We start from the raw sequence: 56552 nt of genomic DNA, 5'->3' as shown, positions 1-56552 counted from the left end.
CAGGCCAAAGCCAACGGCGCCACGCGCTTCTGCATGGGCGCCGCCTGGCGCAGCCCGAAAGAGCGCGACATGGAAAAAGTCGAAGAGATGGTCACCAAGGTCAAGGCACTGGGCCTGGAAACCTGCGCTACTTTGGGCATGCTGGAAGAGGGACAGGCGGACCGCCTGAAAAACGCCGGCCTCGACTTCTACAACCATAACCTCGATACGGCGCCCGAGTTTTACGACAACGTCATCTCCACGCGCGAATACCAAGACCGCCTGGACACCCTGGGCCGCGTGCGCGAAGCCGGCTTGAAAGTATGCTGCGGCGGCATCGTCGGCATGGGCGAGACGCGCTTGCAGCGCGCGGGCCTGATCGCCCAGCTGGCCAATTTGAATCCCTACCCGGAATCGGTGCCCGTCAACCACCTGGTGCAGGTGGAAGGCACGCCTTTGTATGGCCTGGAAGCGCTGGACCCGTTCGAGTTCGTGCGCACGATCGCTGTCGCCCGCATCACCATGCCGAAGGCGCGCGTGCGTTTGTCGGCGGGCCGGCGCCAGATGGGCGAAGCCGTGCAAGCCATGTGCTTCCTGGCTGGCGCCAATTCCATCTTCTACGGCGACAAGCTGCTCACCACCGACAACCCGGAAGCGGAAGACGACCGCACCCTGTTGAACAAACTGGGCCTGCAAACGCGCGGCGCCATGCTGGACTCGGTACAGAAAGAGAAGTGCGGCTGCTGATGAAAGCCTTGTCGGGTTACGCCGTGCCGGCTAACCCGACCTACGAATGCCGCCTCACCAATGCGTAGGTCGGCTTAGCGCAAAGCGCGTAAGCCGACACGCCAGCACACAACGTCCATGACAAGAGACAGCTGCCCCTTTTTGAGAGAATAGAGAGAGACCATGTTCACTAAAATCCTGATCGCCAACCGCGGCGAAATCGCTTGCCGAGTCGCCGCTACCGCACGCCGCATGGGCATCCAGACTGTCGCCGTGTATTCCGAGGCGGACGCCAACGCCAAGCACGTCGCCGTGTGCGACGAAGCCGTCTTGATCGGCCCCGCGCCGGCCAAGGAAAGCTATCTGTGCGGCGACAAGATCATCGCTGTAGCGCTGGCGACAGGTGCGCAGGCGATCCACCCCGGCTACGGCTTTTTGTCCGAAAACGCGGATTTCGCCGACGCCTGCCATGCAGCGGGCCTGGTCTTCATCGGCCCGCCGGCGTCCGCCATGCGCGCCATGGGCTCCAAGTCGGCCGCCAAGTCGCTGATGGAAAAAGCCAACGTGCCGCTGGTGCCCGGCTACCACGGCGACGAACAGGATGCGGACTTCCTGCACGGGCAGGCCGACAAGATCGGCTATCCCGTGCTGCTGAAGGCGTCTGCTGGCGGCGGCGGCAAGGGCATGCGCGTCATCGAACACTCCGCCGACTTCAAGGCGGCGCTGGCCTCGTGCAAGCGCGAAGCGATCAGCTCTTTCGGCGACGACAAGGTGCTGGCAGAGAAATACCTGTCGCGCCCGCGGCATATCGAAATCCAGGTGTTCGCCGATACCCTGGGCAACTGCATCTACCTGTTCGAGCGCGATTGCTCGGTACAGCGCCGTCATCAAAAGGTGCTGGAAGAAGCGCCTGCGCCCGGCATGCCGGTTGAACGTCGCGCCGCCATGGGCGAGGCGGCCGTCGCCGCCGCCAAGGCCGTCGGTTACGTCGGCGCGGGCACGGTGGAATTCATCGCCAACCAGGATGGTTCGTTTTACTTCATGGAGATGAACACGCGCTTGCAAGTGGAGCACCCGGTGACGGAAATGATCACCGGCACGGATCTGGTGGAATGGCAGTTGCGCGTCGCCTTTGGCGAGCCGCTGCCGAAAAAACAAAGCGAATTGACGATCCACGGCCACGCCATCGAGGCGCGCATCTATGCGGAAAATCCCGAAAAGGGCTTCCTGCCATCGATCGGCACGCTGCGCCACATGCAGTCGCCGCAAGCCGTGACGTTCGAGCTGGGTGGAACGCTGGTTCCGGCCGCCGTGCGCATCGATTCGGGCGTGCGCGAGGGAGATGCAATTTCGCCGTTCTACGACCCGATGATCGCCAAGCTGATCGTCTGGGGCGCGGACCGCCGCGAGGCGCTGGCGCGCATGGCGCAAGCGCTGGCCGAATACCAGATCGTGGGCCTGGCCAGCAATATCGCCTTTTTGAAGCGCCTGGTCGAAGGCCAGGCATTTGCCAGCGCCGACCTCGATACGGGTTTGATCGAGCGCAATCAAGACGCCCTGTTCCCCGCCCTGCAGCCGGCGCCCGACACGGCCCTGGCACTGGCGTCCGTCGCCCTGCTGCTGGAAGAGAAGGCGGCTGCCGAAACGCAATCGGCCAATCGCGCCGACCCGTGGGGCAATGCCCTGGGCTGGCGTTTGAACAGCACCCTCGGACGCAGCCTGGCGTTCGCCGATGAATTCGCGCTGGCTGGCGACAGCAAGGCCTATGCCACGCGCATCGCCTACAAGACGGATGGCTGGCTGTTCAACGGCCAGCCCCTCACCCTGACGGCGCACAAAGGCAACGAGCTGCACATCAAGCTGGGCGAGCGTGCCGTGCACGGTACCGTGCTGCGCGACGGGGAGCAGTTCCACGTGTTCAGCAGCGGCTTGCACACCACACTGCACTACAGCGACCCGATGGCGCATGCGGGCGAAGTGGAAGCGGAAGGCGGACGCCTGACGGCGCCGATGCCGGGCAAAGTTGTCGCCGTGCTGGTGAACAAAGGGCAGGACGTCAAGAAAGGCGAGCCTTTGGTCATCATGGAAGCGATGAAGATGGAGCACACGATCGCTGCGCCGCACGACGGCCTGGTGGAAGACGTGCTGTACGCGGTCGGCGACCAGGTAGCCGATGGCGCGCCGCTGCTGGCTTTCAAGGCCGCCGCATAGAGGCGGCCACGATGCGCATCCTTTTACAGCGCGCGGACGGCAAGGAAGCGGCGTGGGTCGCCGATTTCAAGGACTTGCTGCCCGAGGCCGAAATCCATTTCTGGCGCGAAGGCGACACGTTCGCGCCATGCGACTACGCCGTGGTGTGGCAGCCGCCAGCGGCCATGCTGCCGGCCTTGCGCGAAGTCAAAGCCATCTTCAACACGGGCGCGGGCGTCGACGCGCTCCTGAAATTTGGCGAGGCGCTGCCCGCCCACGTGCCGCTGGTGCGCCTGGACGACGCGGGCATGGGCGTGCAAATGGCCGAATATGTGAGCCACGCCGTGCTGCGCCACTTCCGCCGCTTCGACGATTACGAAGCCCAGGGCCGCGCGGGCATCTGGCAGCCGCTGCCCCCGTTTGACAAGGCGGATTTCCCGGTCGGCATACTGGGCATGGGCGTGCTGGGCACCCGCGTGCTGCAAGCGCTGGCGCAGTTCGAATTCCCGCTGCGGGGATGGAGCCGTAACCGCAAGCACATCGATGGCGTGCAGTGCTTTGCGGGCGAGGAAGGCCTTGATGCATTTTTGCGCGGCACGCGCGTGCTGGTGTGCATGCTGCCACTCACGCCGGAGACGCACAACCTGCTCGACCGTGCGCACCTGTCGATGCTGCTGCCTGGCGCCTACGTCATCAACGTGGCGCGCGGCGCGCATCTCGCCGAACCGGACTTATTGACCCTGATCCGCTCCGGGCATATCGCCGGGGCGACCCTGGACGTGTTCCGCAACGAGCCGCTGCCGCAGCAGCACCCGTTCTGGCTGGAACCGCGCATCACCATCACGCCGCATATTTCGGCCGCCACCCTGCGCCGCGAAAGTGTGGCGCAAATCGCCGCCAAGATGCGCCGCCTGCACGCCGGAGACTCTGTCGCCGGCATCGTCAACCGTTTGCAAGGATATTGAGATGAGCAATCAACCGAATTTGCCGAAACAGGTCAAGATCGTCGAAGTGGGCCCGCGCGACGGCCTGCAAAACGAAAAGGAAACCATCAGTGCCGCCGTCAAGATCGAGCTGGTCGACCGCCTGACCCTGGCGGGCTTCGCCAATATCGAGGCGGCGTCGTTCGTCTCGCCGAAATGGGTGCCGCAGATGGCCACCAGCGCCGAAGTGATGGAAAAAATCGCGCGCCGCCCAAGCACGATTTATTCGGCGCTGACGCCGAACATGCAGGGTTTCGATGCAGCGCTGGCGGCAAAGGCCGATGAAGTGGTGATCTTCGGCTCGGCCTCCGAGGCGTTCTCGCAAAAGAACATCAACTGCTCGATCGCCGAATCGATCGCCCGCTTCGAAGGCGTGGCGAAGGCGGCCAAGGAACACGGCTTGCGCCTGCGCGGCAGCATCAGCTGCGCCTTCGGCTGCCCCTACCAGGGCGACGTGCCGCTCGACGCCGTGGCCGACGTGGTGGGACGCATGCGCGACCTCGGCTGCGACGAGATCGATATCGCCGACACCATCGGCGTGGCCACGCCGCGCAAAACGCAGGCGGTGATGGAACGCGCCATTGCGGCTTTCCACGTGGGCGGCCTGTCCGGCCACTTCCACGACACCTATGGCCAGGCGCTGGCGAATATTTACGCCAGCCTGGAAACGGGCATTGCGATTTATCATTCGTCCGTCTCCGGCCTGGGCGGCTGCCCCTACGCCAAGGGCGCCACCGGCAACGTGGCGACCGAAGACGTGCTGTACATGATGCAGGGACTGGGTATCGCCACCGGCATCGACCTGGACCTGGTGGTGGACGCGGGGCAGTTCATCTCGCAGCAGCTGGGGCGCAAGGGTTCCAGCCGCGCGGGCAACGCCATTGCGGCGAAACGGGCAGGCTGAGGCGTAGGTCGGATTAGCGTGGCGACGCCAAGCGTAATCCGACAACAGTGTTTGCCATGACCCTGGTGGTGTCGGATTACGCGCTTGCGCGCTAATCCGACCTACCCGACCGGCGTGAACCGTACAGACGAAAAAAAACCCAAGAGCCTAAACTCTTGGGTTTTTTTCTACAAATTTGGTCGGAGTACAAGGATTCGAACCTTGGACCCCCTGGTCCCAAACCAGGTGCGCTACCGGGCTGCGCCACACTCCGAAGACCAAGATAATACAGGCCGTATCGACTTCGGTCAAGGGTCAGGTGAAACTCTGTGTAAATTATTTACGCGCAACACAGGAAGCCCTGTATTTTTCAAAACGATTGAAGTATGCGACACTAAGTTTGCAAGTTTTCCCGATCAGACATGAAGGCGACGACGGCAATGGAGTTCAGAATAGAAAGCAGCGACGGCGGCCGGACCATGCCTAAGGGCCGCGGCATCGTGCTGGGCATAGCCGTGTCCTTGCTGCTGCATGGCGCCTTGATCTATCTGTGGCGCCATGTGCAGCCACCCATCCGGCCGGACACGGCCCCGCGCGTGGAATCGATTGCCGTCTGGATACGCCCGCTTGCCGCCAGGCCTCCACCGCCCGTCGAAGTCGTCAAGCCGAAGCGGGAAGCAAAACCCATCAGCAAGCCGAAACTTGCCACGACCCGGGAAACGCCAGCGGCGGCCACGGCGCCGGCGGCCAGCCCGCAAGCCATCATGGTCGTCCCGGCATCACCGGCCACGCCGGCAGCCAGTGCCGATACCTTAACGCAAGAAACACCGAAATTCGACATGGACGCGGCTAAACGCACGGCGCGCAAGATGGCCGGCGAGCGCGATCCCTCCAAGGTGGGCACGGCCGTGGGGCAAATCCCCGACAAGCCGCTGCAAACGGAAACCCAGCTGGCGCGCGACATCGCACAAGGCAAGCGCGGCGATTGCCGCACCGCCTATTCAGGTGCTGGCTTGCTGGCGCCCGTGCTGATGTTGCTCGACAAGAAGGATAGCGGCTGCAAGTGGTAGTTACTTAACAATCATCACCGGGCATGCAGAGAGCAGCCTATTCCTGCCCCTTCAACTGCAGCGCCCGCTCATACAGGGCGTTTTTCTTGCGCCCCGTGATCTGCGCCGTCAAATTCGCCGCCTGCTTGACGCTGCATTCGGCCAGAAGAATGTTCAGGATGCGCTCCGCTTCCACGTCTTCCGCGTCCTGCGCTTCCGTGGCGCCTTCCAGCAGGACGACAAATTCTCCCTTTTCGCGGTGGGCGTCGGCGCGGATCCAGCTTTCCGCCTCGGACAGGGGACAGCGGTGGATTTCCTCGAACATTTTCGTCAGCTCGCGCGCAAACACCACCTGGCGCGTGGGCTCGAACGCTTCCACCAGGGCCGTGGCGCAATCGAGGATGCGGTGCGGCGCTTCATAGAAGACCATCGTCGCCGTCACGCCGCGCAGGCTGTGCAGCATGTTCTCGCGCTGCTTGGCCTTGGCTGGCAGGAAGCCGACGAAGTAAAACTGGTCATTCAACAGACCGCTGGCGGAAATGGCGGTGATCGCCGCCGACGGGCCGGGCAGGGGCAGCACGCGCAAGCCGGCCGCGCGCACGGCGTCGACAATGCGCGCGCCGGGGTCGGAAACGGCGGGTGTACCCGCGTCGGAAACGAGGGCGATGCGCTCGCCGGCCTGCAGGCGTGCAATCAGGGTTTGCGCCACTTCGCGCTCATTATGTTGATGCGCAGCAATTAATGGCTTGTTCAGGCCAAAGCGCGTCAGCAGGTGCGCCGTGTTGCGCGTATCTTCACAGGCGACGGCGTCTGCAAGGCTCAGCAAGTGCAGCGCGCGCAGGCTGATATCGGTCACATTGCCGATCGGCGTGGCCACTATATACAATGTTGCGATAGGATAGACCTGGTGCGCCGCCTCTGTCATGATGGGCAGGCTGGCGATGGAACTGATTTCTTGTACGGTCATTTTGGAGGTTAAATGCTTGCTAATAGTGTGAAGTTACTGCTTGTTTGTGCCGCGACCGGCATGCTGAGCGCTTGCAGCACGCCTTGCGACGCGCCCGGGCAATTGTGCGCGCCTATTGAATCTAACACAAGGGCGCTGCCGCCACCGAAGCCGCTGCCACCACCCGTGCCACCCAAGCCGCCCGCGCCCGAACCGGTGACGTTTGCCGTGGCCGTGCCCGATATTACCGCGTACGACGGCAATGGCGCGCCGCTGGCGCCCATTACCACCAAGCCGGCGACCGGCACGCCGCAGGACATGCCGGCCGCCACGGCGCCGGCGCCCGCCGACGGCCAGGTCCACCACATCGGCCTGCTGCTGCCGCTGCGCTCGGCTTCCCTGGGCCCAGCTGCCGAATTGCTGCGCGCCGGCTTCATGGCCGCGTATGAACGCGACCGCAGCGGCTTTGAAGTGACGGTGATCGACACGGGCGATGGCAGCAGCGACGTCCTGAACAAGTTTGCGCAAGCACAAGAGGAACAGGACATCGTCGTGGGCCCCCTGTCGCGCTCGGCCGTCACGGCCGTGGCGAATAGCGACCTGGTGCGCAAGCCGACGATCGCCCTGAACCACCCCGACAACCGCGGCGAGGCGCGCCTGCCTGCCAAGCTGCTGGTGATGGGCCTGTCGATCGAAGCGGAAGCGCGCCAGGTCGCCGCCTGGGCCGCCAGCGAACAGCCGGGCGCCAGCGCGCTGATCCTGTCCGCCGGTTCGCCCTCGCAGCGCCGCATCAGCGCCGCCTTCAAGCAGGAATGGCTGCGCCAGGGCGGCAAGATCGAGGCGATGGACTTGACGGCCACGAATGGCTACCTGAGCGATGCGGAACTGGTGCAGCTGCGCGCGCGCCTGGCAGCGACGCCCCCAGGCCTGCTGTTTGCCGCACTCGACGCCGACCAGGCACGCCAGCTGCGCGTGGCCATCGGCAGCGATCTACCCCTGTATGGCACCTCGTCCTTGAATCCCGGCGTCGGACGCGGCGCCAGCGGCCCTGAACTCGACGGTGCGCGCCTGCTGGACTTGCCTTGGCAAGTGCAGCGCGACCATCCCCAAGTAATGGTGTATCCACAGCCCGAGCAGCCTGCCGAACGCCGCCTGACGGCCGACATGGAACGCCTGTACGCGCTGGGCATCGATGCCTTCCGCGTGGCGCGCGAAGTGGCGCTGCGGCCGAACACGCCATTTACCCTCGATGGCGTGACGGGCCGCCTGGCCGTGCGCTTTGAGAACGATCAAAGCGTGTTCGAACGCACGGAACAGGCCGCCAGCTATCAGCAGGGCGTGCTGGGCACCTGGCCGCCGGCCGCGCCTGTCGCCGTGCCGCCAGCCCAATAAGGATGCACCATGCCACCCCTGCCGTTCCAGAACAAACAGGCACGGGGACGGCAAGGGGAAGACGATGCGCTCGCGTATCTGCTGCTGCAAGGCTTGGTGCTGCTGGAACGCAACTATCTGTGCAAGGGTGGCGAGCTGGACCTGATCATGCGCGATGGCCCATCAGTCGTCTTCGTGGAAGTGCGGCTACGCAGCAGTGCAGCCTTCGGCGGCGCCCTGGCCAGCATCACGCCAGCCAAGCAGCGGCGCATGGTGTACGCGGCACAAACCTGGCTACAAGGACAAAAGACACTGCCGCCTTGCCGCTTCGACGCGCTGGCCATCGATGGCGGGCGCATCAACTGGCTGAAAAACATCCTCGATATGTAAGCATTTTTAACAGTGCTTGTCCGCCATGCCGCGCGCCTGCACTATAATCGGCAGACTATGAATAATCAACGCATCCTCTCGCACTTCCACGAAAGTGCCGAACTCAAGATCCAGGCCGCCACCGTACTGGCGCAACCCATTGCGCAGGCGATCGACCTGATGTTTTATGCATTGTCAAACGGCAACAAAATCCTGGCCTGCGGCAACGGCGGTTCCGCCGCCGACTGCCAGCATTTCGCGGCCGAGCTGGTCGGGCGTTTCGAGCGCGAGCGCTTTCCGCTGCCCGCCCTGGCGCTGACGACGGATACGTCGATCCTGACGGCCGTGGCCAACGACTACAGCTACCGCGAGATTTTCTCGAAGCAGGTGCAGGCCTTCGGCCAGGCCGGCGACATCCTGCTGGCCATCTCCACGTCGGGCAATTCGGCCAACGTAATGGCCGCCGTGGAAGCAGCGCTCGAGCGCGAAATGCGCGTCGTGGCGCTGACGGGCAAGGACGGCGGCGCCATCGGCAAGATGCTGACGGATGCCGACGTGCATATCTGCGTACCGGCCGAGCGCACGGCGCGCATCCAGGAAGTCCATCTGACCACCATACATTGCATCTGCGACGGCATCGACGTCGCGCTATTCGGAGGAGACGTGAATGACTAAATTCGGTACTGGCCCAGGCTGGAAACGCGTACAACGCCCGCTGGCCACCGCACTCCTGTGCGGCGCCATGCTCACCTCGCTCACCGGCTGCATCGAACTGATGGTCGGCGGCGCCGTGATGGGCGGCGTTGCCGCGGCAGACCGCCGCACCCTGGGCGCCCAAACCGAAGACAAGTCGATCGCCGTCAAAGGCGAGTCGCGCATCCCTTCCATCGTCGGCGATGCCGGCCATGTGAATGTCACCAGCTTCAACCGCCGCGTCCTGCTGACGGGCGAAGTGCGCGATGACGCGATGAAAAATGCCGTCGAACGCGAAGTGCGCAATATCGAGGGCGTGGAATCGGTGGCCAATGAACTGATCATCGCCGGCCCGGCCAGCTACACCTCGCGCTCGAACGACGCGCTGATCACCACCAAGGTCAAGGCCAGCCTGGTCGACATGAAAACCATCTCGGCAGCCTCGTTCAAGGTCGTCACCGAGAACGGCACCGTCTTCCTGATGGGCCGCGTTACCCAGCGCGAAGGCACTGTCGCGGCCGACGTGGCGCGCGGCGTGGGCGGCGTGCAGAAAGTGGTCAAGCTGTTCGACTACATTTCGGAAGCGGAGCTGAAGCAATTGCAGCCGGACCCGCCACAGCAGCGCACGACGGGCAGCGTCGGCGACAGGCCCCAGCAGTAAGCCTGTACGTCGTTTGACCTACGGCTTTGATGCAGCGATACGGCTATAATTGCCGCATAGCCGCGCTTTTTCAAGTGAACTTATTTCAACTTCGCCATGTCAACTTCGCCCTCCGCCAGCAAATCCTGGATCAAGCCAGCCCTGATCGCCGTCTTCGTGGCAGGCGTGGCGACAGCCGGCTATCTGTCGCTGAATGACAAGCAGAGCGCACCGGACGTGACCTTCCACGGCATCCATGGCGAAAAGATCACCTCGGCCAGCCTGCGCGGCAAGGTGGTGATGGTCAATTTCTGGGCCACCTCGTGCACCACTTGCGTGGCGGAGATGCCGGACATGGTCGACACCTACAACAAATACAAGGGGCAAGGCCTGGAATTCGTGGCCGTGGCCATGAAGTACGATCCGGCCAACTACGTGCTGAACTTCGCCGAAACGCGCCAGCTGCCATTCAAGGTGGCGCTCGACGTGACGGGCGAGGCGGCCAAGGCCTATGGCGACGTGGCCCTCACGCCCACCACCTTCGTGCTCGACAAGCAGGGCAAGATCCTCAAGCGCTATGTGGGCAAGCCGGAATTCGCCGAACTGCACAAGCTGCTGGAAACCGCCATCGCCGGCTAAGACCGCGCACAAACACGGTATAAAACCTTGTTGCCAACTGTTATCAACCTGTTATAACCTTCTCTTGCGTGATCCCATTCACCTTGTGAAGGCCAGCCGTGTCCCTAGCCGCTCAATCGCTTGACCCGCAACAACTCAAAACCTGGCTGCTTGCCGCCGGGAACAAGGACGCCACGGCGTTCCGCCAGCTATATAACTCCACCTCATCGAAACTGTTTGGCTTCGCGCTGCGTATATTGCATAAGCAAGAGCTCGCTGAAGAAGCCTTGCAAGAGGGTTTCGTCGCCATCTGGAACAACGCGGCCGCTTACCAGAGCCATCTGGCGGCGCCGATGACCTGGATGGCCACCATCGTGCGCAACAAGGCGTTCGATGTGCTGCGGCGCAGCGACGATACCGTGGAAATCGATGCCGAACAGTTTGATAGCGAAGTCATGAATGCACTCCGAGACCCCCAGGCCACGCCCATCGAATCACTGCAACTGAGCGGTGATGCGAAGGCGCTGGCGTTTTGCATGTCGGCCCTGGAAGGGGTGCACCGGCAGGTGGTCGCCCTGGCGTTCTATCATGACCTGTCGCACAGCGAAGTGGCGCAGCAGATGTCGCTGCCAATCGGCACCGTGAAGACCTGGATACGGCGCAGCCTGGAACGGCTGCGCACGTGCCTGGCAAAACGGGAGACATCATGAATATCCGCAGCAATGACGTGCTGCGCCAGAAACTGGCGTCCGAATACGTGCTGGGCACCCTGAAAGGGGGCGCGCGGCGGCGTTTCGAAGGCTGGCTGCACAACGACGCCGATTTGCGCAATATCACGGCCGAATGGCGGCAGCGTTTGGAACCGATGGCGGAATTTGCCACGCCCGTGGCGCCGCCCAAGCGCGTGTGGCAACAGATCGAGCAGCGCTTGCACCTGGCGCCGCAGGGCGGCTGGTCCTTGTTCCGCGATTCGCTGTCGTTCTGGCGTTCGCTGGGCATGGCCTCGAGCGCCATCGCCGCACTGCTGGTCATCGTCGTGGCCACGCGCCTGCTGGACGCGCCGCAAATCAGCTATGTGGCCAGCCTGACGGACGAGAAAGCGCAAACGGCCCTGCTGCTGACAGCCGACAGCCGCCATGGCGCACTCGAGGTGCGCATGGTGGGCAACGCGCCCGTGCCTGCTGACCGCGACCTGGAACTGTGGGCCGTGCCGAAGAGCGGCAACCCCCGTTCACTGGGCTTGCTGGCCGACAAGGGCAACGTGAAACTGGCCCTGTCGCAGCGCGCCATCGGCAACGACGTGGCCTTGCTGGCCGTCACCCTGGAACCGAAAGGCGGCTCGCCAAATCCGAACGGACCGACGGGACCGGTTTTGTATAAGGGTAACTGGGTGAAAATTTAGTAACGCCTGACCAAGCCTACTGCAGTTGATTTGGCTTGCTTACCTTACTTTGGATACAGAATCATTTGCGTGCAGCGAAACAGGGCGATGGTCTTGCCCGTTTCCTTGCTTTTCACCACGGCATCCCACACTTGCGTGTTGCGGCCCTTGTGCTCGACTTTCGCCGTGCAGGTGAGCGTGCCTTCGCGGGCCGTACCCAGGTGGTTCGATTTCAACTCGATGGTGGTGAAGTTGCTGGCGCCCTCAGGTAGGTTGACGATGCAGCCGTAGCCGGACGCCGTATCGGCCAGGGTCACCACGCTGCCCGCGTGCAGATAGCCGTTCGGCGCCAGCAAATGGGGCAGCACGGGCAGTTCCGCCGTCAGTTGGCCGTCGCCCACTGCCGTGATGACGATGCCCAGGTGGCCGGGCAGGCGGCCTGTGCCGCGTTCGTTCAACATTGCTACGGTGATGTCGGGATTGCTCATGCTGGTCCTTGTGCGGGTGAATCCGGGCAGCGGATCTGCCGGAAAATACTATGATGATAGCAACTTTCCCCGTATCGGTTTGACGGCCACTTATTTCCGGCTACGCCGCCGTTTCCACCACACCAAAGTCCCCGTCAGCAGGAACAGCAAGGGCATCAGGCCGAACACCGTCATGAAACTGCGCCCGGCCACGCCAAACGCCTGGCCCGAATGCAGGGGGAATTGCCAGCCCAGGAAAACGTCTCCGGCCGGCGCCCGCAAGGGATCGCGTATGCGCAGGGGCAAGCCGCTGCGCGCATCCAGAGTCAGGCGCGTGGCACCGTCGCCGTGGGCGATTTCACCTGGCTGGCGCACGCGGATCTCGTAAGGCTGGTCCTTCTTGGCCGGCAGCACGATGCGCGACACGCGCGCCTGCGGATAGAGCAGCTGCGCGGCGGCCATGGCCTGGCCCGCATCGAGCAGGGCGCCATCCTGGGCCACATTTTTCAGTTTGGCCGTGTCCGGCACCGTCGATACCAGGCCCACCAGGGGCACGACCAGCTGCGGCAAATTGAAATAAATGCCGGAAAAGGCGATCACGGCCAGCACGGGCGCGGCAAAGAAGCCGGCCGCCTTGTGAAACGTATAGTTGAAGCGGGGCCAGGAGCCGCCATGCGACACCGTCAAGGCGCGCCGCATGGCCGTCCACTGCAATTTTGGCCACCACAGATAGATGCCGCTCAAGGCCATCAGCAGCAGGGCCACGCCGGAAATCCCCGTGACCGTCTTGCCCGCGTCGCCCGTCAGCAGATAGCGGTGTAAATGAAACATGCCCGACATCAGCAGCGGGCGCGTGAGGCCAAAGCGGCCCCAGTCGCGCTCGCCTTTGACTTGCAAGGTGTAGGGGTCGACCATCACCTGGCGCACGATGGCCTGGCTGAAGGGGGACGGCTTGCCGGCCTGGCGGTACGAGGCCACATACACGTCGCGCCCATCGGCGGGCGGATTGAGCTGGCTCGGCGTACCGTAGGCGGGGTCGGCCGCGAGTCCGTCCACCACCGCTTGCAGCGTGCGCGGCGTGACCTCGAACACCTGGCCAGGCGCGGGCGCGCTCGCCTGCAGCAAATCCGGATTCAGATACGCATCGAGCTCCGGCATCCAGGCGATGGCAGACCCCGTCAAGCCCAGCAGGACGAACAGGGCGCCGAACCACAGGCCCACATACAGGTGCAGCTTGGCTAACAACCACTTTATCGGGCGTTGCGACATGGAAACTCTGGGAAATTTTGGGCTGCGGAACGATAGCATGAAAGGCATGGAGTGAAAATCATTATCAGATGGCATTCTGTCGTGCCCACCCAGCGCAAATGACGCAACAAGCGCTGACGGGGGGCGATTTTCTTGCTACTATGCGCCCATGTCTTCCCGCCAGCCCACCCGCAAGCTTGCCCATCACGGTGCCGCCGCCCTCGCGCGCACGCCGTGGCAGCTGTGCGTGGCCCTGTTCAGTGCGCTTGCTCTCGTGTTCCTGCTGTCGACGGCCGCTTCGCACCTGCACAAGACGACTCTCGACGCGGAAGAGTGCGCGCTATGCGCCACGGTCATTGACAAGGTGGCCGATATCGCCGTGCCGCCGGCCATCGCCGAGCCGCCCGCCCAGTTACTGCCCTACCGCCTGCTGGCCATCGCGCCCGCCATCCTGGCGCCCGCCGCCGCCCTCATCCTGCCGCCCGTGCGCGGCCCGCCTGCCGCCTCACTGTAGTTCCCACGCTGTTTTTCCTTTTTCAGGCTGCCCCTTGTCGCGCTTTCATGCGCGCCGGGCCGCCTGGCGTTGACTATTTTTGAGGTTTACCATGCAACACACACCACGCCTGAGCGCGCTGTCGCTCGCCCTTGCCAGTCTGTTCAGCCTATCCGCTCATGCCGCAGATGCCGTCCCTGCCGCAGATGCCAGCCCGGTTGATGCCCCTCAGCCAGAAATGCAAAAGGTCGAAGTCACCTCCGCCCACTTGCGAAGCGCGCGCATCGAGCTGTCGCCGAAAGTCGGCACCACCATCTACAGCATCGACAGCCACATGGTCGACATGCTGGGCCAGGGCGACAATACGCCATTCAATGAAGTACTGCTGCGCCTGCCGGGCGTATCGCAGGATTCGAAGGGCTCCGGCGCCCTGCACGTACGCGACGACCATGCCAACGTGCAATACCGCATCAATGGCGTGCAATTGCCCGAAAGCATCAGCGGCTTCGGCCAGTCCATCGACACGCGTTTGATCGACAAGACGGATTTCATGACGGGCGCCTTGCCTGCCCAGTTCGGCCTGCGCACGGCGGGCATCGTCGATATTGAAACGAAGGAGGGCGGACTGACACCGGGCGGGCGCATCGGCATCATGGTCGGCAGCCACGACCATGTGGAGCCGAGTGCCGAATTTTTCGGCAGCGTGGGCAAGTTCAATTACTACCTGTCCGGCAGCTACCTGGGCAATTCCCTGGGTGTGGAAAACCCGCAAGACACGCGCAGCGCACTGCACGACAAGACGCGCCAGAACAAATCGTTTGGCAGTCTGTCGTATTTCTTCGATGACAACACCCGCCTGGGCGCCATGTTCGGCACGTACAACGGCCGCTTCCAGATTCCCAACAACCCCAACCAGGCGCCGGGCTTTTCCCTGAATGGCCACAGCGATGCGCAGGCGGGCACATCCAGTATCCCTTCATCGCAGTTGAATGAGAACCAGCGCGAAGTGAACCGCTTCCTCGTGCTGTCGCTGCAAAAGAGCCTGGGCGACGTCAATTATCAGGTGTCGGCCTTCCACCAGTATTCGGAACTGCACTTCACGCCAGATGCCATCGGCGACCTGATCTACAACGGCGTGGCCTCGGACTCGCGCCGTGCGAACAGCGCTTCCGGTGCCCAGTTCGATATCAGCTACAAATTGCACCAGGACCACACCGTGCGCGCGGGCCTGGCCTATACGCGCCAGAAGACGACGAGCGACAACACGGTGGCCGTCTTCCCCGCCATTGACGGGACGCAAACGTCCACCATGCCGATCAGCATTGCCGACAACAGCGGCAAGACGGGCACCCTGGCCAGCTTTTACCTGCAGGATGAATGGCATATCAGCAAGCCCCTGACCCTGAACTATGGCGCCCGCTACGACAAGGTTTCGGCCTACACGAGCGAGCAGCAATGGAGTCCGCGCGTCAACCTGGCCTACCAGATCGCGCCGGGCACGGCCCTGCATGCGGGCTATTCGCGCTACTTCACGCCGCCGCCGCAGGAACTGGCCGCGCAAGGCAGCATCGACCTGTATGCGAATACGACGAATGCGCCGGAGATCGGCCAGTCGGACAACGTCAAGGCCGAGCGCACGCACTACTACGACGTGGGTATCAGCCACCAGGTGAGTCCGAAACTGACCGTGACGGCCGATGTGTACTATAAAAAGATCAACAACCTGCTGGACGAAGGCCAGTTCGGCCAGGCATTGATACTGACGCCGTTCAACTATGCGGATGGCTACGCCAAGGGCCTGGAGTTATCCGCCATCTACAGCGAGAAAAACTGGGGCTTGTTCCTCAATGCCAGCACGCAAAAGGCGCAGGGACGCAACATCAATTCGGGCCAGGCCCTGTTTGGCGCCGATGAGTTGAACACCATCAGCAAGCACTATGTCTACCTCGATCATGACCAGAAATACACGCTGTCCGGTGGCGGCCATTATCACTTTGGCGATTCACAAGTGAGCGCTGACTTCCTGTATGGCAGCGGCCTGCGCATGACCCCGGAAGGCGGCACGCCGAATTCCGGCCATCTGCCCGCTTACTTTACCGTCAACACGGCGCTCACGCACACGTGGAAAAACACGCCGGTCGGCAAAGTGGAAGGGCGGCTGGCCCTGATCAACCTGTTCGATAAATCGTACCTGCTGCGCGACGGTTCCGGCGTGGGCGTGGGGGCGCCGCAGTATGGTGCCCGCCGCAGCATCTACGCCGGCCTGTCGACCAGCTTCTAAGAGTTACGCGCGAAGACAGCGGCAGGGTGCAACGCCTGCCGCTGTCGGTTGCCGTCATACACAGCTACCGTCCCAGGCGAAGGGTGGGGCGCCACCAGCACCAGGCGCTGCATGGCCACGCCTGGCGTGTGATAGGGGTCTTGCCCCAGGATGACGACTTTGACTTGCTTGAACGGCGTCAGGTCGAAAGCCCGAAAGATGGCCTAGCCCGGCGAAAAACACGGTCCCGCCACCTATTCCGCCTTGAGGAAGGCGGCCAGGCGTTCCCGGCAGGGCCGGGCGAACTCCCCCTCCAGCCGCGCCTTCCACGATGCGTCGATGCGTGTGTCCATGCGTCACCTCATGGCCAATTTATTAACCATGCTTTTTCAGCATGCCAGCACGGGACGCTCGGCAGCATGGCGTGCATACGCTGCGGGCAGGCAAAAAAAAGCCGCCAGCGTTAGCAGGCGGCCTTGATTTGGCGTAAAGGGCTTAGAAATTCAGCGCCGATTCCACGCCGGCGCTGTGCGCCTGTTCATCCGCGTGGTACGAGCTGCGCACCATGGCGCCCACGGCAGCGTGGGTGAAGCCCATTTTATAGGCTTCCTCTTCGAACATCTTGAACACGTCCGGGTGCACGTAGCGGCGCACGGGCAAGTGGCTGTTCGATGGCGCCAGGTACTGGCCGATGGTCAGCATGTCGATGTCGTGCTCGCGCATGTCGCGCATGACTTGCAGGATTTCCTCGTCCGTCTCGCCCAGGCCCACCATGATGCCGGATTTGGTTTTCACGTCCGGGTACATGGCCTTGAAATCCTTCAGCAGTTTCAAGGAATGCATGTAGTCGGAGCCGGGACGCGCTTCCTTGTACAGGCGCGGCGCCGTTTCCAGGTTGTGGTTCATCACGTCAGGCAAGCCATCCTTGAACAGGTCCAACGCTTTTTCCAGGCGGCCGCGGAAGTCGGGCACCAGCACTTCGATGCGGGTGTTCGGCGACAGGGCGCGCGTTTGCTGGATGCACTCGACGAAATGGCCGGCGCCGCCATCGCGCAAGTCATCGCGGTCGACGGAAGTGATGACGACGTAGTTCAACCGCAGCTTGGCGATGGTCTTCGACAGGTTGGCCGGCTCTTCCTTGTCCAGCGGGTCCGGGCGGCCATGGCCGACGTCGCAGAACGGGCAGCGGCGCGTGCACTTGTCGCCCATGATCATGAAGGTGGCGGTGCCCTTGCCAAAACACTCGCCGATATTCGGGCAGCTGGCTTCCTCGCACACCGTCACGAGCTTGTTTTCGCGCAGGATGTCCTTGATTTCATAGAAACGGGTCGATGCCGAAGCGGCCTTGACGCGGATCCAGTCCGGCTTTTTCAGGCGCTCGATCTGCTCGATAGGGACGATCTTGATCGGAATGCGCGAAGTCTTGCTGGCGCCTTTTTGCTTTTCACTCGGGTTGTACGCTGGAGCGGCGGGGGCGGTGCTGGAAATGGTCTCAGAAGTCATGGCTGCAAGCCCTTGACGGGCGTGTTGGTTTGTTTGCTCAGGCATCTGCTGCCTGAGGCGCGCCTGCGGCGCTGTTTACTTCGCTTACATCGAGTAATACGGTCAATTCATGGGCCAGGGCCCGCTGCACTTCGGCCAGCGGCGCCGAAACGCCCATGCTGCGCATGTCCACCGTCTTCAGGCCGGAATAACCGCAAGGGTTAATCCAGGAAAACGGCGCCAGGTCCATCGCCACGTTGAGCGATACGCCATGGTAGGTGCAGCCGTTGCCGCGCACCTTCAATCCCAGCGCGGCGATCTTCGCACCCTTGCTTGGTCCGCCGGCGATATAGATGCCGGGCGCGCCATCGATGCGCTCGCCAGCAAGATTATACGCCGCCAGCACATTGATGATGGCTTGCTCGATTTTATGCACGAACTGGCGCGCATACAGCTTGCCGCCCGGCTTGTTGCGGCGCAAGTCCATCAGCAGATAAATCACCACCTGGCCGGGGCCGTGGAACGTCACTTCGCCGCCGCGGTCCGTCTGCACCACGGGGATCGCGTCCGCGCCGGCCAGCAGATGGCCGCGGTCGGCCGCCAGGCCCAGGGTGAACACGGGCGGATGCTCGACGATCCACAGTTCGTCGCGCGTGTCCGTCGTGCGCGCGTCGGTAAAGGCGCGCATGGCGGCAAAGGTCGGCTCGTAATCGACGCGGCCCAGCTCGCGGATCAGCGCCGCTTCGGTTCGGGTGGTGGTCATGACAGATTCTGTAATCAGCTGCCGGCGCCCTGCGGACGCTGCGGCGAAGCCGTGATTATAAGCCAGGCCGCCGTTTCATTCAGCCCCGGGCACAGGCAACAGCAGCAAGCTGCCCAATTTTTGTGCAGCGTGGCGCACCTGGGCCAGACTCAGCGCCGTGTAGCCGAGCAGCACGGCGGGCGCCAGCCTGGCGCTACGGCAAAAGTCACCGAGCGGCTGCAGCGCCAGCCCCTCCTGCGCGGCGCGCGCGCAAAACGCCCGTTCGTCGGCATCCTGCGGCAGCCACAGCACGCAGTGAAAGCCCGCCTGCTGGCCCGAAATCGTGTAACGGCCTGGGGCGACCTGCTCCAGGCAGGCCAGCAGCAGGTCACGCCGCTCCTTGTAGGCAAGGCGCGCCTGGCGCAAATGGCGCACGAAAGCGCCTTCCTCCATCCAGGCGGCCAGCGCCAGCTGTTCCGTCACGCCCACGGAACGGCCCGTCAACTGCACGATGCGCAGCAGTTGCGGGCGCAAGGGGGGCGGCAGCACCATGAAGCCCACGCGCAAGCCCGCAAACAGGGTCTTATTAAAACTGCCACAGTAGATCACGCGCTGGTACTGATCCAGTGCCTTCAGGGCTGCCAGCGGTGCACTGTGGTAATTGAATTCACTGTCGTAATCGTCTTCCACCACCCAGGCGCCGCTGTCATTCGCCCATTCCAGCAAGGCCAGGCGGCGCGTGACGGACATGGTCACGCCCAGCGGCGACTGGTGCGCCGGCGTCACATACGCAAGGCAGGCGTCGGTGTGCACAGCCAGGGCGGCGCAATCGATGCCCTCGGCGTCGACGGGAATATCCATGGGCATGGCGCCCGCCAGGGCGAACAGGGCGCGCGCGGCCGGATAACCGGGCTCTTCCAGGCAAACCTTGTCGCCATCGCGCACGATGCCGCGCGCCAGCAAGTCGATCGCGTGGCGGATGCCGGTGGTGACAACGATATCTTGCGGGTCGCAGCGGATGCCGCGGTACTTGGCGAGGAAGTCGGCGATCTGCTGGCGCAGCTGGGGCAGGCCGGCCGGATCGGCACTGCACAACTGCTCCGGCGTGGCGGCCGCCAGCGCCCGTGTGGCGCACTTGGACCAGGCTGCCATGGGAAACAGGCTGGCGTCGGCGCGCCTTGCCACGAAAGGCAAGCCGTCGCGCACGCCCGTGTCCGGAGCGGGCGCGGGCACGGCGGCCGGTGCGGCCGGGGTGGCATCGGCGAAGCCTGCCATCAGGAAGCGTTCCGGCACCACGGCGCACACGCGCGTGCCGGAGCCGGGCACGCGCGTCACATAGGCTTCCGCGTGCAGGCGGTCGAACACGGTTTCGATGGTGCCGCGTGATAACTCCCACCGTTCGGCCAGGGTGCGGCTGGACGGCAAACGGCTGCCCGCCGGCAGCATCTTCGTCAGGATGGCCGAGCGCAGCGCTTCATACGCGCCATCCTGCTTGTTGACGCCCGCCTTGGCTAGCCAGCTAGTGGGACGAGGCAAGTCCAGGGCGTGCGGTGATTTTCCTCGCGGCATAATGATGATCGTCCAAGTGGTCCAATGAATTTTCTGATGACTGGCACTTCGCATTACACCACAACAATTCTACTCTCTCCGTTCTGGTGCGCCAGCGGGGCGCACGCTTGCTAGGATCGTGTAAAAACCAATGCAGAAACAACTCGCTTTATGGGCCTGGGGCGGCATCGTGCTGCTGCTGGTCTGCCTCTCGCGCATCAGCATCGACATCTATTTGCCTTCGCTGCCGGCCATGGCCGATGCCCTGCATGCCAGTGATGCCCAGTTGCAACTGACCCTGAGCCTGTTCATGGCCGGCTCGGCCGCCTCGATGCTGGCTTGCGGGCCACTGGCCGACCGTTACGGACGCCGCCCCGTGCTGCTGGCCGGCACGGGCATTTATGTGCTCGCCAGCATCGCCTGCACGGTGACCTCCGACGTGCACGTGCTGATCGCCGCGCGCGTGCTGCAGGCGTTCGGCGGCTGCAGCGGCACCATCATCGGCAGGGTGATGGTGCGCGACCGCTTCGATACCGCCACGCAGGCGCGCATGCTGGGGAGAATATCGATGGTGATGGGCCTGTCGCCGATACTGGCGCCGCTGGCCGGCAGCGTGCTCGACGCGGCCTTCGGCTGGCGCGCCGTGTTTGGCACGTTGTGCCTGCTGGGCGCGCTGTCGCTGTGGCTGATCGCCGCCTACGTGCCGGAAACGAAACCCGCCGACGCCGTGCCACAGGGCAATACCCTGGCCTTGTACCGCCGCCTGCTGGGCGACGCGTATTTTCTACGCTATGCGCTGGCCATCGCTTGTGTGTATTGCACGTATTTCCCCTTCATCGCGGAATCGTCCGTGCTGTTGCAAAGGGGCATGCATCTGTCGCCGCACGCGTATGCGCTGGTGTTCGCGCTGACGGTCAGCGGCTATATCGCGGGGTCGAGCCTGTTCCGCGCCCTGGGGCCGCGCCTGGGCGCCGATTACCTGCTGGGCGTGGCGGTGCTGATCAATGTGGCGGGCGCGGCCAGCTTGTTGCTGGCAGGCAGCCTGGCGCCGCAACACGTGGCGTCGCTGGTAGCGCCCATGCTGCTGGTGATGGTGTCGGTGGGCATGGCCATTCCGGCCTGCCAGCTGGCCGTACTGCAGCCGTATGGCGCCCAGGCGGGCAGCGCTTCGGGCCTGTTCTTCTTCATCCAGATGCTCATCACGGCCGCCTGCGGCGCCGTCATCGCCGCCATCACGGATGGCAGCGAAAAGCCCCTGCTGTGGGTGACAGCAGCGGCCAGTGGTGCCTTTGCCGCCGTCTGGCTGCTCACGAAGAGCAGGGCCAGCGTTGCGGCAGCAAGCCTTACATGACGATCTTGACCATCGGGTGGCCCGACAGCGCCATGTACAGGGCATCGAGCTGCTCGCGGCTGATGGCGCGCACGGTGACGGTCAGGCCCGTGTAATTGCCCTTGCCTGATGGGCGCTCTTCCATGCGGCCCACGTGGAAGGTCGGATCGTGGCTGATGACCAGTTCCAGCATCGTCGGCGCGAAGTCGACATGCGTCGGACCCATGATCTTGATGGGAAAATCGCTCGGGTATTCGATCAGCGATTCGCTGGGAGGAATCGTGACTTCGGTGGGTGGGGTGGTTTGCATGGGAAATCCTATCAGTGCCGGTCAGAACAGGCGGCGCAGCGCATAGCGCGCGGCGGCTGCATAAAGACGTATTGTAGCCAACTTTGGGGGCGGATGCGCCCGTCGCCATGGCGCCAGGGGCGCGGAAAAAAAAAGCCAGCTTGGTAAGCTGGCGAAAACTATTTCGTTTGGACAAAATAGCCGGAAAAATCGGTGCTGTCACACGCTGGAGTAGCAGTGGTTCTACTATAGAAAAAACACAGCTGCTTTACCTCAGGCATGTGACGAACTGCCGCTTTCTCGGCATGAACGTCGATACGGCGCGACAGGCGGCCCGGCCGTCAACGCTCCGCTTCCTGCATCCGGCCATTGCGGCCGGGACCGCCGCGGTCATTGCCCCTGTCATTACTGCGTTCACGTGGCGGCCCGCCGCGTTCGCCGCCACGCGCCTCCTGTGCCGGACGCGCGGCGGGGGCCGGCATCGGCGGCGGCGCGGGCCGCGGCTGGGCCACGGGCGGCGGCGCAGGCACGGCAGGCGGCGGCGCCGTCTGCCGCATTTCGCGGCGGGGCTCACGCTCTCCGTGCTCCCAGCGGTTACTGTCCGGGCGTGACTGCGGCCGCTCCCCGCCATGCCACCCGGGGCGGCCCACCTGGTCTTGCACAGGGGGCAAGGCCGGCATCGCCGGCATCACGGGCTGGGCCGGCACCGGCGGCTGTTGCGGCTGGGCCGGCACGGGCGGCCGGTTCGGCTGCATGGGACGCGGCGCCAGGTGCGTCTGGCCATCGTCCGTCTGCAAGCGGCCAGGACGGTTGACCCAGTCGCGCCGGACACCGCTATCGCCGCGCGGCGCATCCAATGGACGCTGCCAATTGCCGGCCGGCGCAGGCGCCGTGCTCAAGGGCAAACTTTGCATGACGGGTGGCGGCATGGTGGTGCGGTTGCGCCGCGGCACGTCGACCGTGCGCTGCGCGCCAAAACGCTCGCCAGGCAGCATGCTCATGCCTTCGCGGCGTTCGCGTTCGCCCGACACGGAGCGGCGTCCCTCGGCCATGCGGTTGATGCGGCGTTCATAGTCCGCGCTGGCGCGGTAGCCGGGCACATAGCGGTCATGCGGCGACAGGGGAAACCAGCCCACGCCAGGACGCGGGCCCTGCTGCGGCGCGCGACCTCCGCCCACCCAGCCCACCAGGGCTGGTGCCCAGGGCACGCGGCCGCGCTCGCGGCCCGGCGCCCAGCCCCAGCGCTGGCCCAGCAGCACCCAGCGGCCGTAATGCGATGGCGCATAGCCCCAGGGCGCATTGTCGACCCAGGTCCAGCCCCATGGGGCGATCCACGTCCAGCGCCCGTCGCTGTAGGGCGCCCAGCCGGCCGGTACCGCGCTGGGCAGCCAAAGGGGTCCATATTGCGCATCGTCCTGCCAGGCGCCGTAGCGGTCCAGCTCCTCATAGCCAGTGGTATCGTCCGTGACATAGCGCAAGGCTGGCGTGGCGACGGGCACGGCTTCGGGCCATTGGTCGAAGGCGATCCTCTGCACGGCGCCCGTGCGCAATTCCTCGTCCGTCAACTCGGCGCGCTTGCCTGCACGCAAGGTCACGCTACCCGTCGCGCCATCCACGTCGGCCACCCCTTCGAGTACGCTGACGACGCTGGTGCCGAGCTGGCGCCCTGCCTCGATGCGCACCCAGCCCGGCTGGCTCAGAGTCACGCGGGCCTGGGCGGTGGTCAGTTCGAAGCCGCGCAGCGCATCGGGATTGCGCACGCGCACGCTGACCGTGCCATGGCTGAGGTGCAGTGTGAAATGGTCGTCATCAAGCTCGCTCACTTCCAGCTCGGAATCGCCATCGAGGCGCACGGCGGCCGCGCCCACGCGAAGTTCCGCCAGCGCGCCGCGCATGGTGCTGAGCCGGTTATCCGTCGTGACGGGCCAGTTCAGCAGGGCATTTTGCGCATCGCCATCGCCGGCGCGCACCAGCACCTGCCCTTCGACGGTGGAAATGCGGCCCACGCGCGCTGGCGGATCTTCGGCGAGAGCCAGCGAGCACGCCGACGACAGCAGCACGGCGCACACGGCGCGCAGGAAGGGGAAAGGCAGGGTCGGACGCATGGCAGCGCTCCAGGCAGGACTTACAAGGATGACACGCTATCGATTACATCCGCATCGGGCGGGCATCGCAAGCGGGCTTACAAATGTTTGCATCTTGGTTTGCATGTTGCCTTGGCTCAGGACGCCGCCTGGCTGCCCCGCTTGACGAAGAACAGGGCCGCGCCAACGGCCATCAGCAAGCCGCCAAAGAAGCGGTTCTGCTTCTTCACGGCCTTGGCATCGCGGAAAAAGCGCTGCATCGACGAAGCCAGAAAGGCGTAGCTGTGCATGACGATCTGATCGATCGTGCACATGGTGACGGCCAGGATCAGCAATTGCGGCAACAGCGGTGCCGTGGGGCTGATGAATTGCGGCAGCACCGCCACCATGAAGATGATGCCCTTCGGATTCGTCACGTTGGTCAGAAAACCCGTCAGCACGCGCCGACGCATGGAAGGCACCACTGCATCGGCGTGCAGGTCGCCCGTCACCGCCACCCTGGCGCGCCATTGCGACAGGCCCAGGTAGATCAGGTACAGCGCGCCCACCGTCTTGACGATATTAAAAGCCACTTCGGAGGCCAGCAGCAGGGAACCGACGCCGGCGCCCGCGATGCCCAGCACCACCAGCAGCCCCAGTTGCAGGCCGAGGATGGTGGCGCTGGCCTTTTTCACCCCGTAGGACAGGCCGTGCGACATCGACAGCACGGCGCCCGAGCCGGGCGAGACAGCGATGATGGAAGCGGCGATGACAAAGGTGATCCAGGTGGCAAAGTGCATGCGGTATCCAAAAATGGTGATGAGGAGTAATTTTAACCCGGCCTGTGCGGCCCTGCCGGCCATCTCTGGGGTAAGATCGCAGGCACGCTTTATCTACACCTTTGCGACGCTTTTCCTTACCGTACAACCAAGAATAACATCATGAAAAACAACACTTTCCTCTCTCCAGTATTTCCTGCCACCACTGCGGGAGCGCGCTGAGATGGCCGGCTCCAGCCTGCTGGCCCTGCTCGACGACATCGCCAGCATCCTCGACGACGTTTCTCTGATGACCAAGGTGGCCGCCAAGAAGACGGCCGGCGTGCTCGGTGACGACCTGGCCCTGAACGCGCAGCAAGTGGCAGGCGTGCGCGCCGAGCGCGAACTGCCCGTCGTATGGGCCGTCGCTATCGGTTCACTGAAGAACAAGGCCATCCTCGTGCCCGCCGCGCTGGCCATCAGCGCGTTTGCGCCGTGGGCCATCACGCCGCTGCTGATGGTGGGCGGCGCCTACCTGTGCTTCGAGGGCTTCGAAAAGATCGCCCATCAATACCTGCATCCGGATGACAGCCACAAGGCTGAACTGGCGCAGGCGCTGCGCGACCCGCAAGTCGACCTGGTCGCACTGGAAAAGGACAAGATCAAGGGCGCCATCCGCACTGACTTCATTTTGTCGGCGGAAATCATCGTCATCGCCCTCGGCACGGTGGCCGCAGCCACCTTCGCCGAGCAGGTGGCCGTCGTCGTCGGCATCGCCCTCATCATGACCGTGGGCGTGTATGGCCTGGTGGCCGGCATCGTCAAGCTCGATGACGCGGGCTTTTATCTGGCCGCGCGCAAGGGCACGGGCGCGCTGATGGACGGCGTGCGCGGCTTTGGCCGCATGCTCGTGTCGGCGGCGCCGAAATTGATGAAATTTCTCTCCATCGTTGGCACCCTGGCCATGTTCATGGTGGGCGGTGGCATCTTGACGCATGGCTGGCCATGGGCCAGCGCCATGCTGCACCACGCGGAAGAAGCCGTCGGCGGCGTGGCCGGCATCGGCCCCGTGCTGGGGGCCGTCACGCCCAGCCTGATCAATGCGGTGGCCGGCCTCATCGCCGGTGGCCTGGTGCTGGCAGGCGTCACGGCCGTGTCGGCTTTATTGCGCATGGTCAAATCAAGCAAATAAGCTTTCTGGTCTGATGGGGCGGCAGGCGCATCCGTGCCTGCCGCCCCGGCCATGCCGGCGGCGCCTGCCTGCCCATGGAGACCCTATGCAGACTTACCCCATCCAACGTCCCAGCAGCGCCTTTATCGGCGCCTCCTGGGCGGCCCTGCTGATCGGCATCGTCACTTACCTGTCCGGCCTGTGGAACGCCACGATGGCCCTCAACGAAAAGGGCTATTACTTCACCATCCTCACTTACGGCCTGTTCGCTGCCATCTCGCTGCAGAAATCCGTGCGCGACCGTAGCGAAGGCATCGCCGTGACCGGCATGTATTTCGGCCTGTGCTGGATTTCCGTGCTGCTGGCCTTGCTGCTGCTCACCGTCGGCCTGTGGAATGCCACCCTGCAAAACAGCGAAAAGGGCTTTTATGCCATGGCATTTCTGCTCAGCCTGTTTGCCGCCGTGGCCGTGCAAAAAAATGTGCGCGATGTGGCGCGCGCCCAGGCCACCACAACAGCCGACGCGCCGGGAACTTAAGCCCCAGCGACGCGTCTATCTCTATATCCATATCGGGAGTGGGCGATGAGCGACCAGCAGAAACGTTTGCAGATGGCGCTGGAGGCGGCGCACATGGCGATCTGGGATTCGCGCATCGTCGCTGGCCGCGTCATCGACGGCACGGTCATCTGGTCGGCCAGGGGTGCAGCCCTGCTAGGCTTGGGGGAGCGCGCCCTGACACATTCCTTCCACGCTTTCCTCGACTGCGTGCATGCCGATGACCGCGACAAGGTGGTCGGCGTGCTGCAGGACGGCGTGCGCCGGCGCGCCGGCTACGCCCTGCAATACCGTGTCGTCTGGCCCGACGGCAGCGAACACTGGCTGGCGGCCAAGGCGCAGGTCTTCATGGACGGCGGCGGCCATCCCGAGCGCACCCTGGGCATCGTCTGGGATGTCACCGAACACATACTGCGCGAACTCATGATCGCCGAACGCAAGGAACTGGCCGAAGTGACGCTCAGCTCCATCGGCGACGGCGTCATCACCACCGATCCGCAGGGCAAGACGCGCTACCTGAACCGCGTGGCCGAGCAACTCACGGGCTGGAGCAACCAGTTGGCCGAGGGGCTCGACATCCTGGAAACGCTGTGCCTGGTCAATGAACACCCGAACCAGCCGCTCGAGCACGTCGCCATCAAGTGCCTGCGCCAGCGCCAGGCCATCGGCATATCCACGCACACGCAACTGATCACGCGCGAAGGCCGGCGCATCGCCATCGAAGAGTCCGCCGCACCCCTCTGGTCGCGCGACGGTGAGATCCTTGGCGCCGTCGTTGTGTTTCGCGATGTCAGCCACGAACGCAAGCTGAGCCAGCAATTGTCGTGGCAAGCCACGCACGACGCCCTGACAGGCCTGATCAACCGACGCGAATTCGAACACCTGGTGGCCGGTGCCCTGCATACGGCCAAAGAAGACGGCCACGCGCATGCACTGCTGTACCTGGACCTGGACCAATTCAAGATCATCAACGACACCTGCGGCCACGCCGCCGGCGACGTGCTTCTGCAACTGCTGGCCAAGATGCTGCAGGGACAGATGCGCGACAGCGACATCCTGGCGCGCCTCGGCGGCGACGAACTGGGCGTGCTGCTGCCCCACTGCCCGCTCGAGCATGCGCGCCTGATCGGCGAACAGCTGCGCCAGTCCATCCGCGAATTCCGCTTCGCCTGGGACGAACACAGCTTCGAACTGGGCGTGAGCATAGGCATCGCGGAAATCAACCAGGACAGCAAGTCCATGAGCGAGCTGTTGAGCGCCGCAGACCAGGCTTGCTGCCTGGCCAAGGAGCAGGGCCGCAATCGCCTGCACGTGTACCAGGAGTCCGACGTCATGCTGGCGCAGCGGCATGGTGAAATGCTGTGGATCTCGCGCCTGAACGAAGCGTTCGCACACGATTACTTCCGTCTGTACGCCATGCCCATCGTGCACCTGCGCGACAGTCCGGAACGACATGACGAAGTGCTGATCCGCATCCGCAACAGCCAGGGCGACCTGATACTGCCCGGCGCCTTCATTCCCGCCGCCGAACGCTACGACATGATGCTGTCCATCGACCGCTGGGTCATCCGCGCCGTCTGCCAGCATATCCAGAGCGTGCGCGACAGCCTGCCGCCTTTGGCCGCGCTGGCGGAAAGCCGGCGCCGCACACCGGCCCTGTATTCCGTCAACCTGTCGGGCATGTCGCTGGCCGACACGGGCCTGCAAGACTACATCACGGGGCAATTCGTGCAGTACGCGATTGCGCCCGAACAAATCTGCTTTGAAATCACGGAAACGGCTGTCATCGCCAACTTGCCCAAAGCACAAGTATTCATGCACCAGCTCAAGGCCATGGGCTGCCGTTTCTCGCTCGACGACTTCGGCAGCGGCTTTTCCTCGTTCGCTTACCTGAAAGCGCTGCCCGTCGACTACCTGAAAATCGACGGCGTCTTCGTGCGCGGCATCGCCACCAATGCCATCAACCGCGCCATGGTCAAGGCCATCAATGAAGTAGGCCACGTGATGGGATTGAAGACGGTGGCCGAATACGTGGAAAACGCGGAGACGCTGGCCATCATCCGCGAGCTGGGCATCGACTACGCGCAAGGCTACGCCGTAGGCAGCCCGCAGCCCCTGACGGCAGGCATCGATTAGCCACCGCCGGCAACCAGTAACTTTAAAACAATGCCGCATTGCTATCGCTAAATGCGTGCGAGCACGACCAATCTGGAGGATTTTGATCTACATCAATAAATTTGCGCAAGCGACTCCTTACACTGATCTCCATTCTTGCAATCGTGCAAGTCTTACTCACCAATGAGCTCTTTAACTGATCAGGAAGCCGCGACCATGCGCCAAAATTTGCCAGTGACTAACCGTGAAGTCCTCGTCTTGGACGATCAGGCCATCGTGTCGAAAACGGATATGAACGGCAATATCGTGTATGTGAATCCCTACTTCAGCCAGGTCAGCGGCTTCAGCGAGGCAGAGCTGATCGGATCGCCGCAAAATATCGTGCGCCACCCGGACATGCCGGCCGAGGCGTTTGCCGACCTGTGGGCTTCGATCCAGGCCGGCACGCCGTGGACGGGCCTGGTCAAGAACCGTTGCAAGAACGGCGACTTTTATTGGGTACGCGCCAACGTCACGCCCATCCGCGAAGCGGGCAAGACCATCGGCTACATGTCGGTGCGCGTGAAGGCCGACAAGGATCAGGTCAAGGCGACCGAGGAAGCCTACGCGGCCATCCGCAACAAGGAAGGCGGCAAGATTGTCATCAAGAACGGGCAAATCGTGCGCCCGGGACTGGCGCACCTGCTGCACAACCTGACACACATGTCGCTCAACTTGCGCATCTGGGCCGCCACGTCCATCGTCAACTGCCTGCAGTTGCTGGTGTGCGTCATCAGCCTGTTCGCCAGCGGCGGCAAGATCACCAATTACGCCATCTTCGGCGCCACCCTGTTCGGCTTCCTGATCAATGTCTTCCTCTGGTACACCTTGCGCATGTCCGTGCTCAAGCCGCTGGGCAAGGCCCTGAATGGCGCGCGGGCAATTGCCGCCGGCGACCTGTCGGGCAGTTTTGAAACGGACAGCACGGATGAAGTGGGGCAATTGCTGCGCGCGCTGCAACAGATGAACAGCAACCTGATCGCCACCATCCGCGATGTGCGCATCAACGTGGAAACCATGGCCGTGGCCACCAAGCAAATCGCCGTCGGTAATATGGACCTCTCTGGCCGCACGGAATCGCAGGCGGCCAGCCTGGAAGAGACGGCCTCGAGCATCGAGGAATTCTCGTCGACGGTGAAGCAGAACGCGGACAACTCGGTGCAGGCGAACGAGCTGGCCGTGGCCGCCTCGAAAGTGGCCGTGCAGGGCGGCGAGATCGTGGCCGAAGTGATCACCACCATGGACGAGATCAATACTTCGTCGAAGAAAATCGTCGACATCATCGGCCTGATCGAAGGCATCGCCTTCCAGACGAATATCCTGGCCCTGAATGCGGCCGTGGAAGCGGCCCGCGCCGGCGAGCAGGGCCGCGGCTTCGCCGTGGTGGCGGGCGAAGTGCGCAACCTGGCGCAGCGCTCGTCCGTGGCGGCCAAGGACATCAAGCAACTGATTGAAATTTCCGTCGGCAAGGTGGGCGCCGGCATGCTGCAGGTGAACCGCGCCGGCGCCACCATGGAACAGGTGGTCAGTTCCGTCAAGCAGGTGACGGCCATCATGCAGGAAATCTCCATCGCCTCGCGCGAACAGAGCATCGGCGTCGACCAGGTCAACCAGGCCATCGCCCACATGGATCAGGTGACGCAGCAAAACGCGGCCCTGGTGGAAGAGGCCGCCGCCGCCGCCACGCGCCTGGCGGAAGAAGCAGCGAGCCTGTCGCAAGCCGTGAGCCTGTTCAATTTCGGCAAGATGCCGCCACCGCGCCGCGTCGCCATGCCTGGCGGCAAGGGAGGCGCCGCGAACACTGGCAAACCCGCCGCTCTGAAACGCCTGGCCGCCTAACACCTTTCAATACCTTACACACATCATGCCTACACTACTCAGCAGTGCTTCCGCCGACCTGGACGCCGTCGTCGAATTCGACCCGGTCATCATCGGCAAGATGAGCCAGTCCGGCCCCCGCTACACGTCCTATCCGACGGCCGACCGTTTCACTGCCGACTTCGGCTACGGCAATTTTCTCGAAGCGCTGGCTGCGCTGCGCATGCGCGGCGGCCGCCGTCCGCTGTCGCTGTACGTGCACGTGCCGTTCTGCGACACCCTGTGTTACTACTGCGCCTGCAACAAAATCATCACGAAAGACCGCAGCAAGGCCGCCACCTATCTCAGCTATCTGAAACAGGAAATCGCCATGCAGGGCAAGCTGTTTGCCGGCATGAACCAGATCGAACAGCTGCATTTCGGCGGCGGCACGCCCACTTACCTGAGCGAAAAGCAGATGGATGAGCTGATGCTGCATTTGCGCCAGCATTTCGAGTTCGCTTCCGATGAAGACGGCGAGTATTCGATCGAAATCGACCCGCGTACCGTGTCGCGCGAACGCGTTTTTTCGCTGCGCGCACAAGGTTTCAATCGCATCAGCCTGGGCGTGCAGGATTTCGACGCCGACGTGCAGAAGGCCGTCAACCGCATCCAGCCGGAAGCGGAAACGGTGGCCATCATGCAGGCCGCGCGCGACGCCGGTTTCCGCTCGATCAGCATCGACCTGATCTACGGCCTGCCCAAGCAAAGCCTGGAGACCATGACGGAAACCTTGCGCAAGGTCATCTCCGCCAGCCCGGACCGCATCGCCCTGTACCACTATGCGCACATGCCGCACCTGTTCAAGCCGCAGCGCCGCATCCTCGACGCCGACATGCCCGACAGCGCCACCAAGCTGGCCATGCTGGGCCTGTGCATCGCGCGCCTGACGGCCGCCGGCTATGTGTACATCGGCATGGACCATTTCGCCAAGCCCACGGACGACCTGGCCGTGGCGCAACGGCAGGGCCGCTTGCACCGCAACTTCCAGGGCTATTCGACGCGCGCGGAAGCAGACCTGATCGCCTGCGGCGTGTCGGCCATCAGTTCCATTGGCGCCGTCTACAGCCAGAATGAAAAAACGCTCGACGCGTACTACGAAAAGCTCGACGAAGGCGTGCTGCCGATCGCGCGCGGCATCAAGCTCGATACGGACGATTTATTGCGCCGCATCATCATCCAGATGCTGATGTGCAATTTCGAACTGTCGATCGCCACCATCGAACAAGCGCATCCCGTGAAGTTCCGCAGCTATTTCGCAGCCGAGCTGGAAAAGCTGCGCGAACTGGCGAGAGATGGCTTGCTCGTCATCGAGGAAGACTGGCTGACGGTGACGCCGAAAGGGCGCTTGCTGATCCGCAATATCTGCATGGTCTTCGACCGCTACCTGACGCAGGCCCGCGCGAACGCGGCGCCGGACGCAGTGCAGCCGCTGCGCTACTCGAAAACGGTGTAACACTTCCCGATGAACGCCCTCAGCCTCGTGCCCATGTTCCTGGTCGGCCTGGCCGGCAGCGTACACTGCATCGGCATGTGCGGCGGCATCGTCGGCGCCCTGTCGCTGGGCGGTGGCACGCCGGCCGCGCCCAGCCGCCCCGTGATCGCCATCGCCGTGGCGCGACCGGCGCTGCAATCGAACGTGCTGCGCGTATTGGCCTACAACGGCGGGCGCATAGGCAGCTACATGCTGGCCGGCGCCATGGCGGGCAGCCTGGCGGGCGCGGGCATGCTGCATATGGCATCACTGCAAGTGGCCGGCTACTGGCTGGCCAACCTGATGCTCGTCGCCCTGGGCCTGTACCTGATGGATGCCTGGCGCGGCCTGGCCCATCTGGAAGCGGCAGGCAATGTCGTCTGGCGCCGCGTGCGCCCCTTGCTGCATCCCTTGATGCCGATGGATACGCCGCTAAAGGCGCTTGCCGTGGGCGGCCTCTGGGGCTGGGTGCCGTGCGGCATGGTCTACAGCGCCCTGCTGACGGCCATGCTGCAAGGTTCGGCCATCGACGGCGCAGCCGCCATGGCTGCCTTCGGCCTGGGCACCCTGCCCATGCTGTTTGGTATGGGCCTGCTGGGCACGCGCCTGCGCGCGCAGATGCAGCGCCGTCCCGTGCGCATCGCCAGCGGCTTGCTGGTACTGGGCTTCGGCCTGCTGGGCCTGCTGCGTGCCGCGAATGGCGTGTCGCTGGGCTGGCTCGACGCCCTGTGCGTCACGGGCCATCCATGAAAAGAATTGTATGAATGCTGTTTTAAAACCCTCCGCCTGCTTCCATTGCGGCTTGCCCGTCCCCTTTGGCTCCCACTGGCACGTCACTATCGACGAGCTGCCACGCGCCATGTGCTGCCCCGGCTGCGAAGCGGTGGCGCAAACCATCGTCGACATCGGCCAAAGCGCCTACTACCGCGACCGCGACGAATACGCCGTCAACGCGGCCGACGCCACCATGGTGCCGCCCGAATTGCGTCTGTACAGCAATGATGACGCACAATTCGCGCGCGACGCCAGCAGCTGCGAGGCGACACTCTCCGTCGAAGGCATCCGCTGCGCCGCCTGCGTCTGGCTGATCGAACGTCAGCTAACGCGCCTGCCCGGCGTGCAGGCCGCCAGCCTGAACGTCGCCACGGAGCGCCTGTACGTGCGCTGGAGCCGCGCGCAGTGCGAGCCGGGCGACATCCTGCAAGCCGTGCGGCAAGTGGGCTACACGGCTTATCCGTATGACGCCGTGCGCCATGGCGAGCGCCTGCAAAAAGCCAGCAAGACCCTGGGCCGCCAGCTGTTCGTGGCGGGCCTGTCGATGATGCAGGTGATGATGTACGTGGCGCCCGCCTACCTGGCCGCCGAGGATGGCACCCTGGACGACAGTATGGCCAGCCTGATGCGCTGGGCCAGCCTGCTGCTCACCTTACCGGCCATCTGCTATTCAGCCATGCCCTTCTTCCAGGGCGCCTGGGCCAGCCTGCGCGCGCGCACCCTGGGCATGGACGTGCCCGTCGCGCTGGGCATCCTGGCGGCCTTCTTCGGCAGCGTGGTGGCGACCTTTACGGGCCGCGGCGAAGTGTATTACGACTCGGCCACGATGTTCATCTTTCTGCTGCTGTGCAGCCGCTATTTCGAATTGCAGGCGCGCCGCAAGGCCGCCTCGGCGCTGGAACGGCTGCAGCATGCCTTGCCTGCCTCGGCCTCGCTGATGGCGGGCTTTCCAGAGCACCGCGCCACCACCCTGGTGCCGGCAGGCACGCTGGACGTGGGCGACATCATCCTCGTGAAACCGGGCGAGGCGATCGCCGCCGACAGCGTCATCATCGAAGGCACGAGCGCGCTCGATTTATCTCTGCTGACGGGCGAGAGCGCTGCCCAGCGCCGCAAGACGGGGGAACAGGTGCCGGGCGGGGCCATCAACGCCAGCGCGGCGCTGATATTGCGCGTGCTCAAACCGGCGCGCGAAAGCACCCTGTCCGACCTGTTAAAACTCATCGAGCGGGCCGGCAGCGGCAAGCCGCAGATCGCGCAGTGGGCCGATAAAGTGGCGGCCTGGTTCGTGCTGGGCCTGCTGCTGTTTGCCGTCGCCGTGTTCGCCTTCTGGAGCTGGCACGATGCGTCGCGGGCCTGGCCCGTGGCTATCGCCGTGCTGGTCGTGTCGTGCCCGTGCGCCTTGTCCCTGGCCACGCCGACGGCGCTGGCGGCCGCGACCGACAGCCTGCTGCGACGCGGCGTGCTCATCGTCCAGCCGCATGTGCTGGAAACCTTGCACCGCGCCACCCACATCGTCTTCGACAAGACGGGCACCTTGACGCTGGGCCGGCCTGTGCTGCAGCAAATCGAGGGCCTGGGCAGCATGACGGAGGACGCTTGCCTGCAAGTGGCCGCCGCGCTGGAAGCGGGCAGCGCCCATCCGCTGGCGCAGGCGATCCTCAGCGCCGCCGAAGGGTTGTCAAGACAGCAGCCGCGCGCGCATGCGGAAAATTTGCAGGAAGTGCAGGGCCAGGGTCTCGAAGGCATCGTCGACGGCGTGCGCTACCGCCTGGGCAATGCGGCCTTTGTGGCCGCCATCGCCGGGCCGCCGCTGGGCGACACCGCCGTCGGCGTGCAGGGCATGACGCCGCTCTACCTGGGCGCGCAGGGACACTGGCTCACGCGCTTTTTGCTCAGCGATGCGCTGCGCCCGGAGGCGCGCGAAGTGGTCGATTATTTCCATAAGCGCGGCAAGCAAGTCGTGCTGCTGAGCGGCGACCAGGAAGCGCTGACGCAAAGCGTGGCGGCGCAACTGGGCATCGCCACGGCTTGCGGCGAATGCCTGCCCGATGAAAAGCTCGATTTCGTGCAGCAACTGCAGGCGACGGGCGCCGTGGTGGCGATGGTGGGCGACGGCATCAACGACGCCGCCGTGCTGAGCGCGGCGGATGTCTCGTTTGCCATGGGTTCCGGCGCCGCGCTGGCGCAGGCGCATGCGGACACGGTGCTGCTCTCAAGCCAGTTGAATTCAGTGCTCGACACGGCGAAAACGGCCGCGCGCAGCATGCGCATCATCCGCGAAAACCTGGGCTGGGCCACCCTGTACAATCTGACGGCCATCCCGGCCGCCGCGCTGGGTTTCCTGAACCCCTGGCTGTCCGGCGTCGGCATGGCTGCCAGCTCGGCGGTCGTCATCGCCAACGCCCTGCGTCTGCGGAAAGCCTGAACCATGGAAGCACTCTACCTCCTCATCCCCTTAAGCGTCGTGGTCGTCTTCATCGCCCTGTGGGTGTATTTCACGGCCTCCGACAGCGGCCAGTTCGACGACCTCGTCGGACCGGGCCTGCGCGTGCTGCAGGACGACGATATGCCGGCCAAGCCGGCTCCCGACGAACCACACGCCTGACGTTTCCCCTCCGGCACGATGGCGCCTGGCCATCGTTGAACTATGCCATTTGACGCAGATCAAGCCCTGATTGTAGGGATATTGCATGGCTTTTTTTGACCGAAATATGCCTATATTTCGATGCCAGTTCGCTACGCTTATTTCATCCGGGGAATTTTGATCCACATCAAAGTTTTTTCGCCTTCAAACACTTACTCTCTGGCCACCATCATAAATAGTAATTCCAGGGAGAGTCTTTGTGGATCAATCGCTGAACTATAACTACAAGATCGTGAAGCAATTCGCGGTCGCTACTGTGGTATGGGGCATCATCGGCATGCTGGTTGGCGTTATCATCGCCGCTCAGCTAGCCTGGCCTGCCCTGAACCTCGACATACCATGGCTGACATACGGACGTTTGCGTCCGCTGCACACGAATGCGGTGATTTTCGCCTTCGGCATCTGCGGCCTGTTCGCCACCTCGTACTACGTTGTACAACGCACCTGCCAGGTGCGCCTGTTTTCCGACAAGCTGGCCGCCTTCACGTTCTGGGGCTGGCAAGCAGTGATCCTGTGCGCCGTCGTCAGCCTGCCCATGGGCCTGACGCGCGGCAAGGAATACGCCGAACTGGAATGGCCTATCGCCATCCTCATCGCCGTCGTCTGGATCGCCTACGCCATCGTGTTCTTCGGCACTTTGATCAAGCGCAAGGTCAAGCACATCTACGTGGCCAACTGGTTCTTCGGCGCCTACATCCTGGCCGTGACGATTTTGCACGTGGTCAATGGCGCCGTCATGCCAGCCTCGTTCACCAAGTCGTACTCCGCCTATGCGGGCGTGCAGGACGCCATGATCCAGTGGTGGTACGGCCATAACGCGGTGGGTTTCATCCTGACCGCCGGCTACCTGGGCATGGTCTACTACTTCATCCCGAAACAGGCAGAGCGCCCCGTGTACTCGTACCGCCTGTCCATCGTCCACTTCTGGGCGCTGATCTTCACTTACATGTGGGCGGGCCCGCATCACCTGCACTACACGGCATTGCCTGACTGGACGCAATCGATCGGCATGGTCTTCTCGCTGGTCCTGCTGGCACCAAGCTGGGGCGGCATGATCAACGGCATCATGACCCTGTCGGGCGCCTGGCACAAGCTGCGCACCGATCCGATCCTGAAATTCATGATCGTCTCGCTGTCGTTCTACGGCATCGCCACCTTCGAAGGTCCGATGATGTCGATCAAGACCATCAACTCGCTGTCGCACTACACCGACTGGACCGTTGCCCACGTACATGCGGGTGCCCTGGGCTGGGTGGGCTTCATCACCATGGGTTCGATCTACTATCTGCTGCCACGCCTGGCGGGCCGCACGCAGATGCACAGCACGCGCCTGGTTGACGTGCACTTCTGGGTGGCCACCATCGGCATCGTGCTGTACATCGCCGCAATGTGGATCGCCGGCGTGATGCAGGGCCTGATGTGGCGTGCGGTCAATCCGGACGGCACCCTGACCTACACCTTTGTCGAGAGCGTGAAAGCAACGTATCCGTACTACGTGGTGCGCGTGGCCGGTGGCCTGCTGTACCTGTCGGGTATGTGCATCATGGGCTACAACACCTGGATGACCTTGCGCGGCAGCAAACTCCCCGTCGCCCGCATTCCAGAACTGAACGCGGCGCACGCCTGATAGGAGCGAAAGCAAATGAAATTTTCACATGCATGGATTGAGAGAAACCCCTGGCTGCTGATCGCCCTGGTCACTGTGGTGATCAGCATCGGCGGCGCTGTCGAGATCGTTCCCCTGTTCTTCCAGAAGAGCACGACGGAGCCGGTCGCCGGCCTGAAGCCGTATTCGCCGCTGCGCCTGGCGGGCCGCGACATTTACGTGCGCGAAGGCTGCTACAACTGCCACTCGCAGATGGTACGTCCGCTGCGCGCGGAAACGGAACGCTATGGCCACTATTCGGTCGCTGGCGAGTTCGTGTACGACCGTCCGTTCCAGTGGGGTTCCAAGCGCACGGGGCCGGACCTGGCCCGCGTGGGCGCCCGCTACAGCGATGAATGGCACCGCACGCACTTGAACAACCCGCGCGACGTGGTGCCCGAGTCGAACATGCCGGCCTACCCATGGCTGGCGAAGACCAAGCTGGTGCCTGACGACATCATGCCGAAGATGCGCGCCCTGAAACGCCTGGGCCAGCCGTACAGCGATGCGGAAATCGCCGCCGGCCCGGCACAGCTGCAGGACAAGACGGAAGAAGACGCCCTGGTCGCCTATCTGCAAGGCCTCGGTACATTAATCAAAACAAGGAATTAGCATGGCAATCGAAAACCTGTTTGACAGCGCCAGCAGCGTCATGACGGTGGTTTCCTTTACGACGTTCGTAGGCATCCTGTGGTGGACTTTCAGCCGCAGCAATAGCGACTTCGACGCGGCGGCGCGCCTGCCGTTCGACGACGAGGCGCTCGACTATCCGGCAGCGCCGGTATCCATGCCTGTGCCGGCACAAGGGGAGCGCAACCATGGCTGACTTTACCAATGGCTTCTGGAATATCTACATCATCGTGCTGTCCTTGCTGGGCATCATCGGCTGCGGCGTGCTGCTGTACTCGCAGTCGAAAATCAAAGTGGTCGACGGCGCGCCTGCCGACGGCACCACGGGCCACGTCTGGGACGAGGACTTGAAGGAACTCAATACGCCGATGCCGCGCTGGTGGATGTGGTTGTTCTACATCACCATCGTCTTCGCCCTGGCGTATCTGTTCCTGTACCCGGGCCTGGGCAACTATGCCGGCAGCCTGGGCTGGAAATCGACGGGCCAGTACGAGGAAGAGCTGAAGAAGGCGGAAGCCGACTACGGCCCCCTGTTCAACAAGTACCTGAGCCAGGACTTGAAGACGGTGGCCGCCGATCCGCAGGCGCATGCCATCGGCCAGCGTTTGTTCCTGACCTACTGCGCGCAATGCCACGGTTCGGATGCGCGCGGCAACAAGGGCTTCCCCAATCTGACCGACAAGGACTGGCTGTATGGCGGTGAACCCGACATCATCAAGACCACCATCATGCATGGCCGCAATGGGCAAATGCCACCGATGGGCGCCGCCCTGGGCTCCGAAAAGGATGTCGAGAACGTGGCCCATTATGTGCTGAGCCTATCCGGCTCGACCTCGGACCCCGTCAAATCCGTGCTAGGCAAGGCCAAGTTCGGCGCCTGCATGGCCTGTCACGGCGCCGATGCGAAGGGTAACCAGATGCTCGGTTCGCCTAACCTGACGGACAAGATCTGGCTGTATGGCGGCAGTGCCGATACCATCATGGAAACCATCCGCAAGGGACGCAACAACACCATGCCGGCCTTCAGCGATTTCCTCGGCGAGTCCAAGGTACACGTGCTGTCGGCGTATGTCTGGAGCCTGTCGAATCCCCAGACGCCCGTGAAATGACGTAATGGAACCTCAAGTCATCAAGATGTATGCGGCCCGCGAGCAAATCTACCCTCGCGAGGCCAAAGGACGCTACGCTACCTGGCGATGGGTATGCGTATGGCTTACCCAGCTGGCGTTCTACGGCTTGCCGTGGTTGACCTGGAATGGCAGGCAAGCCCTGCTGTTCGATTTGACCACGCGCAAGTTCTACATTTTCGGCGTCGTGCTGTGGCCCCAGGATTTCATCTATCTGGCGGCCCTGCTGATCATCTGTGCGTATTTGTTGTTCCTCGTCACGGCCATCGCCGGGCGGGTGTGGTGCGGGTTCTCTTGCCCGCAAACGGTATACACGGAAATCTTCCTGTGGGTCGAACGCCGCATCGAGGGCACGCGCAGCGCGCGCATGGCCCTCGACAAGCAGGGACCCTCCGTGCGCAAGGCTTTCAAGAAAACGGCCAAGCACCTGGCATGGGGCGCCATCGCCCTGTGGACGGGCTTTACCTTTGTCGGCTATTTCACGCCGATCAAGGAACTGGCGCGCGAGGTGACCACCCTCAATTTCGGTCCCTGGGAATGGTTCTGGGTCTTGTTCTACAGCCTGGCAACCTACGGCAACGCGGGCTGGCTGCGCGAGCAGGTGTGCAAATACATGTGCCCCTACGCGCGCTTCCAGAGCGCCATGTTCGACCAGGACACCCTGATCATCACTTACGATGCCAAGCGCGGCGAACCACGTGGCGCCATCAGCAAGAAGGCCGGCAACAACGACAAGCTGGGCGACTGCATCGACTGCACCCTGTGCGTGCAGGTATGCCCGACCGGCATCGATATCCGCAACGGCCTGCAGTATGAATGCATCGGCTGCGCCGCCTGCGTCGACGCCTGCAACAGCGTGATGGACAAGGTCGACCGGCCGCGGGGACTGGTACGCTACAGTACCGACCATGCGATGGAAAACAACTTCAGTTCGAAGCAGATCCGCCAGCGCGCCATGCGCCCGCGCGTGCTGATCTACACTTCCATCCTGGCCCTGATCATCATCGCCGTGTGTACTTCGCTGGCCCTGCGCACGCCCCTGAAAATGGACGTGATACGCGACCGCGGTTCGATGGGACGCGAAGTGGAAGACGGCATGATCGAAAACGTTTACCGCTTGCAGATCATGAACACCTCGGAGCAAACCCAGCATTTTAAAATCAGCGCTTCCGGCTTGCAGGGCCTGACCTTGCTGACGCGCGAAGAAGTGACCTTGCAGCCGACGGAAACGCTGGGCTGGCCGATCCGCCTGCGCGTGCCGCACGGCGTGGGCGAGAAGGGTTCGAACAAGATTGCGATCGAATTGCACTCGCTGGACGACCCATCGTTGCATGTGCGTGAAAGCGCGGTATTCATCGTACCGCGCTAATGTAGGAAGGCCAGTCCCCGGATGGGGATTGGCCGATTAAACAGGAGAAATATCATGTCCGACAGTCTCAAGCTGCAAGCCCCCGTTGCCCCGTGGTACAAGCATCGCTGGCCATGGCTGCTGATGATCGGTCCCGGCCTGTCCGTGGTCGTCGGCAGCTTCATGGGCTATATCGCGTTTACGCAGCCTGATGCGCTGGTGGTGGGCGATTACTACAAGCAGGGAAAGGCGATCAACCAGGACTTGCGGCGCGATACTGTCGCCAGCGACCTGGCGATGGATACCAGCCTGTCGTATGACGTGGCGTCAGCGCGCCTCAGTGGTTCCGTGCACAGCTTCGGCAAGGCTTACCAGGGTCCGCTGCAGCTGCATCTGGCGCATGCGACCTTGCCGGAAAAAGATATCAAGCTGCTGGTGCAGCCCGATGCGGCCGGCAACTTCTCGGTAGCGCTGCCGATGCTCGAGCGCAGCCGCTGGCAAGTGCTGGTGGAAAACGACAAACGCGAGTGGCGCCTGTCCGGCATCTGGACCTGGCCGCTGCAGCGCAGCATCGCGCTGCACGCGGATGAAGAGCTGTAAGACTTACTTGCAGACGTCCGTACCGGCCGTAATGGCCTTCAACTTGGCCGGCTGCAAGATCTCGATCTCGCGGTTGGAGACGCGCAGCCAGCCTTCCTTCTTGAATTTCGACAATAAGCGGCTGACGCTTTCGATGGTCAGGCCCAGGTAGTTGCCGATTTCCTCGCGCGACATGCGCAGCTGGAAATTGCTGCCCGAATAGCCGCGCGCCTCATAGCGCGAGGCCAGGTTGACGATGAAGGCGGCAAAGCGCTGCGTCGCCTGCATATTGCCCAGCAACAGCATGACGCTTTGCTCGCGCGTGATTTCCTGGCTCATCATCCGGTGGAAATGGCGCAGCAGGGTAGGCATACTGCCCAGCAATTGTTCCAGGCTGGAAAACGGGATTTCACACACTTCGCTATCCTCCAGCGCCACCGCATTACAGTGGTGGCGGTCGGCGCTGATGGCGTCCATGCCCAGCAGTTCTCCTGCCATCTGGAAGCCCGTCACCTGCTCTTCGCCACCCGGATTGATCTGGTACGTCTTGAAGTGGCCCAGGCGGATCGCGTACAGGTTCTGGAACGAGTCGCCGATGCGGAACAGCGAGGCGCCGCGCACGATCTTGCGGCGGCGGCCGATGATCTGGTCCAGCCTGTCCATGTCGCCCACATCGAGGCCCATCGGCAGGCACAATTGATGCATGCTGCAGGTCGAGCATCGCGCACGCAACGCTTCCACGGTCACTGTGGGCAAGGTGGGAGTGAGAAGCGCTTCAGTCATGTCGATACCTTTTAGAAAATGCAATACCGAGTTTACTGCATACACGGTTGCCGTGTGCCAATTTCACCCCAATTGCGCTGAATAAACGACGTTCTGACTTTAATTATATGGCAACATCGTCAAAAGCCCTTGCAGCGAGGGCAATTTGCGCGGCACCGCTTGCCAAGTTGATGTATTGATAGGAAAATTCCTGACAGCATTATCTGCCGCCTGTGCCGCCCGGTACTGAAAAGGAAATCATGAAGCCTCTCGGCATCAAAGCAAAAGTCGCCTTGGCCACCAGCCTGACCTCGATCGCCATGATTGCACTGGTCACCATGATCCAGTTGCAGCACATGCGCGCTGACTTCACGCGAGTACTGCTGAGCCAGCAATCTGCCCTGATCACCCGCACCGCCGCCGAGCTCGACGACAAGCTGGGCATGCTGCTGCAAATCGTCACCCTGACGGCCAGGCAGCAGCCGCCGGAATTGATCGCCCAACCCGCCAAGCTGCGCGAATACTATGCGCGCCGCTCGATGCTGGTGCTGTTCGACGACGTGCTGGTGCTCGATGCGCAAGGCGCCATCGTGGCCGACATGCCGCTGGTCACGGGCCGCGCGGGCATCAACGTTGCCGAGCGCGAGTATTTCCAGACCGTCCTGCGCACGCGCCAGCCCATGATCACCGAGCCGATGCTGGGCAAATCGAGCGGCATGCCCATCGTGCAGATGGTGGCGCCCGTGCTCACCGCCGATGGCAAGGTAGCCGGTGTGGTGATCGGCGTGCTGCGCCTGTACAAGGACAACCTGCTGGGGCGCCTGCGCTCGGAAAAGATCGGCAAGAGCGGCTATTACTTCATTCTCACGCGCGGCGCCGTGCCGCGCTACGTGCTGCACCCCGATACCAGCCGTTTGCTGCAGCCGCGCCAGCCGAACGCCAACCTGACGACCACCCAGATGCTGAAGGACGATGGCGAAGGCAGCATGGTCAGCACCAACAGCCGCGGCATCACGGCCGTCAACAGCTTCAAGCGCCTGAAATCGGTGAACTGGCTGCTGGCCGCCTCGCTACCCATCGAGGATGCCTTCGAACCGTTTGATGGCGTGCTGTACCGGCTGGTGCTGTGGAGCATCCTCGCTTCGCTGCTGGCCGCTTTTGTTCTGGGCTGGGTTACCGTGCGCCTGCTGTCGCCGCTGGTGCGCCTGCGCGACACCCTGCTGGCCCTGCGCACCAGCGGCAGCCGCTTCACGCCCGTGCCAGTGCAGCAGCGCGACGAGATCGGCGAACTGACGGAGGCGTTCAACGGCCTGATGTGCGAACGCGACCGCCTGCAGCAGGAACTCGAATCGCGCGCGGCGGAACTGGAACTGGAGCGCGACCGGGCCGAGGCGGCCAACCGGGCGAAGAGCGACTTCGTGGCCAACATGAGCCATGAAATCCGCACGCCCCTCAATGCCGTGCTGGGCATGGTCTATTTGCTGGGCAATACCAGGCTCGACACGGAACAGCGCAAGTATCTGACCATGGTGCGCGTGGCGGGCCAGTCGCTGCTGGGCATCCTCAACGACGTGCTCGATTATTCGAAGATCGAAGCGCGCCGCATGGAATTGTCGCCCGTCGAGTTCGACCTTGACGAAGTCATGAATACCCTGGCCACGACGATGACGATGAATGCGGGCGAGAAGGAGCTGGAACTGGCCATCGCCGTCGAGCCCGACGTGCCACGGCGCCTCGTGGGCGACGCCCAGCGCCTGCAGCAAATCCTCGTCAACCTGGCCGGCAATGCCATCAAGTTCACCGAGAGCGGCGAAGTGGTGGTGGCCGTCAGCCTGGCCGAGAGAGAAAACGGGCGCGCCTGGCTGCGCTTCGAAGTGCGCGACACGGGTATCGGCATGACGGAACTGCAGCAACAGCAACTGTTTTCCGCCTTTTCACAGGGCGACCAGAGCATCACGCGGCGCTTCGGCGGCACGGGCCTGGGCCTGGCCATCAGCAAGCAACTGATCCACATGATGGGCGGCGATATCGCCGTGGCCAGCAGCGAAGGCAAGGGCAGCCGCTTCTGGTTCAGCGTGCCCTTCGAGATGCTGGAGCAGCCGGCCGAGACGCGGCGCACGCCGGCCCTGGGCCAGCTGCGCCTGCTGGTGGCCGACGATAACCGCACTACACGCGAACTGATCGTCAAGCTGATCGAGGCCTGGGGCTGGCTGGCCGACGAAGTGGACTCCGGTTTTGCCGCCATCGAACTGTATCGCGAACGCCTGGCGCAGCAGCAACCGTATGACGTGGTGCTGGCCGACTGGCACATGCCCGTGATGGATGGCCTGGCCACGGCCAAGGCCATCCGCCAGGCGGCCAGTGGCCAGCGCCAGCCCATCGTGGTGATGGTCAACGCCTTCGCCCGCAACCACCTGGAAGAGATTTCCAGCGCAGCCGAGGCCGATGTCGTACTGATGAAGCCGATCACGGGATCGAGCCTGTTCGATGCCCTGCACCAGGCGCTGATCGCCAAGAACGACGGCGGCGAGCAGCGCATGCTGCACCAGCCGCTGGGCACGGAGCTGGCCGGCGTACATTTCCTGCTGGTGGAAGACAATCATTTGAACCAGGCCGTGGCGCGCGGCATCCTCGAACACATGGGCGCCACCCTGGACGTGGTGGGCGACGGCTTGCAAGCGGTGGAGCGGCTGCGCACGGAGGCGCTGCGCTACGACATCGTGCTGATGGATATGCAAATGCCCGTCATGGACGGCTTCAGCGCCACCCACATCATCCGCACGGAACTGCGCTTGAACTTGCCCGTGATCGCCATGACGGCCGGCGTGCTGGCGTCCGAGCGCGAGCGCTGCATGACGGCCGGCATCAGCGATTTCATCGCCAAGCCCGTGGTGGTGGAAGAGATGATGGAAGTCATCCTGCGCCACCTGCCCAAACGCCCGCAAGTGCAGACGACCGAGGCGGCCCCCGTTGCCGATGAGGAAGTGTTTTCCATGGCGCCGCTGATGCGCGTGATGGGACGCGATGCGAAAGGGCGCGGCGTGCTGCGGCGCATGGTGGAAGATGCGCTGAACAAGGGCATGACGCCCGTGCGCGACGCTGAAACAGCGTTGCAAACGGGCCGCCACAGCGACGTGGCGCGCATCTTGCACGGCGTGCGCGGTTCCGTGGGCACCCTGGGCACGAAACGCCTGATCCGCGCCGCGTTTGCCACCGAGGAAGCCATCGACGCCGGTCGACTCGACGAGGTGCCGGCGCTGCTGGCGCACACGGCACAGGAACTGGAGCAGGCGCTGGCGGCGGCGTCCGATTGGTTGTCGAGGTTGAAGGATTAAAAGAGTAGGTCGGATTAGCGCTTGCGCGTAATCCGACATGATACGCCAACAATATTGTCGGATTACGCGGCGTGCCGCCGCTAATCCGACCTACGCAATTTACGCCGGCACGCCCAGAATCACGCTGGACGCCTTGAAAATGGCCGTCACATTGCTGCCAAGCTCGATACCCAGCTCGCTGCTGCTCTGGTTCGTGATGATGGCGGCGATCGTGCCGCCGCGCGGCAAATCCAGCACCACTTCCGTGTTGACGGCGCCCGTCTGCACGCGCGTCACCAGCCCGGCCAGCTGATTGCGCGCGGAAAAGCGCGCCCCTGCGCTGTCAGTCACGAGGATGATGGACGACGCCTTGATCAGCGCGAACGCTTCCGCGCCCGGCACCAGGCCCAGACTCTCGCTGCTGCCCTGCGTGACGATGGCGACGATGTGCTGGCCACCGGGCAATTCCAGGGTGACTTCATCGTTGACGGCGCCCTGTTTCAGTTCGGCTACCTTGCCCAGGAATTGATTGCGTGCCGTGGTTTTCATGGCCATTCTCCGTATGAGTAAAAGATCGTCGGCGATGCCTTCCGCCTGACTGCCCAGCTGGCACAGGTAGCGGGCATGCTCGCGCTCGATGATGCGGAAATTGTCGACCAGTTGGCGTCCCCGCTGCGTCAGCCGCGTACCACCGCCGCCCTTGCCGCCCGTCAAGCGCTCGACCAGCGGCTCGCCGGCCAGGTTGTTCATGGCGTCGATGGCGTCCCAGGCGGCCTTGTAGCTCATCTTCACAAGCTTCGCCGCCTGCGTGATGGAGCCGCACTCGGCAATGGCGCCCAACAATTCCACGCGGCCGGCGCCGCCCAGATGCTCTCCACCCACCGTCATCCATACCGAGCCTTGCAGGCCGATTTCCGCTGTCGCTGATTTATCCAATGCGTTCACCCAAAGCCATGTGTTCTTCCCCGTTATCGATCTGTCCGTCGCGCAAGTACAGCACATGCTCGCCCAGGATGCGCGCATCTTCCGGATCGTGGGTGATCAGGATCATGGGCACGTCCAGGCGTTGCTGCCACTGGCTCAGTTCCAGACGCATTTTGACACGCAGGGCCGGATCGAGGGCGGCAAAAGGCTCGTCGAGCAGCAGCGCGGCCGGATCGGCCACGAGCGCCCTCGCCAGCGCCACCCTCTGGCGCTGGCCACCGGACAACTCGTCGGGAAACTGGTGCGCCAGTTCCTGCAAATGAAATGCGGCTAGCCAATGCTCGACCTTGGCCAGCTTTTCGCGCGCGCGCGGGTTGAACCAGCCCCGCGCCAGGCCAAAGCCCACGTTCTGGCGCACCGTCAGGTGCGGGAACAGCGCGTAATCCTGAAACAGATACGCCACGTTGCGTTGCTGCGGCGGCAAATTGATGCCAGCGGCCGAATCGAACAGGGTGCGCCCGTTCAGGCGGATATGGCCGGCGTCAGGCGTGAAGAGTCCGGCAATGGCTTTCAGGGTCATGCTCTTGCCGGCGCCAGACGGGCCATACATGGCGATGCGCTGACACTCGGACGTGCATTTCACCTGCAAGTCGAAGCGGCGTTTGCCGGAGCGCAAGGTGGCGCGAAGGTCGAGGTCGAGTTGCATAGGCGTCGTCATTGGCGTCATTTGTGCGCGATGCGCCCGGGCGCCAGGCGGCCAGCCGACAGCAGCACCACGATACAGACAAAGGAAGTGATCAGCACCAGGGTGTTGGCCACGTCGTCCTGGCCCGCCTGCACGGCTTCATACACGGCCACCGACAGGGTTTGCGTCTTGCCGGGAATGCTGCCGGCCACCATCAGGGTGGCGCCAAACTCGCCCAGCGCGCGCACAAAACCCAGCAGCACGCCAGCGAGGATGCCACGCCAGGCCAGCGGTAAGGTTACACGGAAAAAGATGGCGATTTCAGAAATGCCCAGCACGCGAGCCGCCTGCTCCAGCTGGCCGTCGACCGCCTCGAAGGCGGCCCGCGCCGGCTTGAAGACGAGGGGAAAGGCCACCACCGTGGAAGCGATCACGGCGCCCTGCCAGGTAAAGATGAGGTTGATGCCGAAGTTATCCTGCAGCCAGATGCCCAGGGTGCCGCGCCGGCCCAGCAGCACCAGCAGATAGTAGCCGAGCACGGTGGGCGGCATCACCATCGGCAGGGTCAACAGGGCGTCGAGCAGCTCGCGCCCGGGAAAACGCGCGCGCGCCAGCAGATAGCCCGTACCGATGCCGAGCAACAAATTGAGCGCCGTGGCCCAGGCCGCTACTTTGAGCGACAGGGCCAGCGCGGTCCAGGCGATATCCATGCGGGCGCGTGCTTAAATTATGGCTTCTTGAAACCGTACTTGGCGAGAATGGCTTGCGCCGGTGCCGTTTGCAGGTAGCTGACGAAGCGCTTCGCTTCGGCGGCATTGCTGCTGCCCTTGATGGTGGCAATCGGGTACAGCACGGGCGCCTCCAACGGCACGTCCATTACCACGTTCACTTTATCCTTCATGATGGCCGCGTCGGTGGCGTAGACAAAGCCTGCATCGACTTCGCCGCGCGCCACGTAGTCGAGCGACTGGCGCACGTTCTGCGTGCCGATGGCTTTAGTCTGCACGGCTTGCCACAGATTCGCCTTTTTCAGCGCGCCTTCCGAATAGCGGCCAACGGGCACGCTGGCCGGGTTGGCGATGGCCACGCGGGTCACGCCCTTGTGCGTCAGGTCGCTCAAGCTCTTGATGCCCAGCTTGCTGTCGTGCGGCACGATCAGCACCAGGCTGTTGCCGACGAAGTCCATGCGGTCCGCCGGCAGCACCAGGCCCTGCTTTTGCGCCGCATCCATGGTTTCCTGATCGGCCGAGGCAAATACGTCCACGGGCGCGCCCTTGACGATCTGCTGCAGCAGCACGCCCGAGGCGGCAAAGTTCAGGGACACCTTGCTGCCCGGATACTGCGCCTCATAGCCTTGCGCCGCATCCTTGAACGCATTCGTCAGGCTGGCCGCGGCCGACACCACCACTTCGCCGGCAAAAGCGGAGGTGGCGGCGGTAGCGAGAAGAGCGGTGCCAAGCAGGCGGGCGGGCGAGGTGAGACGCATGATCGTATCCTTGTAAGTGAACGGTGAACAAGGAGCGTAATATACACCGATATACAGCGTTCTGCCATGGCACAAGTCAAGCCAGCACAAAGTGCATTCCCTGATATACTGTATATAAACACAGTATATTGAGGCACCCCATGGAACTGACGGACAAGCTGGAAATCCTGGCCGACGCGGCCAAGTACGACGCGTCCTGCGCCAGCAGCGGGGCGCCCAAACGCGATTCCATCGGCAAGGACGGCTTTGGCGCCACCTCCGGCATGGGCATCTGCCACAGCTACACGCCGGACGGGCGCTGCGTTTCGCTGCTGAAAGTGCTGCTGACCAATTACTGCCTGTACGATTGCCAGTACTGCGTCAACCGCCGTAGCTCGAACGTGCCGCGCGCGCGGTTTACGGTGGCCGAGGTGGTCAAGCTGACGAGCGACTTTTACCTGCGCAACTATATCGACGGCCTGTTCCTCAGTTCCGGCATCATCCAGTCGGCCGACTACACGATGGAGCAGCTGGTGCAGGTGGCGCGCGAGTTGCGTGAGGTACACCAGTTCCGTGGCTATATTCATCTGAAAACCATCCCCGACGCCGATCCGGCCCTGATCGCGCAGGCGGGCCGCTATGCCGACCGGCTCAGCGTCAATATCGAACTGCCGACGCAAGACAGCGTGCAAAAGCTGGCGCCGGAAAAAAGCGTGCATACGATTAAACTGGCAATGGGCGCCATCCGCCGCAAGCTCGATGAGAAAGCGGAAGAACCGCGCTCGCCGCGCTTCGCGCCGGCCGGGCAAAGCACGCAAATGATCGTCGGCGCCGACGCCAGCGACGACCAGCAAATTCTCTCCACTGCCGAGACCTTGTACGGCAGCTACAAGCTCAAGCGCGTGTACTACTCGGCCTTCAGCCCGATCCCCGACAGCCCGAAAAGCGTGCCGCTGGCGCCGCCGCCTATGCTGCGCGAACACCGGCTGTATCAAGCCGATTTCCTGCTGCGCAGCTATGGTTTCCAGGCCAGCGAACTGCTGCCCGCCACGGGCGGCAATCTGGCGCTCGATATCGATCCCAAGCTGGCCTGGGCGCTGGCGCACCGCGAACATTTTCCGCTGGACTTGAACCGTGCGGCGCAGCACATGATCGCCCGCGTGCCCGGCATCGGCCTGCGCAACGCGCAGCGCATCGTCGACCTGCGCCGGCTGCGGCAAGTGCGCTACGCCGACTTGTCGCGCCTGCGCTGCAGCATGAAGAAAATCGCCCCCTTCATCATCACGGCCGACTACTTTCCCGCGCGCGATACCACCGCCTCCGAACACCTGCGCCGCGCCATGGCGGAAGCGCCGCAGCAGATGAATTTATGGCCGGAGCTGCAGGTCGCATGAGTACAGTGGTGCGGCTGGCGCAGTCGTTCGACGAGTGGCGCGCGGCCGCACGTGAACTGATCGCGCGCGGCGTGCCGCCTGCCGACGTGGCCTGGCAATCGCAACCCGGCGATGGCGACCTGTTTTCCTCCACGCCGGAGGCAACGGATAACAGCGCTCCGCAGCTGCGCCTGCCCCGTCCCCTGGTCGAATTGCTGGAAGGCGCCGCCTGTTTCAACGTGCATGACCGCTGGGCATTCTTATATCAAGTGCTCTGGCGCTGGCAGCTGGGCCAGCACGACGTGATGTCGCCAGCCGATACGGACGGCGCGCGCCTGCACGCGATGGCCAAGGCCGTGCGCCGCGAGGAGCACGACATGCATGCGTATGTACGCTTCCGCGAACGCAGCGAGGCCGATGGCGCCCCCCGCTTCGTCGCCTGGTTCGAACCCACGCACGACGTGCTGCCGCAAGTGGCGCGCCACTTCGCGCGCCGCATGGGATCTACCAGCTGGATGATCGCCACGCCCCAAGCCAGCATGCTGTGGGATGGCGCATCCTTGCATGCGGGACCGGCGCTGCTGCGCGGCGCTGCCGATATCGACGATGCCGGTGAAGCCCTGTGGCTGACCTACTACCGCAGCATCTTCAATCCCGCGCGCGTGAATGCGGATTTGCTGCATAGCCATATCCCCTCGCGTTTCTGGAAAAATCTGCCGGAAGGCGCCATCGTGCCTGCCATGCTCAGCGGCGCCGCCAACGGCGAACGGCGAACGGGCCAGACGGCCAGCGTAGGCCAGCGCAGCGGCGCCACCATGATCCCGATTGCCGCCGAGCGCGCCCAGCCAGCGCGCGAACTGCCCACCACCTTGGACCAGTGCCGCCGCTGCGAGCTGTGGCAGCACGCCACGCAAGCCGTGCCCGGCGTCGGGCCGCTACAGGCGCGCATCATGCTCGTCGGCGAACAACCGGGCGACCAGGAAGACCTGGCGGGCTTGCCGTTCGTTGGCCCGGCTGGCGCGCTGCTGGACCAGGCGATTCACGATGCGGGCATGGCGCGCGACAGCATCTATCTGACCAACGCCGTCAAGCATTTCAAGTGGGAACCACGCGGCAAGCGTCGCTTGCACAAGACACCCGCGCAACGCGAAATCCTCGCCTGCCATGGCTGGCTGGAAGAAGAGATCGAGCGTGTCAAACCAGAGGTGATCGTGGCGCTGGGCAGCACGGCGTTAAAGTCCGTTCTGCAAGATGGCTCAGCCACCATGACGCCGCTGGTCGGCACGCCCATCGAGCACGACGGACGCTGGGTGGTGACCGTATATCACCCGTCGTATGTGCTGCGCGCGCCGGACGAGGCGAGCCGGCGGCAGGCATACGCGGTGATAGTCGACGGCTTGAACCAGGCGATGCGGCTACTACAAGGCCAGGATCACAGCGTCGACGCTGGCACTTCCTGCCCCTCGTCACGCCGCGCGTAGCGCTGCGCAATCACGGCACAGATCATCAGCTGGATCTGGTGGAACAGCATCAGCGGCAGGATCACCATGCCCAGCGAATGCGTGGCAAACAGCACCTTGGCCATGGGCACGCCGCTGGCCAGGCTTTTCTTCGAGCCGCAGAAGACGATGGCGATCTCGTCTTCCTTGGAAAAACCGAGGCGGCGGCTGATGAACGTCATCAGGCCCAGGACCAGCGCCAGCAGCAAGATGCTGAACAGGCCCAACGCTACCAGGGTTTCCACCGAGATCGTATGCCACAGGCCTTCGCTGACGGCTTCGCTGAAGGCCGTGTAGACCACCAGCAAGATCGAACCCTGGTCGACGAATTTCAGCATGGCCTTGTGGCGGTCGACCCAGCGGCCTATCCAGCGGCGAAGGAACTGGCCAGCCAAAAACGGCAGCAGCAGCTGCATGACGATGGAGAGCACCGCATCGACCGACGACTTGCTTTCCGCGCCCTTGGCCACCAGCAAGCCCACGAGGATGGGGGCAAGGAAGATGCCGATGAAGTTCGAGGCCGAGGCGCTGCAGATGGCGGCTGGCACATTGCCGCGCGCCATTGCCGTCAAGGCGATCGACGACTGCACAGTCGACGGCAGCGCGCACAGGAACAAAATGCCCACATATAAATCGGGCGTGAGAAACGTCAGCGCCAGCGGGCGCAGGGCCAGGCCCAGCAGTGGAAACAGGATGAAGGTGCTGGCCAGCACCAGCAAGTGCAGCCGCCAGTGCATGACGCCGGCCACCACGGCTTCGCGCGACAGCTTGGCGCCATGCAAGAAAAACAGGGCGCCGATGGCGACGGTGGTGACGTGGCCGAAGACCACGGCCGTCTGTCCCGTGCAGGGCAGGAACGTGGCCAGCGCCACGGTGACGAGCAGGGCGATGGTGAAATTATCGGGTTTCAGATTGCGCAACAGGGCAGCGGGAGAGAAGGAAGACATGCGGTAGCCTGGTAGCGGCGCAGCCTTGCAACACTGTGCCGGGGATGACAAAAAGCGCCGGGAGCGGCGCCAGTGCTGGCTATTCTACCTGTATTATCGAGCTCCTTGCCTGGCGGCATGGTCATCGCTGCCCGGCAAAAACTCTGCGGGAAAAAAAAATGCCCTGTCCGCAGACAGGGCAACCCGGAGTAAAGTACAGCGCGAGGGATTAACCGGCGGCTTTGACTTTCAGCTCGTTCTTGATTTCTTTCACGCCGCTCACGGAGGCGACGATCTGCACGACGCGGTCACCCGCTTCGGCGCTCGGTACATCGCCCGACAGGACGACGACACCTTGCTGGGTTGCTACCTTGACTGGCAGGGTAGCGGCTTGTGCATCGGCGCTCAGGGCGGCCTTGGCCGAGGAAGTGATGGTTTCATCAGGGACGGCAGCGGCGGCGTTGGCGGCCACGACAGTCTTAGCAGGAGCTTGTGCTTTTGTTGCGGAGTCAGCTGCATGCGAAGCGGTGATCGAGGCGCCCGACAGTACGATAGCGGCGACCAGGGTATTGAACAGTTTCGATGTTTGCATGGTAGTTCCTCTCAATGAAGTTAAAAGCTTCTTACTTGGATAAAGCAACACGTTGAAGCGTCACATCTACCCATACAGCAAGCACCGTGCCAGCTTTTAAATTTCATTCAAAATCAAAGGCTTACAGTAAAATTCGATTTTTTCAGCCCGTTTCAGCCGGATCTGGCCCGAAAATCGGGGCTTTTTGTCGCCTGACAGCGACAGCTTGTGGCAAGACAATCAATATTCCACAGTAAGTCTTTGATTATACACACTTTATTTTTGTCGCTATTCAGCGACAGGGTCGCCGTCACCCCGAAACAGGGCCGGCGTCAGCTCATATTTCTGTAATAAACGATAGAACTCCGTGCGGTTGCGGTCGGCCAGGCGCGCCGCGTCGGCCACGTTGCCGTCCGTCAGGCGCAGCAATTGAATCAGGTAGTCGCGCTCGAAGCGCTGCTTGGCTTCGTTGTAGCTGAGCGCTTCCAGCGATGGCACGCGCAGCGCGCGCTGCACCAGGCTCAAAGGCACCAGCGGCGCCGTGGCCAGCGCGCATACTTGCTCGACCACATTGACCAGCTGGCGCACGTTGCCGGGCCATGGCGCGGCCACCAGGGCCGTCAAGGCATCGGGGGCGAAGCCGTTCAGGGGCTTCTGGTACTTGGCCGCCAGTTTCTGCAAGAAATGGTTCGCCAGCAGGGAGATGTCTTCGCGGCGCTCGGCCAGCGGCGGCAGGGTCAAGGTCACCACGTTCAGGCGGTAATACAAGTCTTCGCGAAATTGCCCATCCGCCATGGCCACGTCCAGGTCACGGTGCGTGGCCGACAGGAGACGCACATCGACCGGACGCGTCTGGTCGGCACCCACGGGGCGCACGGCCCGCTCCTGCAGCACGCGCAGCAATTTGACCTGCAGCGGCAGCGGCATGTCGCCGATCTCATCTAAAAACAGGGTGCCGCCATCGGCCGCCAGAAAGAGGCCTTCGCGGTTGCCGACGGCGCCCGTAAACGAGCCTTTTACATGGCCGAACAGTTCCGATTCCAGCAGCTGCTCGGGAATGGCGCCGCAGTTGACGGCGATGAACGGCGCCTTGGCGCGGCGACTGGCATTGTGCAGGGCGCGCGCCAGCAACTCCTTGCCCGTGCCGCTGGGACCGCGGATCAGGATGCTGGCATCGGACCCGGCCACCAGCTTGGCTTCGGCCAGCAGCTCGGCCATCTGCGAACTACGGCTGATCAGCTCGGCGCGCCAGCTCTCGTCGCCGGACGCAGGCGCCGGCATGACGGTGGACAGGTTAATGGCATACGCCACCTTTTCCATGAGCAGCTTGCCATCGAACGGTTTCGTCAGATACGCAAACGCGCCGCGCGCCGTGGCTTCGACGGCGTCGGGGATAGTGCCGTGGGCGGTGAGCAAAATGACGGGCAGGGCCGCATGCTGGCGGCGGATTTCATCGAACAGGGCCAGGCCGTCGCGGCCCGGCAATTGCACATCGGTAATGACCAGGGCCGGCAATTCCACCGCCAGGCGCGCCAGCGCCGCTTCCGCGCTGCCCACGGCCGTGACGCGATAGTTGCCCGCTTTCAAGCGGATGGTCAGCAGGCGCAGCAGGTCGGGATCGTCGTCGACCAATAAAATGTGGGCTTGCTCGCTCATTTCGGCGCTCCCGCGGCAGGGCGCACGGACAGGCTGCGTTCGATGTTTTTCAACGCCTCGAGTTTTTCATTGAGCTGCTCGATGCGGCGCTGGGCATCGCGCAGCTGGCCATTGAGCTTGTCGATGCTCTCTTCCTGGCGGCGCAGCTCTGCGTACTGGCTGCTGAGCAATTGCACCAGCGGCGCCAGCAGTTGACCATCCTTGCCCGTGGCCGTGGCTAGCGGTTCCAGCAAGGCTTGCGCGCGGGCCAGGTCGCCGGCACCGCGCACGGTCGCTTGCAGCATGGCACGGCGGATGGTGTTGTGCGGCGCGTGATCGGCCTTCGCCAGGTCCAGCTGCGCCTTCACCAGTTCCGACGGCGTCATCAGGCGCACGGCGCTTTGATACGCCAGCAGTTCCGTGAGCTGGGGATCGGCCACCACCACCACGCGCGGCGGCGTTTGCACCAGCACGGGAGTCTGGGTGGAAGGCTTGGCGGCGCATGCGCCCAACAGCAGCGCGCAGGTGGCCATGCCGGCCAGGGAGGTTCTCGTCATCATATGGGCAGTTCTATCCGAAAATGCGCGCCAGCCTGGCGCGGTAAAAGAGTGACGCTGCCATCGTGGGCGGCAATATATTCGCGCACGATGGACAGGCCGATGCCATTGCCGTTGCGCGCGCCGGCCACCTGGCGCACGCCTTGGTAAAACGGCTCGAAGATGCGCTCGGCATCCTCGGGCGCCACACCAGCGCCCTCGTCGATGCAGTCGATGCACACGCGGCCGCCTTCGCTGGACAAGCTGAACCGCACGATGCCGCCTTCCGGGCTGAAGCGCACTGCATTCGACAGCAGGTTGGCCAGGGCGGTGGCCAGCTTGTCGCGGTCGGCCTGCACGATCAGGGACACGCCCTGCACCTCGACCGTCAGGCGGCGCGCCAGCCATTGCAGGCGCTGCCCGGCCACCACATCTTGCAGCAAGACCAGCAAGTCCACCTTGCTATGCGCCAGGTGCTGGGCGTCAAAGGCGGCAGTATTGTAGCGCAGCAAGTCTTCTATCTGATTTTGCAACGAGGCCGTGTTTTGCTGCAGGATACCGGCGATTTCGCGCTGGCCATCGCTGAGCTTGCCGGCCACTTCATCTTCCAGCAAGGCCACGCCTTCGCGCAGGGCCGCCAGCGGCGTCTTCAATTCGTGCGAGATGTGGCGCAGAAAACGTTCTTTGTCGGCATCGAGGTCCGCCAGGCGCTGGCGCAGCCAGTCGAGCTGCTGGCCCAGGCGGCGCGTGTCGGCCGGGCCACCGACGACGATGGGCTGGTCGTAGCGCTTTTCGCCCAGGCGCTCGATGGCCGTCTCGATGCGGCGCAGCGGGCGCGACAATAGAAAGCCGAAGCAGGTGGCCAGCACGGCCGCCAGCAGCACGGCGCCGGCCACCAGCATGCCCAGCACGCGGCGCTGGCGTTCCAGCTCGGCCAGCAGGGCGTCGTTGCGGCTGCCGATTTCCGTCTTGCTTTCGCGCGCCAGGCTGTCATTGATCTGCGTCATGCGGGCAAACGCGCGGTAGACGACAGCGTGGCCATCACGCTTGCGGCGTTTACCGGCCTGCAACACTTCCCAGGCCGACTGCGCTTGCACCTTCCATTCGTCGGCCAGCTGGGGCGCGAACTCGGGCGTGGCGCGGTTCAGCACTTGCAGCGCCGCCGTGGCTTCATCGCGGGCCGCCGCGTAGCGCTCGCGGAACACGGGATCATCGAGCACGAGAAACTGGCGTGCGCTGCGCTCCATGGCCAGCGTGCGCTCGGACAAACGCTGCGACTGTTCCGTCAGGGTAATCGCCTGCGCCGCCGTCTCGCGCCCCAGGCGCGCCAGGTGCTCCAGGGTCAGCAAGGCTTGCACGGAGGTGGCCGTCAAAATACCCGTGGTCAAAATGAAGGCGGCAAATAACAGTTGGCGAAAGGACAGTCTGGACAAGGTAAGCGCCTTCGGTTCAGTCAGCAAGGGGGAAAAGGCGCATGGTACGCTAAGCTTTCATTCAGAGACGCCACCCACCCGAGAATGATCAATTTTGCAACATTGCCGCTTTTCCGGCGGTCAGCAAGGCCCCGGCGGCGGCGCACGAATACTCCTAGTACAATAGGGAAAACTTGATACAGGCATCAAAGTGACACCCGCCCTGGCGGCCAGCCCTGGCATTACGCCACTTTGCCCCAACATGTGATGCAGCCCCACCGACTATCCGTTTCACCTACCGAAGAGATCCCATACCGCATGAGCACATTTGAAAAAGTCAGCAGCAACTTCATTCCAGTCTTGCAGGCAACCATCGAGCAATATGTCGAGCCGGCAACGGGCATGCGCCATATCCACATGCATACCGAGCAGGCTGAAATGGTGTTCCTGGTGGCCTTTCCCACTGTGCCGGAAGTGAGCGACGGGCGCGCCCACATCCTCGAACACCTGGCACTGTGCGGCTCGTCCCGCTACCCGGTGCGCGACCCCTTCTTCTCGATGCTGCGCCGCTCGACGGCCACCTTCATGAATGCGATGACCTATCCGGACCGCACCGTGTACCCGTTCGCCAGCACCGACCGCAAGGATTTCTTCAACCTGCTGGACGTCTACCTCGATGCCGCCTTCTTCCCGAACCTCGATTACCTGAATTTCCGCCAGGAAGGCTGGCGCCACGCATTCGAAGGCGACAAGCTGGTGTACCAGGGCATCGTCTTCAATGAAATGAAGGGTGCTTTCAACAGCCCCATGCGCGCACTCGACAGCGGCATCGCCAGCGCCTTGCTCAAGGGCACGACGTATGAAGTGGAATCGGGCGGCGATCCGCTGAATATTCCCGAGCTGACGCATGCCATGCTGAAAGAATTCCACGCCAGCCACTACCATCCTTCGCAAGCCGTGATCATGACTGCCGGCAATAT

Annotated in this window: 52 protein-coding genes, 1 tRNA gene and 1 pseudogene (2 of these 54 running past the window's edge); 33 read left to right on the top strand and 21 right to left on the bottom strand. The window is 63.4% G+C overall.

The window, feature by feature from the left end:
* The 4 genes from bioB to C8C89_RS04780 form a co-directional block, all read left to right on the top strand.
* On the top strand, positions 1 to 726 hold the 3' portion of the coding sequence (bioB, locus tag C8C89_RS04795) for a biotin synthase BioB (protein WP_101483273.1). 321 nt of this gene lie to the left of the window's left edge; only the last 726 of its 1047 coding nucleotides appear in the window; its start codon lies beyond the left edge, outside the window; the stop codon is at positions 724 to 726.
* Between the two features lie 162 nt (positions 727 to 888).
* Entirely contained in the window at positions 889 to 2916 is a 2028-nt protein-coding gene (locus tag C8C89_RS04790; RefSeq protein ID WP_133989025.1) for an acetyl/propionyl/methylcrotonyl-CoA carboxylase subunit alpha, read from the top strand.
* Between the two features lie 11 nt (positions 2917 to 2927).
* Complete coding sequence (locus C8C89_RS04785) at positions 2928 to 3860, top strand: glyoxylate/hydroxypyruvate reductase A (RefSeq protein ID WP_133989024.1); 933 nt, start codon at positions 2928 to 2930, stop codon at positions 3858 to 3860.
* A 1-nt stretch (position 3861) separates the two neighbouring features.
* Complete coding sequence (locus tag C8C89_RS04780) at positions 3862 to 4782, top strand: hydroxymethylglutaryl-CoA lyase (RefSeq protein WP_101483276.1); 921 nt, start codon at positions 3862 to 3864, stop codon at positions 4780 to 4782.
* Between the two features lie 176 nt (positions 4783 to 4958).
* Here the strand turns inward: C8C89_RS04780 and C8C89_RS04775 are convergent.
* Positions 4959 to 5035, bottom strand: a tRNA-Pro gene (locus C8C89_RS04775).
* A 205-nt stretch (positions 5036 to 5240) separates the two neighbouring features.
* On the opposite strand from C8C89_RS04775, the gene C8C89_RS04770 reads away from it, so the two are divergent.
* Positions 5241 to 5831: a hypothetical protein gene (locus tag C8C89_RS04770; RefSeq protein WP_133989023.1), complete on the top strand. Its 591-nt coding sequence runs from the start codon at positions 5241 to 5243 to the stop codon at positions 5829 to 5831.
* A gap of 37 nt (positions 5832 to 5868) precedes the next feature.
* On the opposite strand, the gene rsmI is transcribed toward C8C89_RS04770, so the two are convergent.
* Positions 5869 to 6777, bottom strand: coding sequence for a 16S rRNA (cytidine(1402)-2'-O)-methyltransferase (gene rsmI / locus C8C89_RS04765; RefSeq protein ID WP_101483278.1), 909 nt, complete (start codon positions 6775 to 6777; stop codon positions 5869 to 5871).
* Positions 6778 to 6942: 165 nt separating this feature from the next.
* Here rsmI and C8C89_RS04760 point away from each other — a divergent pair, with 165 nt between their 5' ends.
* The 7 genes from C8C89_RS04760 to C8C89_RS04730 all read left to right on the top strand — a co-directional run bounded on the left by C8C89_RS04760 (position 6943) and on the right by C8C89_RS04730 (position 11849).
* A complete protein-coding gene (locus tag C8C89_RS04760; RefSeq protein WP_133989022.1) occupies positions 6943 to 8148 on the top strand; it encodes a penicillin-binding protein activator in 1206 nt (401 codons plus the stop codon).
* 9 nt (positions 8149 to 8157) lie between these two features.
* The gene (locus C8C89_RS04755) at positions 8158 to 8517 is read left to right on the top strand and encodes a YraN family protein (RefSeq protein WP_133989021.1); all 360 of its coding nucleotides are present in this window, start codon (positions 8158 to 8160) and stop codon (positions 8515 to 8517) included.
* 57 nt (positions 8518 to 8574) lie between these two features.
* Entirely contained in the window at positions 8575 to 9171 is a 597-nt protein-coding gene (locus tag C8C89_RS04750; RefSeq protein ID WP_034752465.1) for a phosphoheptose isomerase, read from the top strand.
* Entirely contained in the window at positions 9164 to 9850 is a 687-nt protein-coding gene (locus C8C89_RS04745) for a BON domain-containing protein (protein WP_133989020.1), read from the top strand. The genes C8C89_RS04750 and C8C89_RS04745 overlap by 8 nt, the downstream gene beginning before the upstream one ends.
* A 96-nt stretch (positions 9851 to 9946) precedes the next feature.
* Positions 9947 to 10468, top strand: coding sequence for a TlpA disulfide reductase family protein (locus C8C89_RS04740; RefSeq protein ID WP_133989019.1), 522 nt, complete (start codon positions 9947 to 9949; stop codon positions 10466 to 10468).
* A gap of 98 nt (positions 10469 to 10566) precedes the next feature.
* Positions 10567 to 11157 carry a sigma-70 family RNA polymerase sigma factor gene (locus C8C89_RS04735; protein ID WP_101483283.1) on the top strand — a complete coding sequence of 197 codons (591 nt, stop codon included), beginning with the start codon at positions 10567 to 10569 and terminating at the stop codon, positions 11155 to 11157.
* A complete protein-coding gene (locus C8C89_RS04730; protein WP_101483284.1) occupies positions 11154 to 11849 on the top strand; it encodes an anti-sigma factor in 696 nt (231 codons plus the stop codon). Before C8C89_RS04735 ends, C8C89_RS04730 begins: the two co-directional genes overlap by 4 nt.
* A 44-nt stretch (positions 11850 to 11893) precedes the next feature.
* Here C8C89_RS04730 and C8C89_RS04725 read toward each other — a convergent pair whose 3' ends face one another.
* Together C8C89_RS04725 and C8C89_RS04720 are read right to left on the bottom strand one after the other, a co-directional pair.
* Positions 11894 to 12316: a PaaI family thioesterase gene (locus C8C89_RS04725; RefSeq protein ID WP_076564607.1), complete on the bottom strand. Its 423-nt coding sequence runs from the start codon at positions 12314 to 12316 to the stop codon at positions 11894 to 11896.
* A gap of 90 nt (positions 12317 to 12406) precedes the next feature.
* Positions 12407 to 13540 (bottom strand): PepSY-associated TM helix domain-containing protein, encoded by a 1134-nt coding sequence (locus C8C89_RS04720; RefSeq protein ID WP_347876577.1) that lies wholly within the window; start codon positions 13538 to 13540, stop codon positions 12407 to 12409.
* Positions 13541 to 13712: 172 nt separating this feature from the next.
* On the opposite strand from C8C89_RS04720, the gene C8C89_RS04715 reads away from it, so the two are divergent.
* On the top strand, positions 13713 to 14057 hold the full coding sequence (locus C8C89_RS04715) for a hypothetical protein (protein WP_133989017.1): 345 nt from the start codon (positions 13713 to 13715) through the stop codon (positions 14055 to 14057).
* A 91-nt stretch (positions 14058 to 14148) separates the two neighbouring features.
* Complete coding sequence (locus C8C89_RS04710; protein WP_133989016.1) at positions 14149 to 16317, top strand: TonB-dependent receptor; 2169 nt, start codon at positions 14149 to 14151, stop codon at positions 16315 to 16317.
* Between the two features lie 113 nt (positions 16318 to 16430).
* Here the strand turns inward: C8C89_RS04710 and C8C89_RS27235 are convergent.
* The 4 genes and pseudogenes from C8C89_RS27235 to C8C89_RS04690 all read right to left on the bottom strand — a co-directional run.
* Positions 16431 to 16517 (bottom strand): annotated as a pseudogene (locus C8C89_RS27235) (uracil-DNA glycosylase); the annotation flags it as partial.
* Positions 16518 to 16791: 274 nt separating this feature from the next.
* A complete protein-coding gene (lipA, locus tag C8C89_RS04700) occupies positions 16792 to 17799 on the bottom strand; it encodes a lipoyl synthase (protein ID WP_101483288.1) in 1008 nt (335 codons plus the stop codon).
* A gap of 37 nt (positions 17800 to 17836) precedes the next feature.
* Positions 17837 to 18541 (bottom strand): lipoyl(octanoyl) transferase LipB, encoded by a 705-nt coding sequence (gene lipB / locus C8C89_RS04695; protein ID WP_101483289.1) that lies wholly within the window; start codon positions 18539 to 18541, stop codon positions 17837 to 17839.
* A 75-nt stretch (positions 18542 to 18616) separates the two neighbouring features.
* On the bottom strand, positions 18617 to 20089 hold the full coding sequence (locus C8C89_RS04690; RefSeq protein WP_133989015.1) for a PLP-dependent aminotransferase family protein: 1473 nt from the start codon (positions 20087 to 20089) through the stop codon (positions 18617 to 18619).
* A gap of 130 nt (positions 20090 to 20219) precedes the next feature.
* Between C8C89_RS04690 and C8C89_RS04685 the strand changes: the two genes are divergently transcribed.
* On the top strand, positions 20220 to 21419 hold the full coding sequence (locus C8C89_RS04685; protein WP_101483291.1) for a multidrug effflux MFS transporter: 1200 nt from the start codon (positions 20220 to 20222) through the stop codon (positions 21417 to 21419).
* Here C8C89_RS04685 and C8C89_RS04680 read toward each other — a convergent pair.
* The 3 genes from C8C89_RS04680 to C8C89_RS04670 form a co-directional block, all read right to left on the bottom strand.
* Positions 21412 to 21708 carry a DUF493 family protein gene (locus C8C89_RS04680; RefSeq protein WP_070223235.1) on the bottom strand — a complete coding sequence of 99 codons (297 nt, stop codon included), beginning with the start codon at positions 21706 to 21708 and terminating at the stop codon, positions 21412 to 21414. The genes C8C89_RS04685 and C8C89_RS04680 overlap by 8 nt on opposite strands.
* Before the next feature lie 320 nt (positions 21709 to 22028).
* Positions 22029 to 23792: a DUF6600 domain-containing protein gene (locus C8C89_RS04675; RefSeq protein ID WP_133989014.1), complete on the bottom strand. Its 1764-nt coding sequence runs from the start codon at positions 23790 to 23792 to the stop codon at positions 22029 to 22031.
* A gap of 116 nt (positions 23793 to 23908) precedes the next feature.
* On the bottom strand, positions 23909 to 24550 hold the full coding sequence (locus C8C89_RS04670) for a LysE family transporter (protein ID WP_101483293.1): 642 nt from the start codon (positions 24548 to 24550) through the stop codon (positions 23909 to 23911).
* A 202-nt stretch (positions 24551 to 24752) separates the two neighbouring features.
* Between C8C89_RS04670 and C8C89_RS04665 the strand changes: the two genes are divergently transcribed.
* The 14 genes from C8C89_RS04665 (at position 24753) to C8C89_RS04600 (ending at position 40491) form a co-directional block, all read left to right on the top strand.
* Complete coding sequence (locus C8C89_RS04665) at positions 24753 to 25700, top strand: DUF808 domain-containing protein (RefSeq protein ID WP_101483294.1); 948 nt, start codon at positions 24753 to 24755, stop codon at positions 25698 to 25700.
* Between the two features lie 85 nt (positions 25701 to 25785).
* Positions 25786 to 26217, top strand: a complete 432-nt coding sequence (gene yiaA / locus C8C89_RS04660) for an inner membrane protein YiaA (RefSeq protein WP_101483295.1) — start codon at positions 25786 to 25788, stop codon at positions 26215 to 26217.
* Positions 26218 to 26262: 45 nt separating this feature from the next.
* A complete protein-coding gene (locus C8C89_RS04655) occupies positions 26263 to 28371 on the top strand; it encodes an EAL domain-containing protein (RefSeq protein WP_133989013.1) in 2109 nt (702 codons plus the stop codon).
* A 195-nt stretch (positions 28372 to 28566) separates the two neighbouring features.
* Positions 28567 to 30228 (top strand): PAS domain-containing methyl-accepting chemotaxis protein, encoded by a 1662-nt coding sequence (locus C8C89_RS04650; RefSeq protein ID WP_101483297.1) that lies wholly within the window; start codon positions 28567 to 28569, stop codon positions 30226 to 30228.
* 25 nt (positions 30229 to 30253) lie between these two features.
* Positions 30254 to 31702, top strand: coding sequence for an oxygen-independent coproporphyrinogen III oxidase (hemN, locus tag C8C89_RS04645; protein WP_101483298.1), 1449 nt, complete (start codon positions 30254 to 30256; stop codon positions 31700 to 31702).
* Between the two features lie 9 nt (positions 31703 to 31711).
* Positions 31712 to 32470, top strand: a complete 759-nt coding sequence (locus C8C89_RS04640) for a sulfite exporter TauE/SafE family protein (RefSeq protein ID WP_133989012.1) — start codon at positions 31712 to 31714, stop codon at positions 32468 to 32470.
* 10 nt (positions 32471 to 32480) lie between these two features.
* Positions 32481 to 34922 carry a heavy metal translocating P-type ATPase gene (locus C8C89_RS04635; protein WP_133989011.1) on the top strand — a complete coding sequence of 814 codons (2442 nt, stop codon included), beginning with the start codon at positions 32481 to 32483 and terminating at the stop codon, positions 34920 to 34922.
* Positions 34923 to 34925: 3 nt separating this feature from the next.
* Positions 34926 to 35102, top strand: coding sequence for a cbb3-type cytochrome oxidase assembly protein CcoS (gene ccoS / locus C8C89_RS04630; protein WP_101483301.1), 177 nt, complete (start codon positions 34926 to 34928; stop codon positions 35100 to 35102).
* Between the two features lie 238 nt (positions 35103 to 35340).
* Positions 35341 to 36768 (top strand): cytochrome-c oxidase, cbb3-type subunit I, encoded by a 1428-nt coding sequence (gene ccoN / locus C8C89_RS04625; protein WP_046681775.1) that lies wholly within the window; start codon positions 35341 to 35343, stop codon positions 36766 to 36768.
* A gap of 15 nt (positions 36769 to 36783) precedes the next feature.
* The gene (gene ccoO, locus C8C89_RS04620) at positions 36784 to 37398 is read left to right on the top strand and encodes a cytochrome-c oxidase, cbb3-type subunit II (RefSeq protein WP_101483302.1); all 615 of its coding nucleotides are present in this window, start codon (positions 36784 to 36786) and stop codon (positions 37396 to 37398) included.
* 1 nt (position 37399) lies between these two features.
* Entirely contained in the window at positions 37400 to 37612 is a 213-nt protein-coding gene (locus tag C8C89_RS04615; protein ID WP_101483303.1) for a cbb3-type cytochrome c oxidase subunit 3, read from the top strand.
* Positions 37605 to 38525, top strand: a complete 921-nt coding sequence (ccoP, locus tag C8C89_RS04610; RefSeq protein ID WP_133989010.1) for a cytochrome-c oxidase, cbb3-type subunit III — start codon at positions 37605 to 37607, stop codon at positions 38523 to 38525. The genes C8C89_RS04615 and ccoP overlap by 8 nt, the downstream gene beginning before the upstream one ends.
* A gap of 4 nt (positions 38526 to 38529) precedes the next feature.
* On the top strand, positions 38530 to 39912 hold the full coding sequence (gene ccoG / locus C8C89_RS04605) for a cytochrome c oxidase accessory protein CcoG (protein ID WP_133989009.1): 1383 nt from the start codon (positions 38530 to 38532) through the stop codon (positions 39910 to 39912).
* 54 nt (positions 39913 to 39966) lie between these two features.
* Positions 39967 to 40491: a FixH family protein gene (locus tag C8C89_RS04600; protein WP_101483306.1), complete on the top strand. Its 525-nt coding sequence runs from the start codon at positions 39967 to 39969 to the stop codon at positions 40489 to 40491.
* A gap of 3 nt (positions 40492 to 40494) precedes the next feature.
* Here the strand turns inward: C8C89_RS04600 and fnr are convergent, their stop codons facing one another.
* Positions 40495 to 41253 (bottom strand): fumarate/nitrate reduction transcriptional regulator Fnr, encoded by a 759-nt coding sequence (gene fnr / locus C8C89_RS04595; RefSeq protein ID WP_101483307.1) that lies wholly within the window; start codon positions 41251 to 41253, stop codon positions 40495 to 40497.
* A 239-nt stretch (positions 41254 to 41492) separates the two neighbouring features.
* Here fnr and C8C89_RS04590 point away from each other — a divergent pair, with 239 nt between their 5' ends.
* On the top strand, positions 41493 to 44567 hold the full coding sequence (locus tag C8C89_RS04590) for a response regulator (protein ID WP_133989008.1): 3075 nt from the start codon (positions 41493 to 41495) through the stop codon (positions 44565 to 44567).
* 99 nt (positions 44568 to 44666) lie between these two features.
* Here C8C89_RS04590 and C8C89_RS04585 read toward each other — a convergent pair whose 3' ends face one another.
* From C8C89_RS04585 to modA, 4 genes are read right to left on the bottom strand one after another with little or no spacing between them, the layout of a single operon-like run.
* On the bottom strand, positions 44667 to 45434 hold the full coding sequence (locus C8C89_RS04585; RefSeq protein ID WP_101483308.1) for a TOBE domain-containing protein: 768 nt from the start codon (positions 45432 to 45434) through the stop codon (positions 44667 to 44669).
* Positions 45435 to 45474: 40 nt separating this feature from the next.
* Complete coding sequence (locus tag C8C89_RS04580) at positions 45475 to 46176, bottom strand: ATP-binding cassette domain-containing protein (protein WP_133993139.1); 702 nt, start codon at positions 46174 to 46176, stop codon at positions 45475 to 45477.
* 17 nt (positions 46177 to 46193) lie between these two features.
* Positions 46194 to 46865 (bottom strand): molybdate ABC transporter permease subunit, encoded by a 672-nt coding sequence (gene modB, locus C8C89_RS04575; protein WP_133989007.1) that lies wholly within the window; start codon positions 46863 to 46865, stop codon positions 46194 to 46196.
* Positions 46866 to 46882: 17 nt separating this feature from the next.
* Positions 46883 to 47641 carry a molybdate ABC transporter substrate-binding protein gene (gene modA, locus C8C89_RS04570; protein ID WP_133989006.1) on the bottom strand — a complete coding sequence of 253 codons (759 nt, stop codon included), beginning with the start codon at positions 47639 to 47641 and terminating at the stop codon, positions 46883 to 46885.
* A 140-nt stretch (positions 47642 to 47781) separates the two neighbouring features.
* On the opposite strand from modA, the gene C8C89_RS04565 reads away from it, so the two are divergent.
* Positions 47782 to 49014 (top strand): putative DNA modification/repair radical SAM protein, encoded by a 1233-nt coding sequence (locus C8C89_RS04565; protein WP_133989005.1) that lies wholly within the window; start codon positions 47782 to 47784, stop codon positions 49012 to 49014.
* Positions 49011 to 50474: a UdgX family uracil-DNA binding protein gene (locus C8C89_RS04560; RefSeq protein ID WP_133989004.1), complete on the top strand. Its 1464-nt coding sequence runs from the start codon at positions 49011 to 49013 to the stop codon at positions 50472 to 50474. Before C8C89_RS04565 ends, C8C89_RS04560 begins: the two co-directional genes overlap by 4 nt.
* Here the strand turns inward: C8C89_RS04560 and C8C89_RS04555 are convergent.
* The 5 genes from C8C89_RS04555 to C8C89_RS04535 all read right to left on the bottom strand — a co-directional run bounded on the left by C8C89_RS04555 (position 50426) and on the right by C8C89_RS04535 (position 55593).
* Complete coding sequence (locus C8C89_RS04555; protein WP_133989003.1) at positions 50426 to 51439, bottom strand: bile acid:sodium symporter family protein; 1014 nt, start codon at positions 51437 to 51439, stop codon at positions 50426 to 50428. The genes C8C89_RS04560 and C8C89_RS04555 overlap by 49 nt on opposite strands.
* Before the next feature lie 208 nt (positions 51440 to 51647).
* Positions 51648 to 52010, bottom strand: coding sequence for a BON domain-containing protein (locus C8C89_RS04550; protein WP_101483314.1), 363 nt, complete (start codon positions 52008 to 52010; stop codon positions 51648 to 51650).
* 267 nt (positions 52011 to 52277) lie between these two features.
* Positions 52278 to 53645 carry a sigma 54-interacting transcriptional regulator gene (locus tag C8C89_RS04545; protein ID WP_133989002.1) on the bottom strand — a complete coding sequence of 456 codons (1368 nt, stop codon included), beginning with the start codon at positions 53643 to 53645 and terminating at the stop codon, positions 52278 to 52280.
* Positions 53642 to 54184, bottom strand: a complete 543-nt coding sequence (locus C8C89_RS04540; protein WP_243857895.1) for a protein bicaudal D homolog — start codon at positions 54182 to 54184, stop codon at positions 53642 to 53644. The genes C8C89_RS04545 and C8C89_RS04540 overlap by 4 nt, the downstream gene beginning before the upstream one ends.
* Positions 54181 to 55593 (bottom strand): ATP-binding protein, encoded by a 1413-nt coding sequence (locus C8C89_RS04535; RefSeq protein WP_133989001.1) that lies wholly within the window; start codon positions 55591 to 55593, stop codon positions 54181 to 54183. Before C8C89_RS04535 ends, C8C89_RS04540 begins: the two co-directional genes overlap by 4 nt.
* Before the next feature lie 297 nt (positions 55594 to 55890).
* Between C8C89_RS04535 and C8C89_RS04530 the strand changes: the two genes are divergently transcribed.
* Positions 55891 to 56552, top strand: partial view of an insulinase family protein gene (locus tag C8C89_RS04530; protein ID WP_133989000.1) — the start only. Its footprint extends 2215 nt past the window's final position; 662 of the gene's 2877 nt are visible here — the first part of the coding sequence; its start codon is at positions 55891 to 55893; its stop codon lies beyond the right edge, outside the window.

The organism is Janthinobacterium sp. 75, from assembly GCF_004365495.1.
Lineage (GTDB): Bacteria > Pseudomonadota > Gammaproteobacteria > Burkholderiales > Burkholderiaceae_D > Janthinobacterium.
Note: the sequence above shows the minus strand (reverse complement) of the source record. Positions and strands in the feature narration are given on the sequence as shown.

Coding starts and splice junctions, on each gene's coding strand:
- C8C89_RS04790 (WP_133989025.1), top strand. CDS start 889: ATGTTCACTAAAATCCTGATCGCCAACCGCGGCGAAATCGCTTGCCGA.
- C8C89_RS04785 (WP_133989024.1), top strand. CDS start 2,928: ATGCGCATCCTTTTACAGCGCGCGGACGGCAAGGAAGCGGCGTGGGTC.
- C8C89_RS04780 (WP_101483276.1), top strand. CDS start 3,862: ATGAGCAATCAACCGAATTTGCCGAAACAGGTCAAGATCGTCGAAGTG.
- C8C89_RS04770 (WP_133989023.1), top strand. CDS start 5,241: ATGCCTAAGGGCCGCGGCATCGTGCTGGGCATAGCCGTGTCCTTGCTG.
- rsmI (WP_101483278.1), bottom strand. CDS start 6,777: ATGACCGTACAAGAAATCAGTTCCATCGCCAGCCTGCCCATCATGACA.
- C8C89_RS04755 (WP_133989021.1), top strand. CDS start 8,158: ATGCCACCCCTGCCGTTCCAGAACAAACAGGCACGGGGACGGCAAGGG.
- C8C89_RS04750 (WP_034752465.1), top strand. CDS start 8,575: ATGAATAATCAACGCATCCTCTCGCACTTCCACGAAAGTGCCGAACTC.
- C8C89_RS04745 (WP_133989020.1), top strand. CDS start 9,164: ATGACTAAATTCGGTACTGGCCCAGGCTGGAAACGCGTACAACGCCCG.
- C8C89_RS04740 (WP_133989019.1), top strand. CDS start 9,947: ATGTCAACTTCGCCCTCCGCCAGCAAATCCTGGATCAAGCCAGCCCTG.
- C8C89_RS04730 (WP_101483284.1), top strand. CDS start 11,154: ATGAATATCCGCAGCAATGACGTGCTGCGCCAGAAACTGGCGTCCGAA.
- C8C89_RS04725 (WP_076564607.1), bottom strand. CDS start 12,316: ATGAGCAATCCCGACATCACCGTAGCAATGTTGAACGAACGCGGCACA.
- C8C89_RS04715 (WP_133989017.1), top strand. CDS start 13,713: ATGTCTTCCCGCCAGCCCACCCGCAAGCTTGCCCATCACGGTGCCGCC.
- C8C89_RS04710 (WP_133989016.1), top strand. CDS start 14,149: ATGCAACACACACCACGCCTGAGCGCGCTGTCGCTCGCCCTTGCCAGT.
- lipA (WP_101483288.1), bottom strand. CDS start 17,799: ATGACTTCTGAGACCATTTCCAGCACCGCCCCCGCCGCTCCAGCGTAC.
- lipB (WP_101483289.1), bottom strand. CDS start 18,541: ATGACCACCACCCGAACCGAAGCGGCGCTGATCCGCGAGCTGGGCCGC.
- C8C89_RS04690 (WP_133989015.1), bottom strand. CDS start 20,089: ATGCCGCGAGGAAAATCACCGCACGCCCTGGACTTGCCTCGTCCCACT.
- C8C89_RS04685 (WP_101483291.1), top strand. CDS start 20,220: ATGCAGAAACAACTCGCTTTATGGGCCTGGGGCGGCATCGTGCTGCTG.
- C8C89_RS04680 (WP_070223235.1), bottom strand. CDS start 21,708: ATGCAAACCACCCCACCCACCGAAGTCACGATTCCTCCCAGCGAATCG.
- C8C89_RS04675 (WP_133989014.1), bottom strand. CDS start 23,792: ATGCGTCCGACCCTGCCTTTCCCCTTCCTGCGCGCCGTGTGCGCCGTG.
- C8C89_RS04670 (WP_101483293.1), bottom strand. CDS start 24,550: ATGCACTTTGCCACCTGGATCACCTTTGTCATCGCCGCTTCCATCATC.
- C8C89_RS04665 (WP_101483294.1), top strand. CDS start 24,753: ATGGCCGGCTCCAGCCTGCTGGCCCTGCTCGACGACATCGCCAGCATC.
- yiaA (WP_101483295.1), top strand. CDS start 25,786: ATGCAGACTTACCCCATCCAACGTCCCAGCAGCGCCTTTATCGGCGCC.
- C8C89_RS04655 (WP_133989013.1), top strand. CDS start 26,263: ATGAGCGACCAGCAGAAACGTTTGCAGATGGCGCTGGAGGCGGCGCAC.
- C8C89_RS04650 (WP_101483297.1), top strand. CDS start 28,567: ATGCGCCAAAATTTGCCAGTGACTAACCGTGAAGTCCTCGTCTTGGAC.
- hemN (WP_101483298.1), top strand. CDS start 30,254: ATGCCTACACTACTCAGCAGTGCTTCCGCCGACCTGGACGCCGTCGTC.
- C8C89_RS04640 (WP_133989012.1), top strand. CDS start 31,712: ATGAACGCCCTCAGCCTCGTGCCCATGTTCCTGGTCGGCCTGGCCGGC.
- C8C89_RS04635 (WP_133989011.1), top strand. CDS start 32,481: ATGAATGCTGTTTTAAAACCCTCCGCCTGCTTCCATTGCGGCTTGCCC.
- ccoS (WP_101483301.1), top strand. CDS start 34,926: ATGGAAGCACTCTACCTCCTCATCCCCTTAAGCGTCGTGGTCGTCTTC.
- ccoO (WP_101483302.1), top strand. CDS start 36,784: ATGAAATTTTCACATGCATGGATTGAGAGAAACCCCTGGCTGCTGATC.
- C8C89_RS04615 (WP_101483303.1), top strand. CDS start 37,400: ATGGCAATCGAAAACCTGTTTGACAGCGCCAGCAGCGTCATGACGGTG.
- ccoP (WP_133989010.1), top strand. CDS start 37,605: ATGGCTGACTTTACCAATGGCTTCTGGAATATCTACATCATCGTGCTG.
- ccoG (WP_133989009.1), top strand. CDS start 38,530: ATGGAACCTCAAGTCATCAAGATGTATGCGGCCCGCGAGCAAATCTAC.
- C8C89_RS04600 (WP_101483306.1), top strand. CDS start 39,967: ATGTCCGACAGTCTCAAGCTGCAAGCCCCCGTTGCCCCGTGGTACAAG.
- fnr (WP_101483307.1), bottom strand. CDS start 41,253: ATGACTGAAGCGCTTCTCACTCCCACCTTGCCCACAGTGACCGTGGAA.
- C8C89_RS04590 (WP_133989008.1), top strand. CDS start 41,493: ATGAAGCCTCTCGGCATCAAAGCAAAAGTCGCCTTGGCCACCAGCCTG.
- C8C89_RS04585 (WP_101483308.1), bottom strand. CDS start 45,434: ATGACGGTGGGTGGAGAGCATCTGGGCGGCGCCGGCCGCGTGGAATTG.
- C8C89_RS04580 (WP_133993139.1), bottom strand. CDS start 46,176: ATGCAACTCGACCTCGACCTTCGCGCCACCTTGCGCTCCGGCAAACGC.
- modB (WP_133989007.1), bottom strand. CDS start 46,865: ATGGATATCGCCTGGACCGCGCTGGCCCTGTCGCTCAAAGTAGCGGCC.
- modA (WP_133989006.1), bottom strand. CDS start 47,641: ATGCGTCTCACCTCGCCCGCCCGCCTGCTTGGCACCGCTCTTCTCGCT.
- C8C89_RS04565 (WP_133989005.1), top strand. CDS start 47,782: ATGGAACTGACGGACAAGCTGGAAATCCTGGCCGACGCGGCCAAGTAC.
- C8C89_RS04560 (WP_133989004.1), top strand. CDS start 49,011: ATGAGTACAGTGGTGCGGCTGGCGCAGTCGTTCGACGAGTGGCGCGCG.
- C8C89_RS04555 (WP_133989003.1), bottom strand. CDS start 51,439: ATGTCTTCCTTCTCTCCCGCTGCCCTGTTGCGCAATCTGAAACCCGAT.
- C8C89_RS04550 (WP_101483314.1), bottom strand. CDS start 52,010: ATGCAAACATCGAAACTGTTCAATACCCTGGTCGCCGCTATCGTACTG.
- C8C89_RS04545 (WP_133989002.1), bottom strand. CDS start 53,645: ATGAGCGAGCAAGCCCACATTTTATTGGTCGACGACGATCCCGACCTG.
- C8C89_RS04540 (WP_243857895.1), bottom strand. CDS start 54,184: ATGATGACGAGAACCTCCCTGGCCGGCATGGCCACCTGCGCGCTGCTG.